The sequence below is a fragment of the Micromonospora sp. NPDC049374 genome (assembly GCF_040677165.1).
In the GTDB taxonomy this organism is placed as follows: Bacteria; Actinomycetota; Actinomycetes; order Mycobacteriales; family Micromonosporaceae; genus Micromonospora.
This window is the reverse complement of sequence record NZ_JBFAQH010000015.1, coordinates 1-57,671: the sequence shown is the minus strand read 5'-3', so window position 1 is coordinate 57,671 and position 57,671 is coordinate 1. Positions and strand designations below refer to the sequence as shown.

The window sequence follows — 57,671 nt, the reverse complement described above, 5'->3', positions numbered from 1 at the left end:
GCTGCTCGGGTGGGTGGCGATGCTGTCGTGCACCACGGTGCTGGCCACGGCCGTCCTCGCCACCGGTGGCCCGCCCGTGCAGGACCGCACGGTCGGCGAGGTGACCCGGGTGGGCGTGGTCGACGGCGACTCCATCCCCCGTTACGAGGCGACCGCCGCGGCCGACCTGGCCGCGTTGGCCGGCTCGCTCGGCGACGGCACGTACGCCCTGGTCTCGCTCACCGAGTACCTCACCCCGGCCCGGCTCGCCGCGGTGGTCGGTGACGTGGGGGTCGCGGTGGTGTTCGGACGGGTGCCGCTGCCGGAGCGGCAGACCGAGATCGTCCGTATTCCGACCCAGCGGGTGCCGGAGGACGTGACGGCCGGAATGATCAAGCTCGCCGAGCGCAAGGAGCGGGAGGCCGCCGACTACCGGGCCCGGGCCACCGCGCTGGGCGGTGGTGGACCGGAGGAACGCGAACTGCGCGGCCTGTACCTCAGCGGCGCCCAGGTCGCGGCGGCGGAGGCGGCCGCGTTCCGGGCCGAGTGCGCCTGCCTCTACGCCCTGGTGGTACGCGCCGAACCGGCGAAGCTACGCGGCGTCGCGGCCCGGTCCGGGGTGCGGGTGGTGGATCCCGCTCCGGAGGTCCGGCGGTTGGAGCGGACCGTCTTCACCCCGCCGCTGCCCGAGCAGCGGGATGTCGTCCGGCCGCCGGTCGACCGGACGGCCACACCGGAACCGACAGCGAGTGCCACCGCCACCGCCAGTGCCACCGCGCCCGTCACCGACAGCCCGCCCGCACCGGAGCCGACCGTGGCGGACCGTTCGCTGACACCGCCGGAGGTGACGGATCCGTCACCGTCTCCGTCGGTGCCTTCGCCCGCACCTTCGGCTTCGACCTGGACGCCGTCCACCTCGGCAGACACCGTCGACGAGGATGATCCAGAGCCCACATCTTGACGGTTGTCGACACACCCGGGTGTCGCCCGGTGTGGCCCTAGAAGGGTTTCGTTCGTAGCCTGTCAGACGGAGACCGAAGCGCTGGGGAGGCGATCCGTGGAGGGCAGCGAGACCGGTTGGGGACGGCCCGCCGAACCGGCACCGCGGTGGCGGGCGCTGCTCGACCGAGCCCGCCTCGGCGGACGCAGCGCAGAGCCGGCCGCCACCGAGCGGCGGGCCGAGGAGCCACCGCCGGCACCGTCGCCTGAGCCGTTGCCGCGGCGGGGGCCCGGCACCGGCTACGCGGGGCGGGTGCCGGCCGTCGGGCAGCCGGCGGACCGGTCGTACGGCGAGGAGCCGGCCTACCGCGCCGAACCTGCCTACCGCGCCGAACCCGCCTACCGGGTCGACCCGGCGCACCCGGCCCAGCCGTACCGGGGAGAGCCGGCGCAGCCGCCGTACCCGGCGGTGCCCGAGCCGCGCCGACCGGAGCCGGTGGAGTCCCGGTACACCCTGCTGGACAACGGCTACCGGCACGCCGCGCCGCCGGTGGAGTCCCGGTACGCCCTGCTGGACAACGGCGGATACCAGCCGCCCTCGGCGGCGGTGGCGCCGCCTGCCGTGGCGCCACCGGGTCCGGTACCGGCGGCGGCGCCGTTGCCGGCGGTGGCACCGCCCGCCCCGCCACCGGGTGTGCTGCCACCGGCCACGGTGACCGGCCGCCCCGGCCGCATCGAGTGGCGTGCGCAGAGCGCTGGCAGCGACCTCGAACGGGCCGCCGCCGTACTCCGGCGCGACCTGGGCACCCCCCGGGTGATCGCCTTCGCCAACCCGAAGGGCGGGGTGCACAAGACCACGGCCACCGTACTGGCCGCGGCGACCGTCGGCAGCGTACGCGGCCGTGGCGTGCTGGCCTGGGACGACAACGAGCTACGCGGCACCCTCGGGCTGCGCGCCGGCAGCGCCCGGCATGCCCGCACCATCCGGCACCTGGTCGCCGATCTCGTCCAGATCGAGATCCGGGAGGGCGCCGAGCTGTTGGAGATCCTGGACGACTACCTGCGGCACGCCTCCGACGGGTCGTACGACGTGCTCGCCGGCGAGGAGAGCCCCCGGTTCGCCCAACGACTGGACCAGTTCACCGTCAAGCGGGTGCTGGAGCTGCTGCGCCGCACCCACGACGTGATCTGTGTGGACACCGGCAACAACGTGGAGAGCCCGAACTGGCGCACCGTCATGCAGGCCGCCGACCAGTTGGTGGTCACCACGGTGCCCCGCGAGGACGCCGCGTTCAGCGCGGACTGGATGCTCGACCTGCTGCACGAGGAGGGGATGGGTGAGCTGGCCGACAACGCCGTCACGCTGATCTCCTGCCCCACCCCGGGCCGGTTGCCGTTGCAGGGCGACCTGGAGAAGCACTTCGCCACCCGGACCCGCGCGGTGACCGTGGTGCCGTACGACCCGGCGCTGGAGACCGGCTCGTCGATCGAGTACCACCAGCTCCAGGGCGAGACCCGGCAGGCCTGGCTGCGGGCGGCCGCAGCGATGCTGGAGCCGTTCGGCCGCTGACCGGCATCCGGGCTACCGGCCGGTGCGGAACGTCGGCCGGAGTCGTGCCACGAACCGACCGCCCACTGACTGTCGGCCGGGCGGCATTGCCCTCGGTGGGGTGACGCAGCGTGATCGGCGCATGTCGGACGGCTCGCGGCACCTGCTGACGCGACACGGTGTACGACCGACGAGGGTAGCTGCGAGGATCATCGGGTGAGCCCGACCACCCCCGCCGCCGAACCGCCCGCACGGCCGTCGGCTGCCCTCCCACCGTCGCCGACCGAGCCGACGACCAGATCGACCAGCCAGCCGGCGACGGACGCCGCCGTGTCGGATAGCCAGCAGGGTGCCAAGGTCACCGAGCCGACCGAGGCGGCCGCTGAGGCCACCGCGCCGGATACCAAGGTCGCCGAGCCGGCCGCTGGGGCCACCGAGCCGGGTACCGAGGCCACCGAGCCGGGTGGCAAGGGCGCCGAGCCGGCTGCTGAGGCCACTGAGTCGAGCCGCGACCCGGCCGCGGGGGCCGCCGTCGATCCGACCGCCGGGCGGCCGGGTGGGCGTGGCCGAGTGGCCGCGTTCGGGGTGGCGACGGTGCTGGTCCTGGGCCTGCTGGGGGCACCTCTGGGTTGGCTCTGGGCGGCGGTCGCGCCGGCCACGCCGGTCATCAAGAGCGGCGACGGCGCGGTGTACGGCCTGGCGCAGCCGGAACAGCCGATCGCCGCGGACGGGTGGTTCAGCCTGCTCGGGCTGGCGTTCGGGGTACTCACCGCGCTCGCCGTGTGGTTTCTGCTGCGTCGCCACCGGGGACCGGTGGGGCTGGTCGTCGCGGCGGCCGGCGGGCTCGCCGCCGGGTTGGTCGCCTGGCAGGTGGGGCGTCGGGTCGGCCTGGCCGGCTATCAGCGGCTGCTGGACACCGCTCCCGACGGCACGCGCTTCAGCAAGCCCGCCGATCTGCGGGCCGGCGGGATCGAGCTGTTCCTCGGGGTGTTGCCGGTGCCCTACGGCAACCTGCTGCTGCCGGCGTTCGCCGCCGCGGTGACGTACACCCTGCTCGCCGGCTGGTCGCGGTGGCCGTCGCTGCGGCCCGAGCCGGAGCCGGACGTGGCCTGGCTCGCCGCGCATCCGCCGCTGCCCGCAGGGGCGGCGGGCGAGGCAGGTCCCGGGCCGACGGGCGAGGTCAGGGCGGAGCCTGCGGGTGAGGTCAGTTCGGGGCCGGCGGGGGCGACGCCAGCTCCGCCAGCGGCACCGGAACCGCCCGCACCTGGCGCAGCAGCGCCGCCTCGCGGTTGAGCAGGTGCAGCTCGGCACGCAGTCGGGCCGCCGTGCCGTCGATGGCGAGTAGTCGCTGGCGGTCGGTCACCGTCAACGCCGCGGTCGCCGCGACCAGGTGGGACAGCACCGTCGGGTCCTCGGGCAGCTGCTCGGTGAGCTGACCGGCCTCGGCCTGGATCAGGCCCAGGTACTGCCGGAAGACGGCGATCACCCGGGCCGCCAGCAGGTCGGCGGTCTCGTCCGGGCCGTCCGGCTCGGGCAACCACTGCACCTCGGCGGTCAGGTACGGCGCGGAGTTCCGGTCGACGTCGCCCAACCGGAAGCGTCGTCGCCCCACGGTGACGATGTCGAAGCCGCCGTCCTCCAACTCGGTGACCTGCCGCAGCTCGGCGGTGCAGCCCACCTCGTGCAGGGTGACCTCGCCGGTGCCGGACATGTCCTGACCGACACCGGAGGCGACCTCCCAGCCACTGCGGATGGCGACCACCCCGAACTCGCGTGGTGCGCCATCGGGCAGCGCGACGAGGTGTCGGACCAGCGCGCGGTAACGCTCCTCGAAGATGTGCAGCGGCAGTACCAGCCCCGGGAAGAGCACCGTGGCGAGCGGGAACACCGGTAGCCGTGCGGTCACGTGATCAAGCGTAGCCCGATCGCCGGGCGGCGGCGTGTCCCGGCTCACCATCCCGGACCGCGGGCGGCGCCGGTCGGCCCGGCGGACGGCCGCCTAGACTCGCAGGCGTGTTGAACCGGATCGACCTCCGCGGTGGCGCGCGTGACCCGCGCCACCTGCTGCCTCGCGCCCAGCTCGACGTCTCGGTGGCGGTCGAGCGCATCCGCCCGATCGTCGCGGCGGTGCGCGAGCATGGGTATCCGGCGGTCCGCGAGGCCAGCGAGCGGTTCGACGGGATCGCTCCCGAGGTGCTGCGGGTGCCGACGGAGGCCATCGCGGCGGCGGAGGGCACGCTGGACGGCCAGGTCCGTGCGGCGCTGCTGGAGTCCATCGCCCGAGCTCGGCGGGTGCACGCCGATCAGCGACGGGTCGACCACACCACCCAGGTCGTGCCGGGCGGCACGGTCACGGAGCGGTGGATCCCGGTCGACCGGGTCGGCCTCTACGTTCCCGGTGGGCTGGCGATGTACCCGTCGACCGTGGTGATGAACGTGGTGCCCGCCCAGGCGGCCGGCGTCCGGTCGCTGGTGGTGGCCAGCCCGCCGCAGAAGGACAACGGCGGCCTGCCCGATCCGCGGGTGCTCGCCGCCTGCGCGCTGCTCGGCGTCGACGAGGTGTACGCCGTCGGCGGCGCCCAGGCCGTGGCGATGCTGGCGTACGGCTGTGCCGTAGACGCCACCGGCAGCGCGCACTGCGCACCGGTCGACATGATCACCGGCCCGGGGAACATCTGGGTCACCGCCGCGAAGCGGCTGCTGCGCGGGGTGGTCGGCATCGACGCGGAGGCCGGCCCGACCGAGATCGCGATCCTGGCCGACGACACCGCCGACCCGCTGCACGTCGCCGCCGACCTGATCAGCCAGGCCGAGCACGACCCCCTCGCGGCCAGTGTGCTGGTCACCCCGTCGGTCACGCTGGCCGATGCGGTGGACCGGGAGCTGGCCCGACTGGTACCGGCCACCAAGCACGCCGAGCGGGTCGGCACCGCGTTGGGCGGCGAGCAGAGCGGCGTGGTGCTTGTCGACGACCTGGCGGCGGGGCTGCGGGTGGTCGACGCGTACGGGGCGGAGCACCTGGAGATCCAGACCGCCGACGCCCGTCAGTGGGCGATGCGGGTACGCAACGCCGGGGCGGTCTTCGTGGGCGCGTACTCGCCGGTGTCGCTGGGCGACTACTGCGCCGGCTCCAACCACGTGCTGCCCACCGGAGGTTGCGCCCGGCACTCGTCCGGGCTGTCGGTGCAGTCGTTCCTGCGCGGCGTGCACGTGGTGGAGTACACCGAGGAGGCGCTGCGGGAGGTCGCCGGGCACGTGGTGACCCTGGCGAACGTGGAGGACCTGCCGGCGCACGGCCAGGCGGTCACCGCCCGGTTCCCCGCTGCCGCCGGGCACCCGGGCAGCGAGCCGGTCCCGCAGTCGCAGACCGGGGCCACCGCATGACCGGTCTGGACGACCTGCCGATCCGTGACGATCTGCGGGGGCTGTCGCCGTACGGTGCGCCGCAGCTGGACGTGCCGGTGCGGTTGAACACCAACGAGAACTCCCACCCGCTGCCGGAGGCGGTGGCCGAGGCGATCGGCAAGGCCCTCGCGGCGGAACTGCGCGACCTCAACCGCTACCCCGACCGGGACGCGCTGGCGTTGCGGGCCGACCTGGCCGGGTACCTCGGCCACGGGCTCACGGCCGACGGGGTGTGGGCGGCCAACGGTTCCAACGAGATCCAGCAGCAGCTGCTCCAGGCGTTCGGCGGGCCGGGACGCAGCGCGCTCGGGTTCACCCCGGCGTACTCGATGCATCCGCTGCTGGCGCTCGGCACGGGCACCCGGTGGGTGCCGGCCCGCCGGGGGGCCGACTTCGCGCTTACCGCCGACGAGGCGGTCGCGCAGGTCCGCGAGCACCAGCCGGACGTGGTCTTCCTCTGCTCGCCGAACAATCCCACCGGCACCGCGCTCGACCCGGCGGTGCTCGGCGCGGTGCTCGACGTCGCCCCGGGGATGGTGGTGGTCGACGAGGCCTACGCGGAGTTCGCCCGGCCGGGCACGGTCAGCGCCCTGACGGTGCTGCCTGGGCACCCACGGCTGGTGATCACCCGGACGATGAGCAAGGCGTTCGGGTTCGCCGGTGGCCGACTGGGCTACCTGGCCGCCGATCCGGCCGTGGTGGCGGCGGTGCAGCTGGTCCGGCTGCCGTACCACCTCTCCGCGCTCACCCAGGCCGCCGCGCGGGCCGCGTTGGCCCACTGCGACGCCCTGCTCGGTACGGTCGCCGAGATCGCCGAGCAGCGTGACCGCATCGTCGCCGAACTGCGCCGTCGTGGCCTGCGGGTGGCCGACAGCGACGCAAATTTCGTGTTGTACGAGGTGGGCGGCGACCAGTCGGTGGCCTGGCGGGCGCTGCTGGCGCACGGCGTGCTGGTGCGTGACGTCGGCCTGCCCGGCTGGCTGCGGGTCACCGCCGGCACCCGGGCCGAGACCGACGCCTTCCTCGCCGCCGTGGACAGTACTCAGCGCGAGGGTTCCATCGCCCCGCAGCCGCGACCGACGAAAGGCACATCATGAGCCGGACCGCCCGGGTGGAGCGGATCACCAAGGAGACCAAGGTCCTGGTCGAGGTCGACCTCGACGGCACCGGAGTGGCCGAGATCAGCACCGGGGTCGGTTTCTACGACCACATGCTGCACCAGATCGCCCGGCACGGTGGCTTCGACCTGACCGTACGCACCGTGGGCGACCTGGAGATCGACGCACACCACACGATGGAGGACACCGCGCTGGCCCTCGGTGCCGCGTTCGACCAGGCGCTCGGCGACAAGGCGGGCATCCGCCGGTACGGTTCGGCCACCGTGCCGATGGACGAGGTGCTGGTCCGGGCGGCCGTCGACCTCTCCGGCCGGCCGTACGTGGTGCACGACGAGCCGCCCCTGGCGCCGTACATCGGCCCGGTGTATCCGACAAGCATGACCCGGCACATCTGGGAGTCCTTCGGTCAGGCGGCCCGGATCACGCTGCACGTGGACGTGTTGCGGGCGGCCCGGCCCGGCGGGCATCCGGACGCCCACCACGTGGTCGAGGCACAGTTCAAGGCGGTGTCCCGGGCGCTGCGGGAGGCCACCGCGGTGGACCCGACGGCGGGCGGGGCGATTCCCAGCACCAAGGGGGCGTTGTGACGGGCTCGGGTACGGCGCGGCGGAGGTGTCGCCGGTGAGCGGCATCCTGCCCACGTTGCTGCTGATCCTGGCCGGCGTGCTGGTCGGCGGGGCGTTGTCCCTGCACCGGCAGGGGGCACCTCGCGGTGCGGTGGTCGTCACCGCGCTGCTGGCCGTGCTGGCCACCGTCGCCGGGGTGCTCTGGCTGCTGCCGGGGGACGGGTCATGACCGGCCGGCCCGACGGCGGGGCGGCCCCGCGTGGGCTGCGTCGGATCGTGGTGCTCGACTACGGCTCGGGTAACCTGCGCTCCGCCGAGCGTGCGCTGGCCGCAGCCGGAGCCGACGTGGTGGTCACCGGTGATCTGGCCGCCGCGGCCGACGCCGACGGGCTGGTGGTTCCCGGAGTGGGTGCCTTCGCCGCCTGCGTGGCCGGCATCGAGGCGATAGGTGCCGGGTCGGTGATCGCCGGGCGGGTCGCCGCCGGCCGCCCGGTGCTGGGCATCTGTGTCGGCATGCAGATCCTCTTCGAGTCCGGTGACGAGCACGGGGTGGTGACCAAGGGACTGGGTCTGCTGCCGGGCACGGTCAGCCGGCTCGCCGCCACCCGGCTGCCGCACATGGGTTGGAACACCGTGCAGGCACCGGTCGGCTCGGTGCTCTTCGCCGGCCTGCCCGCCGACAGCCGGTTCTACTTCGTCCACTCGTACGCCGTCGGCGACCCCGCCGCGTTGACGGCGTCCGGGGCCCGGGTCACCACGGCCCACCATGACTGTGACTTCGTCGCGGCGGTGGAACGGGGCGCGCTGTCGGCCGTCCAGTTCCACCCCGAGAAGTCCGCCGACACCGGTGCCGCGTTGCTGCGCAACTGGCTGGCCACCGTGCCCGCCGGTGGCTGAGCCGGTGGGTGACGCCCGCAGGGAGGCACGGTGAGCAAGGAACGGGCCCAGCGCCGGGCGGCCCGCGAGGCGGAGGCGGCCCGCCAGCGGGTGCTGCGCGAGCGGGCCACCGCCCGTCGGGCCCGCCGTCGGGCGTTGGTCCGCCGGGTCGTGCCGACGGTGCGTCGGGGTCGCACGGGCCGGTTGCCGCGATACTCCCGGGGCGAGCGGGCCGCCATCGTGGCGCTCACCCTGGCCGCGATCACCCTCATCTGGGTGCTCGTGCCCGACCTGGCACTGCGGGTCGGGCTGATCCTGCTGCTGCTGCTCGTCCTGCCGGTGATCGTGGTGATCGCCCTGGACCGCCGTTGACCATGCGAGAGGGACAAGACACATGAGCCTCACCCTGTTGCCCGCCGTGGACGTCGCCGACGGCCAGGCCGTCCGGCTCGTGCAGGGCGCCGCGGGCAGCGAGACCACCTACGGCGACCCACTGGAGGCTGCGCTGGCGTGGCAGCGCGACGGTGCCGAGTGGATCCACCTGGTAGATCTCGATGCCGCGTTCGGCCGGGGCACCAACGCCGAACTGCTCGCCGAGGTGGTGCGCCGCCTCGACGTACGAGTGGAGTTGTCCGGCGGCATCCGGGACGACGCCTCGCTGCGTGCCGCGTTGGCCACCGGTGCCGAGCGGGTGAACATCGGCACCGCCGCGCTGGAGGATCCGCAGTGGTGCGACCGGGTCTGCGCGGAGTACGGCGACCGGGTCGCGATCGGGCTGGACGTGCGCGGTCGGACCCTGGCGGCCCGGGGCTGGACCCGGGACGGCGGCGACCTGTACGAGGTGCTGGAGCGGCTCGACAAGGCCGGTGCCTCCCGTTACGTGGTCACCGACATCACCAAGGACGGCACCATGCGGGGGCCGAACCTGGACCTGCTGCGCGAGGTCTGCGCCCGCACCGACGCCCCGGTGATCGCCTCCGGCGGCGTTTCCACCCTGGACGACCTGCGGGCGCTGGCCACCCTGGAGTCGGTCGGCGTGGAGGGGGTCATCGCCGGCAAGGCGCTCTACGCGGAGGCGTTCACCGTGGCTCAGGCCCTGGCGGTCCTGGCCAACCCGTGATCCGGGCCGGGGTCGGACCCCGGCCCGGCCGTGCCATCGCCCCGACGGCAGAGGAAGGACACTCCCCGTGCCCACCAACCGTGAGATCCAGCTGGCCTCGCGCCCGCAGGGCTGGCCCACCGATGACAACTTCCGACTCGTCACCGCCGAGGTCCCCACGCCCGGCCCGGGGCAGTTGCTCGTGCGCAACCGGTACATGTCGGTGGACCCGTACATGCGCGGCCGGATGAACGACGTGCGGTCCTACGTGCCGCCGTTCGCCCTGGACGCACCGCTGGACGGCGGGGCGGTCGGCGAGGTGGTCGGCGGCGAGGCCGACGGGTTCGCCCCGGGCGACACCGTGCTGCACGGTCTCGGCTGGCGGGACTACGCGCTTGTCGAGGCGAAGACCGCCCGGAAGGTCGATCCGGATCTGGCGCCGGTGACCGCCTACCTCGGTGTGCTCGGGATGACCGGGCTGACCGCGTACGCCGGGCTGCTGGAGGTGGCCGCGATGCGTCCCGGCGAGACGGTCTTCGTCTCCGGGGCGGCCGGCGCGGTCGGCAGCATGGTCGGCCAGATCGCCCGGCTCCGCGGTGCCGGCCGAGTGATCGGCAGCGCCGGGTCGACGGCCAAGGTCGAGCGACTGCGGGCGCTCGGCTTCGACGCCGCGTTCGACTACCACGACGGCCCGGTACGCGACCTGCTGCGGGCCGCCGCCCCTGACGGCGTCGACGTCTACTTCGACAACGTCGGCGGCGAGCACCTGGAGGCGGCCATCTCGTCGATGAACCTGCACGGTCGGGCGGCGATCTGCGGCATGATCGCGCAGTACAACGACACCGAGGCGCCGGCTGCCCCGCGCAACCTGGCCCAGGTCATCGGCAAGCGGCTGACCCTGCGCGGCTTCCTGGTCAGCGACCACGGCCACCTGCGGGAGCAGTTCGTCCAGGAGGTCTCCGGGTGGCTGCGCGAGGGCACGCTGGCGTACGACGAGACGATCGTCGACGGCCTGGAGAACGCCCCGGCGGCCTTCCTTGGCCTGCTGCGCGGCGAGAACCTCGGCAAGATGCTGGTGCGGCTGTGACCGGCGGCGCACCCCGTCGACCCGGCCGGGCCGGCCGCCGTCGTACGGGCGGCGATAGGCTCGTCGCATGACGGTGGCGGTACGGGTGATCCCCTGTCTCGACGTGGACGCGGGACGGGTGGTCAAGGGCGTCAACTTCCTCGACCTGCGGGACGCGGGCGACCCCGTCGAGCTGGCTGCCGCGTACGACCGCGCGGGTGCCGACGAGTTGACCTTCCTCGACGTCACCGCCTCGTCGAGCGACCGGGGCACGATGCTCGACGTGGTCCGGCGTACGGCGGAGTCGGTCTTCATCCCGCTGACCGTCGGCGGCGGGGTGCGGACGGTGGCGGACGTGGACACGCTGCTGCGCGCGGGTGCCGACAAGATCGGGGTGAACACGGCGGCGATCGCCCGGCCGGAGCTACTCGCGGAGATCGCGGAGCGGTTCGGTCGGCAGGTGCTGGTGCTCTCGCTCGACGTACGGCGGGCGTCGGCGGGCACCACCCCCAGCGGCTTCGAGGTGACCACCCACGGCGGCCGGCGCGGCACCGGGCTGGACGCCGTGCAGTGGGCGCGGCGCGGCGCCGAGCTGGGCGCGGGCGAGATCCTGCTCAACTCGATGGACGCCGACGGTACGAAGGCCGGTTTCGATCTGGAGCTCATCGGCGCGGTGCGCCGGGTCGTCGACGTTCCGGTGGTGGCCAGCGGTGGTGCGGGTGAGGCGACCCACTTTCCTCCGGCGATCGGCGCCGGCGCCGACGCAGTGCTGGCGGCCAGTGTGTTCCATTTCGGGGAGCTGACCGTGGCGGAGGTCAAGGACGTGCTGCGCGGCGCCGGTCACCCGGTGCGCTGACGCCGGCGGGGCGCTGCGATCGCAGCCGGCGGATCGCGTCCTGGCCGCGGCCAGGGCGGTACGACGTCGCCAGCGCTCCGCCGCGGCCGACGACGGCGCGGCGCTCAGCCGCGGCCGGAGTGTCCTTCGGGGGAGCGCCGGGGCATCGGGATGGATCGCACCAGGTACTCCTGCACGGCGGCGGCGTGCTCCTGTTCGTCGAGGTGCCAGTCCGCGGTGCCGGGTGCGTGCCGGCGGCTGAGCACGCCCTGCACGGTGTCGACGGTGGTGGCCAGGCCGGCGCTGGGCCGCGAGCGCCACAGGTGCTCGCCGTCGGGAGTGAGCCGGAACCAGCCGTCGGCGACGTCGACCAGCCCGGCGCCGAGCAACCGGCGGATCGCCTCCTCGATGTCGTGCCGTTCGGGAATGCTGTGGTCGAGATGGTCGGCCGTGGAGAGCACGTCGGCGAGGCGTACTCCCTCGGGGCGGCGGGTGGTCGTGGACCGTCGGTGGCGTCCGGCGCCGCTGGCGATCACCAGCGAGACGAAGATCCATGCGTCGGTACGACGCCAGGCGTTGTCCCCCATGCGGAGATTCTGCCGGGCGACCCGGCTCCAGGAAAACACCGAGCGGCGCACTGCGACCGTGAGTGGCATCATGATTGCCGACAGTCGATGTGGGTGGACGGGGCCGACCCGATCCGGTATGTGTCGGTGGCGTTGGGTGATCGTCAGATGGCTGGTGCCGGCTCGATCCGTTCCGGTGCCGGTGGGTTCGGTTCGGCGACGTCGAACACGGGCAGGAACAGTTGGGCCAGTGGTCCGATGGTCAGCGCGTACGCGATGGTGCCGATGCCGACCGTGCCACCGAGCACCGCTCCCACGGCCAGCACGCCGATTTCGATGACGGTGCGGACCAGGCGTAGCGACCGGCCGGGGCGGCGGGCGACCAGGCCGGTCATCAGCCCGTCCCGAGGGCCGGGGCCGAGTCGGGCGCCGAGGTAGAGCGCGGTGGCCGCGCCGTTGCCGACGATCCCGGCGACCAGCAGGAATATCCGCAGCGCGAGCGACCCTCCGGGCGGCAGCAGGGCCAGGCTCGCGTCGACCGCCAGGCCGATCACCACCACGTTGGCGACGGTTCCGAGGCCGGGGCGTTGGCGCAGCGGGATCCAGGCCAGCAGCACCAGCGCGCCCACCGCGATGACCACGGTGCCCATGCTCAGCCCGGTCAGCCGGGACAGTCCCTGGTGGAAGACGTCCCAGGGGTTCAGCCCGAGCCCGGAGCGGATCATCAGCGCCATGCTGAAGCCGTAGACGATGAGCCCCGCGAACAGGTGGGTGAGTCGTCGGGTCGGCCGGTGCCGGAGGTTGCCAATCATTGCCACGCATGCCACTCTAGGTGCCAATTGGCCTCGCGATAGAGCCAATCTTGGGAGAGTGGCCATGGTAAGTCAGGTGCGCGGGGTCCAATTGGCTCGACTGCTCGGGCAGTGGCACGCCCTGCCCGGCCGACGGCGCAGCCCGGACTACGCCGCGCTGGCCGGGGCGGTACGCGGTCTGCTCGCCGACGGGCGGCTACCCCTCGGCGTGCGGCTGCCGGCCGAACGGGACCTGGCCGAGGCGCTGCGGATCAGCCGTACCACCGTCACGGCCGCGTACCGCGAGCTGCGCGACAGCGGGCACCTGGCCAGCCGGCGGGGCGCCGGAAGCTGGACGATGCTGCCGGGGACGCACCGGGTGGCGCCCAACGGACTCTGGATCCCGCTGGACGACCGGGACATGCTCGACCTCGGGGTGGCGGCGTTGGCCGCCCCGCCCGAGCTGCTGCCGGCGGCCCGCGCGGCGGCGGAGGACCTGCCCCGCTACCTCAACGGTGCCGGGTACCACCCGATCGGGATCATCGAGCTGCGGGAGGCGGTCGCCCAGCGGTACACCGAGCGGGGCCTGCCCACCTCGCCCGACCAGATCATGGTCACCAACGGCACGCAGCACGCCCTGGACCTGGTTCTGCGGCTGGCGGTCGCGCCAGGCGGCGGGGTGCTTGTCGAGTCGCCGAGCTACCCCAACGCGCTCGCGGCACTCGCCGCCCGGCGGGCCCGGATCACCACGTACGGCCTGGCCGCCGATGCCGACGGTTGGGACGCGGACCTGCTGCTGGGCACGCTGCGACAGGTGCGACCCCGGGTCGGGTACCTGATCCCCGACTTTCAGAACCCGACCGGGCACCTGATGCCGGCCGAGCTGCGGGAGCGGCTGGTGGCCACCGCGCACGCGGTCGGCACCGATCTCGTGATCGACGAGTCGTTCGTGGATCTGCCGCTGGACGGGACCGACCTGCCGCCGCCGACGGCGAGCTTCGACCGGCACTCCCGGGTGGTAAGCGTCGGTGGCATGAGCAAGCCGTTCTGGGGTGGGCTGCGGATCGGCTGGATCCGCAGCTCGGCGCCGCAGGTGCAGCGGCTGGCCGCGGCGCGGGTGGGTGTGGACATGTCCAGCCCGGTGCTGGACCAGTTGGTCGCGGTGCACCTGCTGGACGTCGCGCCGGCCATCGTGGCCGCCCGGCGGGCACAACTGGCCGTGCAGCGTGACGCGTTGCTCGGCGCGCTGGCCGCCCGGCTGCCCGAGTGGCGGGTCACCGTGCCGCGCGGCGGGGTGACCCTCTGGGCCGAGTTGGACGGGCCGATCTCCAGTGCCCTGGCGCGGGCCGCCGAGGAGGTCGGCGTACGCCTGGCGCCCGGACCGCGCTTCGGCCTCGACGGGACGCTGGAGCGCTTCCTGCGGCTGCCGTTCACCCTGCCCGCCGCCGACCTGGTCGAGGCGGTCGGGCGGATCGCAGCGGTCCGCTACGACCTGGATCGGGCGGGGCAACCCCGCTGGCGGGAGCCGAGCGTCATCGCCTGAGCCGGGGCCCGCACGGCGAACCGGAATCGACGGACCGATCCCGCCGATCCGGACGTCCCGTTCGGCGGTGCCCGCCTGCCCGGGTTCGACCTGCTGGTCCTGTACGGCGGGGTGGCGCTGTACCTGCTCACCCTGGTGGTGCTGGGCTGGCGGGTGCTGCGGCTGTCACGGTGGCCGACGCTCGCCTGTGTCGCCCTGCTGGGGGCGCTGTCACCGCTCGCCGCCCGGTTGCCGGAACTGGCCGCGCTGGGGTTGCTGACGGTGGTCGTGCTGGCCACGGTGGTGGTGCAGACGAAGGTGGACGCGGGGCTGCGTGGACGGGTGCGTGAGGTGGCGCTGGCGGAACAGCTCGCCACCGAGGCCGAGCAGACCACCTGGCGCGGGCGCCACCTGTGACTGGCGGCCGGACTCCACTTCCAGGGTTCGACCAAACATCCCCAGGTCCGTCGTCATCCTTGGCACACTGCCGGGGTGGGCACCGGCGGCAGATCCGATCTGGTCAGCTGGGGCCGGCCGGGCTCCCGGGTGACCCGGCTCGAACTCTTCTACGACGTGGTCTTCGTCTTCGCCTTCCTCAACGTCACCACCTTGACCTCCGAGCAACTGACCGCGGTGGCCCTGATCGAGACACTCCTCGTGCTGGCGTTGCTCTGGTCGTGCTGGACCGGCTTCGCCGCACTCGGCAATCTCGTCCGTGCCGACCAGGGGATCATGCCTGCGGTCGGCTTCGGCGTCATGGCGTCGATCTTCGTGCTGGCCCTCACCACCGATGTGGCGTTCGACGACGAGCCGGGCGGTCTGGTCGGTCCGCTGGTGTTCGCCACGGCCTACCTGCTCACCTGGCTCACCAAAATCGTGGCCTTCTGGGCGAGCGTGACCGTGTCGTCACGCCGCCGGGCGGTGCTGCTGACCCTGCCGGCGACGGGCGGCGCGGTGCTCATCCTGATCGCCGCCGTGCTGCCTGACATGCTCTTCGGTGAAAGGGTGGCGCTGGGTGTGCGGCTCGGGCTGTGGATGGTGGCATTGTCGTTCGAGTACACCGTCGCCCTCCTGCTGATCCGCACCACGTGGCAGGTGCGCTCGGCCGGGCATCTGGCCGAGCGGCACGGACTGATCGTGCTCGTCGCGCTGGGTGAGTTGGTGATCGCCCTTGGCCTGGGTGCGGCGGAGCGCACCGGCCGGCCGATCAGCTGGTGGGCCATCTACGCGGCGGGTGTCACCCTCAGCATCATCTTCGCGCTGTGGTGGCTCTACTTCGACACCCTCGCCCTCGCTATGGAGCAGCACCTGCACGGCGTGCGGGGGCCGGAGCGGATCCCCCTGGTCCGGGACGTGTACACCTACCTGCACCTGCCGTTGATCGTCGGAATCATCTTCTTCGCCCTCGGGATCAAGCGCATGATCGCCCGCCTCACCGACCCCGCCGTGCTGCCCAACCAGGACACCTTCGGCGGGTTGGAACTGCTCTCGCTCTACGGCGGGTTGGTGGTCTACCTGCTGGCGTTGGTCGCCATGCAGTGGCGCATGTTCCATCGCCTGGCCCGCCGGCCGCTGATAGGTGCCGGCGTGCTGGCGGTCTCGGCGCCGGCGCTGCTGTCGTTGCCGAGCCTGGCCAACCTGACCCTGGTCGGCACGGTCTTCGTCGTGCTGGTGCTGGTGCAGGTCGGGCGGGACGGCCCGGTGCGCCGACGGGTGCGGCGCCTGGCCCTGGAGGAGCAGCTCGCCCTGGAGGACGAGGCGAACGTGTTCCGCCGCCGGCTGTGACACCGACCCGCGGCGCGGGGAACCGGGCACCGGCACCGGCCCCGCACCTGGCGCAGGTACGGGGCCGGGGGATGACCGTCGATCAGATCTCGGCGACGGTGCCGGCGTACATCTTGTCGATCTCGTCGGCGAAGTTGCTCTCCACCCCACGACGCTTGATCTTCAGCGACGGGGTGATCTCACCGTCCTCGATGGTCAGGTCGCGCGGCAGGATGGTGACCTTCTTGATGGTCTCCCAGCGGTTCAGCTTCTGGTTGAGCTGGGCGACGTACTCCTCGACCATGGCCTGGGCCTCGGGGGAGGCGACGATCTCGGGGTACGAGCGGCCCTCCAGCGGGGTGCCGGCCGCCCAGCCGGCGATGGCGTCCGGGTCCAGCGTGACAAGCATCGTGCAGTAGTTGCGGGCCTGGCCGATCACCACCGCCTGCGAGGTGTACGGGCAGGTGGCCTTGAACATGCCCTCGATGTGTGACGGTGCGACGTACTTGCCGCCGGAGGTCTTGACCAGGTCCTTCTTGCGGTCGGTGATGCGCAGGTAGCCGTCGTCGTCGAGGCTGCCGATGTCGCCGGTACGGAAGAAGCCGTCCTCGGTGAACGCGGCGGCCGTCTCCTCGGACAGGTTGTGGTAGCCCCGCATCACCGGCCGGCCCTTGAGCAGGATCTCGCCGTCGGTGTCGATGCGGCACTCAAGGTCGCCCATGGCCTTGCCGACGGTGCCGATCCGCAGCCCCTCGGGCGGGTTGACGAAGTTACCGGCGCTGGTCTCGGTCAGCCCGTAACCCTCGGAGATCGGCAGGTTCGCCGCGGCGAAGAAGGTGGCGATCTCCGGGCTGAGCGGGGCGGCACCGGAGACCAGCACCCGGATGCGGCCACCGAGACGGGCCTGGAGCTTGCTGAAGACCAGCTTCTCCGCCAGCGTGTACTTGAGCTTCAGCCCGCCCGGCACCGCCTTGCCGGCCTGCTCCAGGGCGACCTTCTCCTTGCCGACCCCCACCGCCCAGGCGAAGATCTTGGCCTTTGCCCCACCGGCGCCCTGTGCGGTGGTGACCGACTTGTTGTAGACCTTCTCGAAGACCCGGGGTGCGCCGCACATCAACGTCGGGCGGACCACCGAGAGCAGCTCGACGAGCTTGTCGACCCGGCCGTCCACGTACGTGGGCAGGCCGACGTGCGTGGCACCGCAGAGCAGCGTCTTGCCGAACGAGTGGGACAGCGGCAGCCAGAGGTACTGCAGGTCGTCCTCGCGGAGCAGCCCGACCGCCTCCTGCGCCACGCCCTCCCAGCACCAGCCGCCGTGCAGCAGTTCGACGCCCTTGGGACGCCCGGTGGTGCCGGAGGTGTAGATCAGGGTGGCCAGATGGTCCGGGCCGATGCCGGTGACCAGGCGCTCGATCAGCTCCGGGTCCTCGGCGAGCCGCTGGGCGCCCTGCTCCTCCAACTGGGCGAGGGTCAGTTGGGGCACGGCCGCGGACGGATCGGCGGCACCGTCGAAGAGGACCACGTGGGTCAGTGCCGGCAGTTGCGCCCCGGCGATCTTGGCCGCCTGGTCCGGATTCTCCGCGAACAGCACCTTCGAGCCGGAGTCGGAGATGATGTAGGTGGCGTCCTCGGGCTCGGTGGTCGGGTAGACCGTGGTCGTGGCGCCGCTGGCGCACATGATGCCGAAGTCGGCGATCACCCATTCGAGCCGGGTGTTCGCCAGGATCGCGACCCGGTCCTCCTGACCGACGCCCAGGCCGTGCAGGCCGGCGGCGACCGCCTTGGCCCGCTGGGAGACCTGTGCCCAGGTCAGCCAGACCGGTCCGTCCGGGCCAGGGTGGGCGAAAGCGTGGCGGTCGGGGGACGCCGCCACGCGCTTGAGGAACATGTCAGGAATGGAGCTGTACGGTACATCGAGAGCCATCGCTGTAGCCGCCTTCGGGGGTGGAGGCGTGACGGTCGTCACGGTCGGTGTTCGTTACCGAAGGGTATTGCCTGTCCCCGGGCGTCGGCTAGCCCTGACGATCATCTACCAGCCCGTTCCCGCGAATGACACCCTCGTCTCATGCGTAGCGCGCCGCTGTCCGTGACCAGTCGTAGGTGGCCCGGATCCAGTTCCGCCGGGTGTCCAGCGCCGGCCGTACCGCGTCGCCGTGGCTGGCCAACAGGTTGGTCTCGGCCGCCAGGTATGCGCCGAGCCGATCGTTGAACCGGTCGGCGGCGGCCCGCAGCGCCACCGACTCGTCGCCGGTCTCCCTGGTCAGCACCGTGATCAGGTTGTGCGCGTCCGGCCCGCCCTGGTGTTCCTTGCGGTAGGAGAAGACGTCGTTGCACCAGCAGATGAGGTCGGCGGCCAGCATCTCCAGGGCGGCCCACCCGGGGTCGGCTCGGCGTACGGCCGGCGGAAAGCCGTCCAGCGCCAGGTCGGTCAGGGTGAGACTGGGGTACACCGCACCGGTGTGCCGGCGCATCTGGACGTACTCGTCGACCGGCGGGACCCGCTCGTGTTCCCGGTTCGCCGCCTCCCACAGCAGCGCCAGCAGGTAATCGCGCATCCCGGCGACGAACCGCAGCAGCACCGCCGGGCGTCGGTGGCCGCGTACCCGCTGGCACAGGTCGGCCAGGCCGAGCGCCAGCGTCCCGGCCGCGCCGGGCGGCACCGGACCCGGCGCGCCCTGGCGGTCCAGCACGTCAAGCAGCGCGGCCACGGTCGGTGCGAGCAGCGTGGGATCGGCACCCAGCCCGTCCTCGTCGCAGGCGTCGTCCATCACGAACAGCCAGGAGATCAGGTCGGTCAGCAGGCGCAGGCGTTCCGGCGGGGCCTGCGGGCAGGCCCGCCCGGCGAGCCCGGCCGCATCCGCTCGGTGCAGCCGCTGCCCGTTACTGATCAGGCCCAGCTCCTGCGCCCAGCCCGTGCTCTCCCGGGCCACGCGCTCGGTGTCCTCGTGGCGGACGCCGGCGAACGGAGGCTCTCGCAGGGCCGAGACCACAAAGCTTCGCATCGCGCTCCCTGTCGCCACCCCCCCACGAGGCGGCGCGGGTCAGCGTACGGGAGCACCAATGGTGGTCGGTCGATGAGTAGAGTAACGTTTCGGATTTTGCCGTGACCGGTTCCGCACAGAGGGTTAGAAGCCCAGGCTGGCCGTGCGGAGCCGATCGGCCAGGGCCGGCGTGCCGTCGAGTTGCACCCGCGCAGCGCGTTGCCGGCCGGACAGGAACAGGGCCAGCTCACCGGGCGTGCCGACCAGCCGCAGCGGCTCGCCGCCACGGCCGGTGGCCACCTCGCCGTGACCGGGCGCCTGGACCAGCACCTGGGCCGGGAAGCGACGCAGGGCCAGCCGGCCCAGCGCCGACACCCGTCGCCACAGCGCCCGCTCCAACCCCGCCGGCAACTCGCGGGGCTGCCAGCCGGCCCGGGCGCGGCGTACGTCCTCGTGATGGATGAAGAACTCCAGCGTGTTGGTCAGCTCGTCGGTCAGCGGATTGCTCACCGGGCTCCACAGCGGAGGACGCCGCACCTGGCCGAGCAGCTCGGTCCAGTCGAGGGCGGCGACCTGACGCCGCACCCGCTCGGCGTACCCGCTCAGTGGCGGGAGAAAGATGCCCGTCGCGGCGTCCGGACGACGCTCCCGGACCACCAGATGTGCGGCGAGGTCCCGCGTCGTCCAGCCCTCGTTGAGGGTCGGGGCGTCCGGGCCCAGGGTGGACATCAGCTCGGTGAGCGCCTCGCGCTCCGATCGGGCGTACCGCGACATGACAGTGATCGTAAGCCGGTGCGGACGAGGTCGCGTGCCGAGCCGGCACGCGGTCGATCCGGTCCGTGGGGTGACGTCGGACATATCGCCGGGGGTCGGCGTACCGGGCGCGTAGCGGTAAGGATGAGAGAGGATTATGGCGGCTTACGGCGGGGGAGAATGTGGCGAGCGGGACTAGTCGGGACGTGCTCGGTCGCGGGCTGGCCGTTCTCGGGCAGGCCATCCGGGAACAACCGAGGATCTTCGCGGTCGCGGTGTCCGGCAGCGTGCTGTTCGGCCTGATGGTGGTCGCCAGCGCGTTCGTGGTCGGCGCGGTGGTCGGTGATGTGGTGGTGCCGGCCGTCGAGAGCGGTTCGGTGGCGGTGAGCGCGCTGGCGCTGGCCGCCGCGGCACTGCTCGGGCTGAGCGTGCTGCGGGTGGTCGGCATCTTCGGTCGACGGCTCGGCGCCGGCTACATGCAGTTCCGCCTCCAGGCCGCCTACCGCCGCCGGGTCACCCGCCGTTACCTGGAACTGCCGCTGTCCTGGCACCACCGCAACGCGACCGGCACGCTGCTGTCCAACGCCAACTCCGACGTCGAGGCCGCCTGGCAACCGATCGCGCCGTTACCGTTCGCGGTGGGCACGCTGGTGATGCTGATCGGCGCGGTGACGTCACTGTTCGCCGTCGACTGGGCGCTGGCGCTGGTCGGGCTGGCCGTCTTCCCGGCCCTGTTCGCGCTCAACGTGGCGTACTCCCGCCGGATGGCCCCGCGTCAGGCGCGGGCCCAGCGCCTGCGGGCCGAGGTCAGCGGCATCGCGCACGAGAGCTTCGACGGTGCGCTGGTGGTCAAGACGATGGGTCGGGAGGCCCAGGAGACCGCCCGGTTCGCGGATCGGGCCGGCGAGTTGCGCGACGCGCTGATCTCGGTCGGTCGGCTCCGGGGCATCTTCGATCCGATGCTGGAGACCCTGCCCAGCCTGGGCACGCTCGCCGTGCTTGTGGTCGGCGCGTACCGGCTGCGCCAGGGTGCCATCGAGGTGTCCGAGCTGGTCAGCGTGGCCTTCCTCTTCACCGTGCTGGCCTTCCCCGTGCGGGCCATCGGCTGGGTGCTGGCCGAACTGCCGCGCAGCGTCGCCGGCTGGGACCGGATCCGCCGGGTGCTGGACGCCACCGGCGAGATGCCGTACGGCGACACCCGGCCGGACCCGGCCGTGGCGACGCCGGCCACGCTCACCTTCGCCGACGTCGGATTTGCCTACGAACCCGCCGAGGCGCACCTGCCCGGAGCCGAGGTGTTGGGCGAGGTCTCCTTCACCGTGCCGGCCGGCAAGACCGTCGCCCTGGTCGGGCCGACCGGCGCCGGCAAGTCCACCATCACCGCGCTGGCGGTCCGGCTGGTCGATCCGCAGTCGGGCACGGTCAGCATCGACGGCGTGGATGTCCGTGACCTTGCCGCGGACGTACTCGCCGGTACCGCCGCGCTGGTCGCCCAGGTGCCCTTCGTCTTCGACGACACCGTCCGGGCCAACGTCTCGCTGGACCGCCCCGGCGTCGACGACGAGGCCGTCTGGGCCGCGCTGCGCCTGGCCGAGGCCGACGGGTTCGTCGCCGCCCTGCCCGACGGGCTGGACACCATGGTCGGTGAGCGGGGCACGTCCCTCTCCGGCGGCCAGCGGCAGCGACTAACCCTCGCCCGGGCGTTGGCGGGTCGGCCCCGACTGCTGGTGCTCGACGACGCGACAAGCGCGGTCGACCCCCGGGTGGAGGCCGCCATCCTGGCCGGGCTGCGCTCGTCGGCCGGCGGCGGCCCGGGCGCGTCGATCCTGGTGGTGGCCTACCGGCGGGCCACCATCGCCCTCGCCGACGAGGTCATCTACCTGGAGCAGGGGCGGGTGGTGGCGCGGGGCACCCACAGCACGCTGCTGGCCACCGTGCCGGGCTACGCCGATCTCGTCACCGCCTACGAGCAGGCCGAGGTCGACCCTGACCGGCAGCGCACGTACGACGAGGTCACCCCGATGACCTCCGGACTGGAGGTGGACCGGTGAGCGCGAGGAGTGAGCTTGCGAGCCCCGCAGTCGCGAACGAAAGGCGGACCCGGTGAGCGCGAGGAGTGAGCTTGCGAGCCCCGCAGTCGCGAACGAAAGGCGGACCCGGTGAGCGTGGGCTCGGTGACGGTCGGCGAAGCGCCGGAGCAGGCCGAGTCGACGTGGCGGACGCTGCGTCGAGGGCTGGCGCTCTCCCCGGAACTGCGGGTCGGGTTGGCCGGCACCCTCGCTCTGGCACTGGTGTACATGATCGGCCGGGTGGCCGTGCCGGTGGCCGTGCAGCAGGGCATCGACCGGGGCATCGCCGGCGGGTTGGACCTGGACGCGCTGTTCGTGGTGGTGTCGGTCACCGCGGCGGTGCTGGTGGTGACCACGACCTGTGGCTACCTGATGATGCGCCGACTGTTCACGGTCAGCGAGACGGCGCTGGCGGGGGTGCGGGTACGCGCCTTCCGGCACGTGCACGACCTGTCGATGCTGCACCAGCAGTCGGAGCGGCGGGGTTCCCTGGTTTCCCGGGTCACCAGCGACGTCGACCAGATCACCCAGTTCCTTCAGTGGGGTGGGGTGATCCTGCTGGTCAACCTGGGGCAGCTGGTGGTCACCACGGCCGTGATGCTGGCGTACTCGTGGCAGTTGACGCTTGTGGTCTTCGTCGCCTTCGGGCCGGCGGTACTGGTGATCCGGCTGCTCCAGCGCCGGCTCGCCGCTGCGTACGGGGTGGTCCGGCAGCGCACCGGCGCCCTGCTGGGGGCGGTCGGGGAGAGCGTGGTCGGCGCGCCGGTGATCCGGGCGTACGGCATCGCGGGCCGTACCGCCCGGCGGCTGGACGAGGCGATCGACGGTCAGCGGCGGGCGCAGCAGAAGGCGATCCGGATCAGCATCCTCGGCAGCTCGGTCGGTGAGCTGGCCGCCGGGCTGGCGCTGGCCGGCGTGGTGGTGCTCGGGGTGTTCCTCGGCGCCGACCGGACGCTGAGCATCGGTGAGATCACCGCGTTCCTGTTCCTGGTGACGCTCTTCATCCAGCCGGTGCAGATCGCCACCGAGGTGCTGAACGAGGCGCAGAACGCGATCGCCGGCTGGCGTCGGGTGCTCGACGTGCTGGATGTCGAACCGGATGTGGCGGATCCGGGGGCGCAGGGGCGTGAGCTGCCCACCGGGCCGCTGGACATCCGCTTCGGCGGCGTGCGCTTCGCCTATCCGGGCGGTCCGACGGTGCTGCACGACATCAGCCTGGAGATCCCGGCGAAGAGTCGGGTGGCGGTGGTCGGTGAGACCGGTAGCGGCAAGACCACCTTCGCCAAGCTGGTGACCCGGCTGATGGATCCGACGGCCGGGGCGGTGCTGCTGTCCGGGGTGCCGCTGACCGACGTGCGTTTCGACTCGCTGCGTTCCCGGGTGGTGATGGTTCCGCAGGACGGGTTCCTGTTCGACGCCACGGTGGCCGACAACGTCCGCTTCGCCCGTCCGGAGCTGACCGATGAGCAGCTCACCGCCGCTTTCACCGAGTTGGGTCTGGCCGACTGGCTGGACGGGCTGCCCGCCGGGCTGGCCACCGGGGTGGGCGAGCGTGGCGAGGCGTTGAGCGTGGGGGAGCGCCAGTTGGTGGCGTTGGCCCGGGCGTATGTGGCCGATCCGGACCTGCTGGTGCTGGACGAGGCGACAAGTGCGGTGGACCCGGCCACCGAGGTGCGGTTGCAGCGGACGTTGGACGCGGTGACCCGGGGTCGGACCACCCTGGCGATCGCGCACCGGCTGTCGACGGCGCAGAACGCCGACGAGGTGATCGTGGTGGACCGGGGGCGGGTCGTGCAGCGTGGCTCGCACGACGAGCTGGTCCGCGAGCCGGATTCGGTGTACGGGCTGCTCTACGCCTCGTGGCTTGAGCAGACCCGGTAGACGACGCGGAGCCGATGCCATACCCTCCGAGTTAGGTAAGCCTAACCTCAAAGGAGGTCGTGTCATGCGGCCCAGCCCCGCTGAGATCGTCCGGACCCTGGTCGCGGGTCGGTTGCCCGGCCTCGTCCACCTGGCCTGCCGGCCCGGTCTGCACCACGCGCGCCACGCCACCGACCCCGAGGGGCGGGTGTTGCTGCTGGTGCCGGTGGTCAGCGATCTCGCGGCGGCGCTGGGTCCCGGTGCCGGGGACCGCGCCGTCGCGGTGGTGCTCGACGTGCTCGACCTGCCGCCGGCCGCCGGGGCACCGTCACTCGGCCGGGCTCTGGTCTCCGGTTGGGCGCGTTTGTTGGCCGGCGACGAGGCACGGGCCGCCGCGGTGGACTTCGCCGCCGTGGAGCCCACCGGCGACCTGCTCGACGTCGGCACCCGATTCCGGCTCTTCCGCTTCGAGGTGGCCGAGGCGCGTTGGCACCGGGCCGGCGAGTTGCGCCGGATCGACCCTGGGGCGTACGCCGAGGCCGAGCCGGACCCGCTGCACCCGCTCGAGGCGGGTCTGCTCGCCCACCTGGGCGAGGACCACGCCCAGCGGATGACGGACTACCTGCGCCGGCAGCTCGGCCTGGCCGCCGGCCCGGTCGAGCACGCGCCACGGGTCGAGCGGATCGACAGGTACGGGATGCTGGTGAGCTTCGGCCGGCCGGGCGCCCGGCGACGGGCCCGGCTCGCCTTCGGCCGCCGGTTGACCGACCAGGCCGACCTGACCCGGCTGCTGCACCCGGTGTTCTGCGCGAGCTGACCGACCGTCGCGCAGGTCGCTGCCGGTCTCTGCGGTCCCGCCGGGTCGACAGGTCTCCGCCGGATCAACCGGCGAGGTCGCCGGTGAGATAGCGGTGCACGGTCGGGCCGACCGTGGCGATCAGGGTCTCCGGCGCGGCGGAGGCCACCGGCTCCAACCGGATCACGTAGCGCATCAGCGCCAGCCCGACGAGTTGGCTGGCCACCAGCGATCCGCGCAGCGGCACCTCGGCCGGATCGACGTCGAGCTGGTCGAGGACCCGGCGCAGCACCTGGGTGGTGAGGAACTCGCGCAGCAGCCGGGCGGTCCATTCGCTGCTGACCGCGGAGCGCAGCAGGGCCACCCCGGCGGCACCGGCCGGCGAGTCCCAGACCGTGACGAACATGCGTACCAGCCGCTCGCCGAGGGCGGCACGGTCACCGGCGAGCACCTTCGGCAGCAGTTCCCGAGGGTCCACCGGGAACCGCATGGCGGCCAGGAAGAGCTGTTCCTTGGTGCCGAAGTAGTGGTGCACCAGGGCCGGGTCGACCCCGGCCGAGGCGGCGATGGCCCGGATGGTGCTGGCGTCGAAGCCGCGTTCGGCGAAGACGGCCCGGGCCGCGTCGAGAATCGCGTCCCGGGTGCCGGGTTTGCCGGGTCGCCGTCCGCTGCGCCGTACCATCGCCCTCCCTCGCTCCTGTCGGCGGCCGTGCCTGCCCGGCGGGCGCGGCCCACCCGCGCCGGGCAGGCACGGTGCCGTCAGCCGCTGCGCCGGCGCAGGGTGGCCGCGGCGAGGACCAGCGCCAGCACCGCCGCGGCGGCGACGATCGCCACGTCACGCCACATCGTCCCGGTCGGTTCGGCGTGCGCGCCGACCTCCTGCAGGGCCTCGACGGCGTACGACAGGGGCAGCACGTCACTGATCGCCTGCAACCAGCCGGCCATCTCGTCGCGGGGCACGAACAGCCCGCAGAGCAGCAGTTGTGGCGCGACGACGACCGGCATGAACTGTACGGCCTGGAACTCGGTGCGGGCGAAGGCGCTGCAGAGCAGCCCGAGCGCGACGGCGAGCACCGCGTTCAGTGCGGCGATCATGATGACCAGGGCGCTGCTGCCGGCCGTCTGGAGGCCGAAGACCCAGTACGCGACGGCGGAGGCGATGCCGGCCTGCACCGCGCCGGCCAGCCCGAAGGCGATCCCGTACCCGAAGAGCAGGTCGGTCTTGCCCAGTGGGGTGGTGAGCAGCCGTTCCAGCGTGCCGGTGGTGCGCTCGCGCAGCATCGCGATACTTGTCACCAGGAACATGATGATGAACGGGAAGAAGCCGAGCATCACCAGCGCGATCCGGTCGAACGTCGACGGCTGCCCGGGCGGCGCGGGCTGGTCGGCGTACATGTAGTAGACCAGGGTGAGCAGGACGGTGGGCACGGCCACCAGCAGCGCGACGGTCCGTCGGTCGTGGCGCAGCTGCCGCAGGATGCGCGTGACGGTGGCGGAGAGGATGCGCGGGTTCATCACGCCTCCCCGGACTGGTCGGGCTGAGCGGCTCTGATCAGCCGCAGGAACGCCTCGTCGAGGTCGTCCACCCCGGCGGCGGCCCGGATGGCCGCTGGCGTGTCGTCGGCGATGAGCCGTCCCTCGCGGATGAGCAGCAACCGGTCGCACCGGGCGGCCTCGTCCATCACGTGACTCGACACCAGCAGGGTCGTCCCGGTCGCGGCCAGCGCGTGGAAGCGGGCCCAGAGGTCGGCCCGCAGCACCGGATCCTGACCGACGGTGGGCTCGTCGAGCACGATCAGCTCGGGCTCGCCGACCAGTGCGCAGGCCAGCGACGCCCGGCTGCGCTGCCCGCCGGAGAGGGTGCCCACCAGTTGGCTCGCCGCCGAGGCCAGCCCGACGTCGGCCACCGCCCGGTCGGCCTCGGCCCGGTCGCGGCCGTGCAGCGCGGCGAAGTAGCGGGCGTTCTCCCGCACCGTCAGGTCGGCGTAGACGCTCGGCGCCTGGGTCAGGTAACCGACCCGGTGGCGCAGTGGCGGCGAGCCGGCCGGGGCTCCGAGCACCGTCACCGTGCCGGCGGCGATCACCTGCACTCCGACGACCGCGCGCATCAACGTGGTCTTGCCGCTGCCGCTCGGCCCGAGCAGACCGGTGACCGAGCCGCGCGGCACCGTGGCGTCGATCGCGTGCAGCACCCGCCGTCCGCCCCGGTCCACGACCAGGCCCCGGACGGCGATCGCGTCGCCCATCGCCCACCTCCCCAATTCATCGTCTGTTGAAATCAACGGTAGGTGAAATACCGCCGTTTCGGCAAGCACGCGGCGCGGGGTCGCGCCGGGCCCGCCGGTGCTGGGACCCTCGAACGATGGACATCGGTACGCGGGAGCCGACCTTCACCGTCAGCGAGGCGGCCCAGCGGGTCGGCCTGACCACCCACACGTTGCGTTGGTACGAGCAGGAGGGGCTGGTGGCCCCGGTGGGCCGGGATTCCGCCGGTCGGCGTCGCTACACCACGGAGGACGTCAACTGGCTGTTGCTGCTGACCCGGCTGCGCCGCACCGGCATGCCGGTGCGCGACATGCGTCGCTACGTCGAGCTGGCCCGACAGGGTGATGGCACGCTCGGTGCCCGCCGGGCGCTGTTCGAGGAGCATCGCGTACGGGTGCTGCACCGGATGGACGAGCTGGAGGAGGACCTCAAGGTGCTCGACTTCAAGATCGACCACTACCGGCGGGCGGAGCTGGGCGAGTTCGACTGAGTGCGTAATCGGGCTAAACGCCCTCCACGGTGGCAAAGCCAATAGCACGGTCAGTCAGTACCGGATCGGACGCCAGGTCCGTCACCGGTCATTGCACCCTGATCGGACGTGCGGCACGATGGCGCAGTGGATCACGCTCCGTCACCGGACAGTGGGTTCTTCGACGACTGGGCCGCACGGCTGCGGGCGAGCGCCGACCGGCCCGTGGTGGGCATCCTGCTGCGCGGCAGCCACGCGCGCCGAGCCGCCACCGCGCACAGCGACGTCGACGTCGACGTGCTGCTCGGTGGCGCTCCGTACGCGGCACGTCGGGCGTACCTCGCGGAGCACTCCGGCCGGCTGACCCACGTGTCGGTAGCGGCCCGGGACATCCGCTCCTGGGTGACCCGGCTCGGTGAGCCGGCCGACTGGGCGTTCGGTCTGCCGGTGACAGCCCCCACCCGGCTGCTCTGGGCCGACCCGTACTGGCGGCACCGCATCGACCTGCCGGTGCTCTGCCAGCCGGCCGACGAGCCACGGCTGGAGGAACTGATCGCCACGCTCGGCAAGGTGGCGGCGGCCCGGGACGACGAGGACGCGCTCGGTGCCCGGTTGGCCGCTGCCGACCTGGCTCGGCTCTGTCCCTCGGTGCTGCGGCTGGCGAACCCGTCGGTACGGGTGGTCTCCCGCCGGTCGGCCTTCGCCGCCGCGCTCGACCTGCCGGTGGCGCCCGCCGGCTACCGCGAGGACATGCTGCGCTGCCTCGGCCTGCGTCCCGTCTCGACCGGCCAGGTGTGGGCGGCGGCGGCCCGCCTGGTGACCGGCACCCTGCCGCTGATCCGTCCGTACGCCGCCGAGGTCGCCCGGGCGGCCGGGCCGGATCTCGCCGACGCCCTGCTGGACGGGCGCCTGGACCGCTACGTGGCCCAGTTGGGTCGGCCCGGCGGCGGTACGCCTTCCGCCAGCCGGGAGCCCGCTGGGGTACCCGCGCCGCGTGCGGGACAATGGCTCACTGTGCCCGTACCTGACGCGCCGGTGACCGGCGCCCACCCTGAGCAGCCGGAGCGGCCGGGCGGTTCGCAGCGACCGTCACGCCTCGACCCGGCGATCGCCGGCCGCCTGCGACGCACCCCCGACGGCCTGGTGGCCGCGGTGGTCCGCCAACACGGCAGCGGCGAGGTGCTGATGATGGCCTGGATGGACGACGAGGCCCTGCACCGCACGCTGACCACCGGCCGGGCCACCTACTGGTCGCGCAGCCGGCGCGAGTACTGGGTCAAGGGCGCCACCTCCGGCCACCATCAGTACGTCCGTTCCGTCGCGCTCGACTGCGACGGTGACGCGGTACTGGTCAGCGTCGACCAGGTCGGTGCCGCCTGCCACACCGGGCAGCGCACCTGCTTCTCCACCGAGCTCCCGGTCACCGGCGAGGTGGCCTCATGAGCGAGCGAAGCGGAGTGCCGGCATGAGCGACGGTCGGGTGAGCCCGGACGCGAGCACCTTCACCGAACTTGCCGCCCGGTGGCGGGTGGTGCCGGTCACCCGCCGGCTGCTCGCCGACGCGGAGACACCGGTCGGCGTCTACCGCAAGCTCGCCGGTGGCCCGGGGACGTTCCTGCTGGAGTCCGCCGAGCAGGGCGTCGGCTCGTCCGGGCTGGCCTGGGCCCGGTACTCCTTCGTCGGGGTGCGCAGCAGCGCCACCCTTGTCGAGCGCGACGGCACCGCGGCCTGGCTCGGCGTGCCGCCGGCCGGTCTGCCGACCTCCGGGGACCCGGTCGAGGTGCTGCGGGCGACGGTGACGGCGCTGGCCGGCCCGCCCGGCGCCCCGGGTGACGGGATGCCACCGCTGACCGGCGGCATGGTCGGCTATCTCGGCTACGACCTGATCCGCCGCTTCGAGCGGCTTCCCGCGTTCACCGAGGACGACCTGCGCCTGCCCGAGCTGGGCATGATGCTCGCCACCGATCTGGTGGTGCTCGACCACTTCGACGGTTCGGCGATCCTGGTCGCCAACGCGATCCTGCCGCCGCTGGACGAGCCGGGTCGCGACGAGCTGGTCACCGCCGCCTACCACCACGCGGTGGGCCGCCTGGACGCGATGACCACTGCGCTGTCGCGGCCCATCCCGCCGATGGTCGCCACGGTCGCCCGCCCGCCGGCCGGCGAGGTGCGCAGCCGCACCCCGGACGGTGGGTACCCGAAGGCGGTGGAGGCGGCGAAGGAGGCGATCCGGGCCGGCGAGTGCTTCCAGATCGTGCTCGCCCAGCGGTTCGAGCGGGAGACCGACGCCGACCCGTTGGACGTCTACCGGGTGCTGCGCACCACCAACCCGAGCCCCTACATGTACCTGCTGCGCTTCGACGACTTCGACATCGTCGGCTCGTCACCCGAGGCGCACCTGAAGGTGACCGGTGAGGTGGACGGCGAGCGGCGGGCCCTGCTGCACCCGATCGCCGGCACCCGACCGCGCGGCGCGACCCCGGAGGCCGACGCCCGGCTCGCCGCCGAACTGCTCGCCGACCCGAAGGAACGTGCCGAGCACGTGATGTTGGTCGACCTGGGCCGCAACGACCTCGGCCGGGTCTGCCGTCCCGGCACCGTCGAGGTGCCGGAGTTCGCCACAATCGAGCGGTACAGCCACGTGATGCACATCGTCTCCACGGTGGTCGGCACGCTGCGGGCGGACCGCACCGCCTTCGACGCGCTCGCCGCGACCTTCCCGGCGGGCACGCTCTCCGGCGCGCCGAAGGTACGTGCCATGGAGATCATCGAGGAGTTGGAGCCGGTCCGCCGGGGTCTCTACGGCGGGACGGTGGGGTACTTCGGTTTCGCCGGCGATCTCGACATGGCCATCGCGATCCGGACCGCGCTGATCCGGGGCGGCCGCGCGTACGTGCAGGCCGGCGCCGGTGTGGTGGCCGACTCCGATCCGGCTGCGGAGGACCAGGAGACCAGGAACAAGGCCGCCGCGGTGCTGGCGGCCATCGCCGCCGCGGAAACCCTCCGGCCGGCCCGGTGAGCGCGAGGAATGTAGCGCAGCGGAGTCCCGCAGTCGCGAACGGAAAGTAGGTCCGGTGAGCGCGAGGAATGTAGCGGTGGAACCCGGGGGTGCCCGGTCCGTGCCGGGCCGGCGGGAGCTGGCGTACGCCGTGCTGCTCTGCCTGGCCGGCGCGGGGCTGGCGCTGTGGGCGGCGACCCGCACCTGGGTGGTCGGCGCGGTCAGCCGGGCGGACCCGACGCTGCTGCTGGTGGAGGAGGGACGCACGGGCGGGCAACTGCTGCCGTGGCTGCCGGCGTTGGCCCTCGTCGGGCTGGCCGGCGGGGGCGCGGTGCTGGCCACCCGGGGCCGGCTGCGTCGGGTGCTCGGCGGGCTGCTGACCGTGCTCGGCCTGGCCCTCGCGGCCGGCGGAGGCTACGGGCTCGTCGGTGACCTCGGGGACCCGGTCACCTGGCAGTGGCCCGCGCTCACCCTGCTCGGCGGGATCCTCTCCGCCGCCGGTGGTTCGTTGACCATGCTGCGTGGTCACCGCTGGCCGGCGATGGGTGCCCGCTACGAACGTCGGACCACCCGGCCGACCGGCACCAGCGGCCCGATCGAGGGGGCCGGCACCGTCGAGGCGTGGGAGGCGATGGACCGTGGCGAGGACCCCACGATCCGCTGAGCGCCCGGACGTTGCCGTGCGGTCGACGTTGCCGTGCGGCCGGGCGGTGCCGTGCGGTCGGGGCCAATGAGATTCCTCACCGTCATGTCACTGCGACATGAAGATTTGAGGGTGACATGACGGTGAGGAGTCAATCCCCATCGGGCCGCACTCGTTCACGGCCACGGGTAGGCGCTGCTCAGGGCTGCCGCACCACGACCGCGCGGGTGTCGGTGGCACGGTGGGCCGGGAGAACTGGCGGCTCGCGGACGCCCCGGCCAGCAGATGGGCCGGGCGGAGCGGTGCGGTCAGCCGACCGGTTGGCGGGCCCGCGCCCGGGCCGCGGTGAGTTCCGCGACGAGGCGGTCCAACTCGGCCCGCTGGTCGGCTCGGGCCCGGTCGGCGCAGATGGCCTCCCAGGCGTTACCGGAAGCGGTCCGCATCCGGTCGGGCCCGACCACTGCCCGCTCCAACGTGTGGACGACACCGACGGCGAGCGACGCGACGGTGCGCGAGATGGTGGTGAGGCCGATGGTCTGGTGCGGCGCGGAGGTACTCATGATCACCCCGGGGAGAGATCGTCGTGGCGGTGGGGCAGGCGCGTCATTGAGTGTGCCCGAGCCTGATGCTGCTCGGCCCGGGTTTCGTGGTGATGACTGCACCGTCAACTCTGCGGTAGCGGGCTGACCGGCACAGGGACCTTGGTCCTTGAGCTTGGTCACAACATCGATGTGGCCGGATCGCCGACCCCTGCGGGGGGCCTCCGGACCCCCTGGCATGGGTGAACGTCGATGGTCTCGTGACGCAGAGTCACAATCCGTGCGCACAAGTGGGCCATTATGCCGCAGCCCATTTCGTGAGGAGCGCCATACCCCCGGCGGTCGGGTCCAGGTGGGGCCACCTAGCATCGGCCCATGACACCCGGAGAGGGGAGTCCGTTGGTGACTGCTGAACATGCCCACGCGGAGGGGGACGAGGCCGGCCCGGCGGCGCCCGTCAGCGTGCTCGACGAGATCCTGGCCGGCGTCCGGGAAGACGTGGCCCGGCGGCAGGAACAGGTTCCGCTGGAGCGGATCCGTGAACTGGCCGCCGCCGCGCCGCCGCCGCTGGACGCGTACGCGGCCCTGCGCCGGCCCGGCGTCGCGGTCATTGCCGAGGTGAAGCGCGCCTCGCCGTCCAAGGGCAAGCTGGCCGAGATCGCCGACCCGGCGGACCTGGCCGGCGAGTACGCGGCCGGCGGTGCCCGCGCGATAAGCGTGCTCACCGAGGGCCGCTGGTTCGGCGGGTCGCTGGACGACCTCGCCGCCGTGCGGGCCGCGGTGAACATCCCGGTGTTGCGCAAGGACTTCGTGGTCTCCAGCTACCAGGTGCACGAGGCTCGTGCCCACGGCGCGGACCTGGTGCTGCTGATCGTCGCCGCGCTTGAGCAGAACGTGCTTGTCGGCCTGCTGGAGCGGATCGAGTCGCTGGGCATGACCGCGCTGGTCGAGGTGCACGACGAGGAGGAGGCCGACCGGGCCATGGAGGCCGGCGCCCAGGTCATCGGGGTCAACGCCCGTGACCTGCGTACCCTTCAGGTCGACCGGTCGGTGTTCGAGCGGATCGCGCCCGGCCTGCCGAGCAACGTCGTCAAGATCGCCGAGTCGGGTGTCCGCGGCCCACACGACCTGATCCGGTACGCCTCGGCCGGCGCCGACGCCGTCCTCGTGGGTGAGGGGCTGGTCACCCAGAAGAGTCCCCGGGAGGCGGTGGCCGAACTTGTCAACGCCGGCAACCACCCGGCGACGCCCCGCCCGGTGCGCTGAACCGAGCCGGGTGACCGTTTGTGAGCGAGAGGACCCGCGATGAGTGCTGACGCCACGAACACCGAGGTGCCGGCGCAGTTCCCCGACGCCGCCGGCCACTTCGGTACGTTCGGCGGCCGGTTCGTGCCGGAGGCACTTGTCGCCGCGCTCGACGAGCTGGCGTCGGCGCACCAGGCGGCGATGGCCGACGCGGCGTTCCGGGCCGAGTTCGCCGGGTTGTTGCGCGACTACGCGGGAACGCCGTCGCTGCTCTATGAGGCCCGCCGGTTCTCCGCCCGGGCCGGCGCCCGGGTGCTGCTCAAACGGGAGGACCTCAACCACACCGGCGCGCACAAGGTGCGCAACGTGCTCGGTCAGGCGCTGCTGACCCGACGGATGGGCAAGCGGCGGGTGATCGCCGAGACCGGTGCCGGTCAGCACGGTGTCGCCACCGCCACCGCCGCGGCCCTGTTCGACCTGGAGTGCGTGGTCTACATGGGTCAGGTCGACACCGAGCGGCAGGCGCTGAACGTGGCCCGGATGCGGATGCTCGGCGCGACGGTCGTACCGGTGACGACCGGCTCGCGCACCCTCAAGGATGCGATGAACGAGGCGATGCGGGACTGGGTCGCAAACGTCGACGAGACCCACTACCTGATCGGCACCGCCGCCGGTCCACACCCCTTCCCGGCGCTGGTCCGCGACTTCGTCCGGGGCATCGGCGAGGAGGCCCGAGCACAGTGCCTGGACCTGACCGGTGCACTGCCGGACGCGGTGACCGCCTGCGTCGGCGGTGGCTCCAACGCGCTGGGCATCTTCCACGCCTTCACCGACGACCCACAGGTGCGGCTGTACGGCTTCGAGGCCGGCGGGGACGGGGTCAACACCGGCCGACACGCGGCGAGCATCACCGGGGGCTCCACCGGCGTGCTGCACGGCACCCGGACCTTCGTGCTCCAGGACGCCGACGGCCAGACGCAGGAGTCACACTCGATCTCCGCCGGTCTGGACTACCCGGGCGTGGGCCCGGAACATGCCTGGCTGCACGACACCGGCCGGGCCACGTACCAACCGGTCACCGACGACGAGGCGATGGCCGCGTTCGAGCTGCTCTGCCGGACCGAGGGGATCATCCCCGCGATCGAGAGCGCTCACGCCCTCGCGGGCACCCTGGCCATCGCGCCGAAGCTCGCCGCCGAGTTGGGCCGGCAGCCCACCATCGTGGTCAACCTCTCCGGCCGGGGCGACAAGGACGTGCACACCGCCGGTGAGTACTTCGGCATCCTCGACAAGGAGTGAGGCCATGAGCGAGCGGACCAGCCGGATCGGGGTGGCGTTCGACAAGGCCCGGGCGGACGGCCGGGCGTTACTGGTCGGCTGCATGCCGGCCGGCTTCCCCACCGTGGAGGGCAGCATCGCCGCGATGAAGGCGATGGTGTCCGCGGGCGTCGACGTGATCGAGGTGGAGATCCCGTACTCCGACCCGGTGATGGACGGCCCGGTGATCCAGCGCGCCAGCGACATCGCCCTGGCCGGCGGCGTACGCACCCGGGACACGTTGCGCATCGTCGAGGCGGTGGCCGCCACCGGCGCCCCGGTGGTGACGATGACCTACTGGAACCCGATCGAGCGGTACGGGGTCGACGCGTTCGCCCGGGATCTCGCCGCGGCCGGCGGGACCGGGCTGATCACTCCCGACCTGATCCCCGAGGAGGCCGGCGAGTGGCTGGCCGCCTCGGACGCGCACGGGCTGGACCGCACCTTCCTGGTCGCGCCGTCGTCCACCGACGAGCGGCTGGCGATGACGGCCGCGCACTGCCGGGGCTTCGTCTACGCCACCGCGATCATGGGTGTCACGGGTGCCCGGTCACAGACCTCCCAGGCGGCGCCGGTGCTGGTGTCCCGGGTGCGGGAGGTCACCGACCTGCCGGTCGGCGTCGGGTTGGGCGTGGGCACGGGGGCGCAGGCCGCCACCGTCGCCGGGTACGCCGACGCGGTGATCGTCGGCAGCGCGTTGATCCGTTGTCTGCTCGATACACCCGACGAGGCGGCGGCCCTGACCGCCCTGCGCACCCTCAGCGCCGAACTAGCCGAAGGCGTCCACCACCCCACCCCCTAACACCCCCACCCCACCCCCACCCTCCCCACGCCACCCCTGCTCGTCGATCTTGCAGTTTTTGTCGCCGTTCTGCCCTGAATGACGGTTTTGCGGCGACAGGAAGTGCAAGATCGCGGGGGTTGGTTCGGGTGGTGGCTCGGTGGACCGGGGTGACGCCGCAGGGGTCCGCAGCGGTAGCGTGTGCACCCGTGAGTCTCGCCTCGCCGACGTCCCTGGCCGCCATCCCCAGCCCGAGCAACGCCGTGTGGCAGCTCGGCCCGATCCCCATCCGGGCGTACGCGCTGTGCATCCTCGCCGGCATCGCGGTGGCCTGCTGGGTCACCGAGCGGCGGCTGCGCCAGCGCGGCGCGGCTCCCGGCGCGGTGCTCGACATCGCCATGTGGGCGGTACCGGCGGGCATCATCGGCGCCCGGATCTACCACGTGATCACCTCACCGGCCCCGTACTTCGGCACCGGCGGGGACTGGTTCAAGATTTTCTTCATCCACGAGGGTGGGCTGGGCATCTGGGGAGCGGTCGCCGGTGGCGCGGTCGGCGCCTGGATCGCGGCCCGGCAACTGGGCATCCCGCTGACCGTGGTCGCCGACGCGCTGGCGCCGGGTCTACCGCTGGCCCAGGCGATCGGCCGGCTGGGTAACTGGTTCAACAACGAGCTCTACGGCGGGCGGACCGACCTGCCCTGGGGGTTGGAGATCCACCGGATGGACGGCGGGCAGGCGCTGCGCGACGAGGCCGGCCAGCCGATCCTGGAGGAGGGGCTCTACCACCCGACCTTCGCGTACGAGTTGCTGTGGAACGTCGGCGTCGCCGCGATGGTGTACTTCCTCGACCGTAAGCTGCGGCTCGGCCGTGGCCGCGCCTTCGCCCTCTACGTGATGGGCTACACCGCCGGCCGGTTCTGGATCGAGATGATGCGTACCGACGAGGCCAACACGATCCTCGGCGTACGGGTAAACGTGTGGACCGCGGCGCTGGTGTTCCTCGGCGCCCTCATCTACTTCCTGCGGGTGCGCGGGCCACGGGAGTACCTGATCCCGGTCGGCCTGCCGGCCGTCGCCACCACCCCGCCAGCCACCTCCGACGTCTCTCAGGTGGACCTGTCGGCCAAGGGCGCCACCACCGAGCCGGCGGCACCCGAGGGCTACCGGGTGGTCGGCGAGGAGCAGTTCGAGCACTGGCGTCGGACCGGCGAGGCACCACCCGAAGCGGCGGCCCCGGTCGACGCGGGCTCCGAGTCCGCCCCGGACCGGCCGGCTGACGAGGCGTCCGTCCCGGACCAGTCGGACATGGACGACGTGGTGACCCCGTCGAAGCGGGTCGACGAGGCGTCCGTCCTGGACCGGCCGGACGGCGAGGCGACGACCGCCGCCCGGCCGCAGGGTGAGCCGTCCGGAGGGTCGGCTGGCGGGCCCGCCGGGTTGGCTGGTGAGCGCCCCGGGTCGGTTGGTGGGCCCACCGACGGCGAGGAGACCGGGTCGGCGTCGGATTCACCGGCCGAGAGCACGGCGGCCGAGTCCGCCGCTGCGCGGCCCGCCGACCGCGACAGCTGAGGCCGGGTACGGTCATGCGGACCGCGGTGGTGGTCGGCGGCGGGCTCGGGGGCCTGGCGGTCTCCGGTGCGTTGGCCCGCTCGGGTTGGCAGGTCACTCTCCTGGAGCGGGCCGACCGGATCCGCCCCGAGCCGGCAGCCGTGGTGCTCTGGCCCAACGGGGTACGGGCGCTGCGCGCCCTGGGGCTCGGTGCCGGCCTGGACGCCATCGCCACCGCGCTCCCCGACGGCGGGGTACGCCGTCCTGACGGGCACTGGCTGGTGCAACCCCGACCGACGCCGGCCGAGCGTCTCCCGGTGGTGGTGCACCGCGAGGACCTGCACGACGCACTGATCGCGGGCCTGGGCGAGCGGGTCGAGCTGCGTACCGGGGTCACGGTGCGGACGGTGCGCGCCGCCGTCGGCGAACGGCCCGCCGTCGGCGACGGCCGGCACACGTACGAGGCGGATCTGGTCGTCGCCGCCGACGGCACGGACAGCGTGATCCGTCGCCAGCTCGTCCCCGCCTCGGGGGTGGTCAGCTCCGGCTGCGCCGCCTGGCGGGCGGTGATCCCCTGGTACCGCGCGCCGAGCCTGCCCGATTCGGTCGGCGGTGAGATCCTCGGTGCCGGTTACCGTTTCGTGTCCGCCTCGCTGGGCGAGCGAGGCTCCTCCGGTGCCTCCAGCCGTGGCGGCATCTACTGGATGGCCACCGCCGCGGGCGCCGCCCGACCCGAGCCGCCGGAGACCCAGCTGGCGCTGCTCCGCCGCTGGTACGCCGGCTGGCCCGCGCCGGTCGACGAACTGCTGGCCGCGACCGACCCGGCCGACCTGGTGCAGCGGGAGATCCGGGAGCTGCGTCCGCTGCCCCGGGCGTTCGGCTTCCCGGCCGGGCCAGGCGGGGTGGTGCTGCTCGGCGATGCCGCGCACGCCATGCCGCCGCACCTCGGGCAGGGCGCCTGCCTGGCCTTCGAGGACGCCGCGACACTCGCCGTGCTGCTGCGCGAGTCGACCCTGCCGGACGCGGTGATGGCGTACGACCGGGCGCGGCGACCCCGCGCGGCGGCCGTGGTCCGGCAGACCCGCCGGATGTCCGCCGTGCTGCGCACCCGGGGCCGCCTGGCCCTGCGCGCCCGCGACGCCGCCCTGGGCACCATCACCCCCCGCCTGCTCGGCACCGCCGCCACCGTCGCCGCCCAATGGCGCCCCCCTGCCTGACCCCTGACCTCCCCCGCCCCGCTTTCCGCGTTGATCAAGAAGTTCTGGTCAGCAGAAGCGCGGATCTCGACCAAAACCTCTTGATCAACCCGGCGGGGTGCGGGGTGGGGGTGGGGGGTTAGGGGTGTAGGGGGGTGGGGGAGGCGATGCAGGCGGTGCCGATGCGGCGGAAGCCGACGCGCAGGTAGACGCGGGCGATCTCCTCGCTGCCGGCGGAGAGGAACACCAGGTCGGTGCCGGTGTCCAGCAGGGCGCGGGCCAGGGTGGCGGTGACCGCCGCGCCGAACCCTCGACGGCGGGCGATGGGCAGGGTGGCCACCCCGGCGATCTCGGCGACCTCGCCGACCCGCATGGCCATCCCGCTGGCCAGTGGGCCCTCCGTCGCGGTGCCGGCCAGCGCGGAGAGCCGGCTGCCGTCGGCGATGCGGGATCGTTCCTCGTCGACCGCCGCCGCGTCCAACCCGATCGTGGCGGCGTCGCGGTCGGCCGGTCCGGCCTCGCCCCGTCCGGTGCCCGGGGTGGCGAATCCGACCGCCGCCACGGCCCGCCGGGCGGCCACCGCCGCGTCGAAGTCCTCGTCCGCCGGGTCGAGCAACCGCACCGGCACGCCCAGCTCCGCCGGGTCCGGCAGGGCGGCCGGGTCGAGCACCATCAGCGGCGCTTCGAGCACGCACAGGCCGGCCGAGCGGGCCACCGCCAGCAGGGCGGGGGTGGTGTCGTGCACCCATTCGAGGGATTCGGGCAGACCGAGTTCGCGCTGGCGGGTTCGCACCGCCGCCACGTCGGCGAGGGCCGGTGACCCGGTGCCGTCCCGCCGGGGCCGGGCGTAGAACGGCCATCCCGGGCCTTCCCGGACGAACAGCACCAGACCGCCGTGATCTTCCACACGGGCCGCGTCCCGGGGCACCGCGTCGTAGAACCGTTCCAACCGGTCGAGGAGGTCGGTACGCTCGGCATCCACGGCGCGAGACTACATGTCCCAGACTCTGGACGGTGTGATCAATCTGCACTGGCCTTGCGCGCCGGGCCCTAACGTAGACTCAATAGTCCGATACAGGGCCGACGTCGTCCCGACCATGATCCAGCCTGAGCGACGACAGGAGGCCCGGTGGCCCTTGCGTACCCACACCGCCCCCAGCCGGCGCCGCGAGAAGGCCAGGTAGCGTCCCCTGCCGGCCTCCATGACCCCGCGTACGAGCATGACGCGTGCGGCGTGGCCTTCGTGGCGGACCTGCACGGCCGACGCTCGCACACCGTGGTCGCCAACGGCCTCGGCGCGCTGTGCCGGCTGGACCACCGTGGTGCCCGGGGCGCCGAACCGAACACCGGTGACGGCGCGGGCATCATGATCCAGGTGCCGGACGCGTTCCTGCGCGCGGTGGTCGAGTTTCCGCTGCCCCCGGCCGGCGAGTACGCCACCGGTCTGGTCTTCCTGCCCGACGACGACACCGCCGAGGCCCGTGCCCGGCAGGTGGTCGAGAAGTACGCCCTGGTCGAGGGCGCCGAGGTGCTCGGCTGGCGGGACGTCCCGGTCGACCCGAGCGACCTCGGTGAGACGGCGCTGGCAGCGATGCCCCGCGTCCGACAGGTCTTCCTCGCCGCGAAGCGGCTCACCGACACTCCCGCCGGTCCGGCCGGCGCCCCGCTGCACGGCATCGAGCTGGAGCGGGTCGCCTTCTGCGTACGCAAGCAGGCCGAACGCGAGTCCGCCGAGCGGGGGGTGCCGGCGTACTTCCCGTCGCTGTCCGGCCGGACCATGGTCTACAAGGGGATGCTCACGCCCGACCAGCTGCCCGCGTTCTACCCGGACCTCACCGACGAGCGGGTGGCCAGCGCCATCGCCCTGGTGCACTCCCGGTTCTCCACCAACACGTTCCCGTCCTGGCCGCTGGCGCATCCGTACCGCTTCATCGCGCACAACGGCGAGATCAACACGATCCGGGGCAACCGGAACTGGATGCAGGCGCGCGAGGCGCTGCTGCGTACGCCCGACCTGCCCGGCAACATCCGGCGGGTCTTCCCGATCTGCACTCCGGGCGCCTCCGACTCGGCCAACTTCGACGAGGTCCTCGAACTGCTGCACCTGGCCGGGCGCAGCCTGCCGCACGCGGTGCTGATGATGATCCCGGAGGCGTGGGAGAACGACCCCGACATGCGTGCCGACAAGCGCGCCTTCTACCGGTTCCACGCCAGCCTGATGGAGCCGTGGGACGGTCCGGCCTCGGTCGCCTTCACCGACGGCGAGATCGTCGGCGCGGTGCTCGACCGCAACGGTCTGCGTCCGGGTCGCTGGTGGCAGACCGCGGACGGCCTGGTGGTGCTGGGCAGCGAGGCGGGCGTGCTCGACCTCGACCCGGCCACCGTGGTGGCCAAGGGTCGGCTCCAGCCGGGCAGGATGTTCCTGGTCGACACCGTCGCCGGCCGGATCGTGCACGACGACGAGATCAAGACCGAGTTGGCCGCCGCCCAGCCGTACGTCGACTGGCTGCACGCCGGGCTGATCGAGATGGACGACCTGCCGGCCCGCGAGCACGTCGTCTACACCCACGACTCGGTACGTCGCCGGCAGCAGACCTTCGGCTACACCGAGGAGGAGCTGAAGATCCTGCTCGCGCCGATGGCGCGTACCGGTGTGGAGCCGATCGGCTCGATGGGCACCGACACTCCGATCGCTCCGCTGTCCACCCGGCCACGGCTGCTCTACGACTACTTCCATCAGCTGTTCGCCCAGGTCACCAACCCTCCGCTGGACGCCATCCGGGAGGAGTTGGTGACCAGTCTGGCCACCACCATCGGCCCGGAGGGCAACCTGCTCGATCCCGGCCCGGCGAGCTGCCGGCAGATCGTGCTGCCCTACCCGGTGATCGACAACGACGAGCTCGCGAAGGTCCTCTGCATCGACGAGGACGGTGACCTGCCCGGGTTCAAGGCGGTGCGGGTCTCCGGGCTCTACCGCATCCGCGACGGTGGTGCCGGGATCAGGGCCCGGCTGACCGAGATCTGCCGGCACGTCTCCGAGGCGATCGAGGACGGCGTACGGATCCTGGTGCTCTCCGACCGTGACTCCAACGCCGACCTGGCTCCGATCCCGTCGCTGCTGCTCACCGCGGCGGTGCACCAGCACCTGGTGCGGGAGCAGACCCGGACGCAGGTCGCGTTGATCGTCGAGTCGGGCGACTGCCGCGAGGTGCACCACGCGGCCGTGCTGATCGGCTACGGGGCGGCGGCGGTCAACCCGTACCTGGCCTTCGAGTCGGTGGAGGACATGATCTCCACGGGCGTGCTGGCCGGGGTCGAGGCGCGGGCCGCGATCCGCAACTACGTCAAGGCGCTCGGCAAGGGCGTCCTGAAGATCATGTCCAAGATGGGCATCTCGACGGTGTCGTCGTACTGTGGCGCGCAGGTCTTCGAGGCGGTCGGGCTGGACACCCGACTGGTCGAGCGGTATTTCCGGGGTACGCCGAGCACGATCAGCGGCGTCGGCCTCGACGGCATCCACACCGAGGTGGCCGCCCGGCACGCGTTGGCCTGGCCGGCGCCCGGCGCCGAGTCGGTGGACCTGCTGCCGGTGGGCGGCGAGTACCAGTGGCGCCGCGAGGGTGAACTGCACCTGTTCAACCCGGAGACGGTATTCCTGCTCCAGCACGCCACCCGCAGCCGGCAGTACGACGTGTTCCGTGAGTACACCGCCAAGGTCGACGAGTTGGCCGCCCGTGCAGGGTCGTTGCGTGGGCTGTTCCGGTTCCGCAGCGGCGTGCTGCCGCCGGTGCCGATCGAGGAGGTGGAGCCGGCCAGCGAGATCGTCAAGCGGTTCGCCACCGGCGCCATGTCGTACGGGTCGATCTCGGCCGAGTCGCACGAGACCCTCGCCATCGCGATGAACCGGCTCGGCGGCAAGTCCAACACCGGCGAGGGCGGGGAGGACGTCGAGCGGCTGCACGACCCCGCCCGGCGTTCCGCCGTCAAGCAGATCGCCAGCGGCCGGTTCGGTGTCACAAGCGAGTATCTCGTCAACGCCGACGACCTCCAGATCAAGATGGCGCAGGGGGCCAAGCCCGGCGAGGGTGGTCAGCTGCCCGGCAACAAGGTCTGGCCGTGGATCGCCCGTACCCGGCACGCCACCCCCGGCGTCGGCCTGATCTCGCCGCCGCCGCACCACGACATCTACTCCATCGAGGACCTCGCGCAGCTGGTGCACGACCTCAAGTGCGTCAACCCGGCCGCCCGGGTGCACGTGAAGCTGGTCAGCGAGGTAGGTGTCGGCACCGTGGCCGCCGGGGTGGCCAAGCTCAAGGCCGACGTCATCCTGATCTCCGGCCACGACGGCGGCACCGGGGCGTCCCCGCTGAACTCGCTCAAGCACGCCGGCACGCCGTGGGAACTGGGCCTGGCCGAGGCCCAGCAGACGCTGCTGCTCAACAAGCTGCGTGACCGGGTCACCGTGCAGGTCGACGGGCAGCTCAAGACCGGCCGGGACGTGATCGTCGCGGCGCTGCTCGGCGCCGAGGAGTTCGGCTTCGCCACCGCCCCGCTGATCGTCTCCGGCTGCATCATGATGCGCGTCTGTCACCTGGACACCTGCCCGGTCGGCATCGCCACCCAGAACCCGGTGCTGCGCGAGCGCTACACCGGCAAGCCCGAGTTCGTGGAGAACTTCTTCCTGTTCCTCGCCGAGGAGATCCGCAGCTACCTGGCCGAGCTGGGGTTGCGCAGCATCGACGAGGCGATCGGGCGTACCGAGCTGCTCGACGTCGCACCGGCGGTCGAGCACTGGAAGGCCGGTGGGCTCGACCTCGGTCGGGTGCTGCATCTGCCGGAGCTGCCCGAGGGTGCGGCCCGTCGCGGCGTACGCGCCCAGGACCACGGCCTTGAGCTGGCTCTGGACAACGAGCTGATCGCCCTCGCCGAGCCGGCGCTGGGTGCCACCACCGGTGCCGACGAGTCGGTCCCGTTGGTGCGGGCCGAGGTGGCGATCCGCAACGAGCATCGCAGCGTCGGCGCGATGCTCGGCGGTGAGGTCACCCGCCGCCACGGTGGTGCCGGCCTGCCCGCCGACACCATCGAGTTCACCCTGCGCGGCACCGCCGGGCAGTCCTTCGGCGCGTTCCTGCCGCGCGGGGTGACCCTACGCCTGCACGGCGACGCCAACGACTACGTCGGCAAGGGACTCTCCGGTGGCCGGTTGGTCGTCCGGCCGGACGCGGCGGCACCGTTCGTGTCCGCCGACGCCGAGGCGGGCGGCCGCGCCGAGGATCAGATCATCGCCGGTAACACCATCCTGTACGGCGCCACCGCCGGTGAGGTCTTCCTGCGCGGCCGGGTCGGGGAGCGGTTCGCGGTCCGTAACTCGGGCGCGGTGACTGTCGTAGAGGGTGTCGGCGACCACGGTTGCGAGTACATGACCGGCGGCACCGTGGTGGTGCTCGGTCCGACCGGCCGTAACTTCGCCGCCGGCATGTCCGGCGGGACGGCGTTCGTCTGGAACCTCGACCGACGCCGGGTCAACACCGAACTGGTCGACCTGTCCGCGCCGAGCGAGACGGAACGGACCCGCCTGCACGAGCTGGTGCAGCGGCATTTCGCCGAGACCGACTCGGCGATCGCCGAACAGCTGCTCAAGCGTTGGCCGGAGGCGGTGGAGGAGTTCACCGCCGTGGTGCCCCGGGACTACCGCCGGGTGATGGAGATCATGCGGGCCGCCGAAGCCGCCGGCCAGGACGTCGACGACGCGGTGATGAGCGCACTGGCGGCACCGGCGCAGCCGGCCGCCGGCTCGTCCACGCCGGTAGCCCCCGCCCCGCGGGCGGTCGCCCAGGAGGTGGCTCGTGCCTGACCCGAACGGTTTCCTGCGCTACGGCCGGCGGTTGCCGGCCCGCCGGCCCGTGCCGGTGCGCATCAGCGACTGGCGGGAGGTCTACCCGCCGGCCGGTGAGGGACTGATCCGTGAGCAGGCCACCCGCTGCATGGACTGCGGCATTCCGTTCTGCCACGAGGGCTGCCCGTTGGGCAACCGCATCCCGGACTGGAACGATCTGGTCCGTACCGGCAACTGGGACGCGGCGGTGGAGTCGCTGCACGCCACAAACAACTTCCCCGAGTTCACCGGCCGGCTCTGCCCGGCGCCCTGCGAGGCCGCCTGCGTGCTCGGCCTCGGCGGCCAGCAGCCGGTCACCATCAAGCAGGTCGAGGTGGAGATCGCCGACGCGGCGGCGGCCCGGGGGCTGCCCCCGCGCCCGGCGTCCGTGCCCTCCGGCCGGTCGGTCGCCGTGGTCGGCTCCGGGCCGGCCGGGCTGGCCGCCGCGCAGCAACTGGCCCGCGCGGGTCACGCCGTGACCGTGTACGAGCGCGACGACGCGATCGGTGGCCTGCTGCGGTACGGCATCCCCGACTTCAAGCTGGAGAAGCGGCACATCGACCTCCGGCTGGCGCAGCTACGCGCCGAGGGGGTCGACTTCCGGACCGGGGTGAACGTCGGGGTCGATGTCACCGCCGAGCAGTTGCGCGCTCAGCACGATGCGGTGCTGCTGGCCTGCGGCGCGTTGCAGGGCCGGGACACCGACACACCGGGTCGGCAGTTGCGCGGCGTACACCAGGCGATGGCGCATCTGGTGGCGTCCAACCGGGTGGTCGCGGCGGCCGGCGAGGGCCGCCCGGCGCTGGCCACCCTGGCGGACGGTACGCCGATCGACGCGGCCGGCAAGCACGTGGTCATCATCGGCGGTGGCGACACCGCGGCGGACTGCCTGGGGGTGGCGCACCGGCAGGGCGCGGCCGGTGTGCATCAGCTCGACCTGTACCCGCAGCCGCCGCGGGCCCGGGACGAGGGCCGCGACCCGTGGCCGACGTGGCCGTGGATCCTGCGGGAGTACCCGGCCCACGAGGAGGGCGGCGAGCGGGTCTTCGCGGTGGCGGTGCAGGAGTTCGTCGACGACGGCACCGGTGCGGTGCGGGCGGTGCGGATCGCCGAGGTGACCGTCGAGAAGCGCGACGGCCGGCGGATCGTGACGATGGTGCCGGGCACCGAGCGGGAACTGCCCGCCGATCTGGTGCTGCTGGCGATCGGCTTCGAGGGCACCGAGGAACAGCCGTTGCTGGCGCAGTTCGGGGTGACCCGTAACGCGCGGGGTGCGGTCGACTCCCGGGCGGACTGGCAGACCGAGGCCGACGGGGTGTTCGTCGCCGGTGACATGCACCGGGGCGCGTCGCTGATCGTCTGGGCGATCGCCGAGGGGCGGGCCGCCGCCGCGGCGATCCACACGTACCTCGACGGCGTCGGCGTCCTGCCGGCCCCGGTCCACCCGGCCAGCCGCCCCCTGGCGGCGCGCTGACGGCCACCAGACGCCGAGGTCTCCACGAGGCCGCGTCCACGCGGGACGACCGCGCGGACGCGGCCTCGCCTTAACGGCTATTCACTTTATCCAGATGTTTCGATAGCATTACCGACCAGTAACAAACCCTTGGCCACGCGCGCGGCTCTCGGGCTCCACCACCACCCCCGTGAGGTCCGTCATGCCACACCGTCCGTTGGCCCGCGCCCTGACCGCGCTGGTCGCCCTCCTCACCGCCGCCGTCGGCGCGCTGGCCGTCCCCGGCGTCGCCCAGGCCGCCGCCCCGATCCACTACGTCGCCCTGGGCGACTCGTACTCCTCCGGCGTCGGTGCCGGACCGTACGACCTGTCCACCTGCCTGCGCAGCCAGAAGTCGTACGCCCCGCTGTGGGCCGCCGCCAACAACGTGGCCAGTTTCCGGTTCCCCGCCTGCGGCGGCGCGGTCACCGCCGACGTGCTCGACAACCAGTTGGGCTCGCTGTCCGCCACCACCACCATGGTCACCATCACCATCGGCGGCAACGACGCCGGTTTCGCCGACGTGATGACCGACTGCCGGTTCGGCAGCACCTCCACCTGCACCAACGCGGTCAACGCCGCGAAGGCGTTCGCCACCGGCACGCTGCCGGCCCGGCTGGACCGCACCTACGCCGCCATCCGCGAGCGGGCCCCCAACGCCCGACTGATCGTGCTCGGCTATCCGCGGCTGTTCGAGACCCGCTACTGCGGACTGCTGGCCATGAGCACCTACAAGCGCACCATCCTCAACGAGGCCGCCGACGTCCTGGCCACCGTGACCGCCGACCGGGCCGCGGCGGCCGGTGCCACCTTCGCCGACACCCGACCCACCTTCGCCGGCCACGGCGTCTGCGGCGCCCAGCCGTGGATCCGGGACGTCACCGGGATCATCGAGGCGTACCACCCGAACGCCGACGGCTACCGCCACGGCTACCTGCCGGCGCTCAACGCGGTCACCGGCTGACCGTACGCTGCGGCCGACGGTCCGGTACGGACCGTCGGCCGCCGTGCGTCCGCGTCCGCCCGAGGAAGCGGTCCGACACGTCCGGTTCGGACACGTGCCGGTGTCGCCGCCGTCCGTTAGGGTTTCTGCGACCGGACGGCGCTCGGCGGTGAAGGGCAGGGGTGTGGGCAGGCTCGCGTCGGCGTACGAGCAGGCGGTCGCCGCTCACCGGGCCGCACGCGCCCACCTCGAATCCGCCCGCACCGCGCTGAGCGCCACCACACCAGCCGCACCGGTGGTCGACACCGACCTGTTGGCCCGGCTGGCCCGGGTCGGTAGCGCGCTGGCCACCCCGACGCCGGGCACGCCACTGGCCCGCCGACCCGTTCCGGTGCGCGTCGGCGACGCCGTCACCGCCGGCGGCGGCTTCCCCGTTCTGCTGCCCCTGGGTGCGGGACACCACCTGGCGATCGACGGTGACGCCCGCCAACCGGCGGTCGCCGGCCTGCTACGCGCCCTGGTGCTGCGGCTGCTGGCCACCGCAGCGTCCGGCGGTGTCCGGATCGCCGCGCTGGACACGGCCGCCCTCGGCGCCACCTTCGGTCCACTGCGACCGCTGCTCGACGCCGGAGTCGTCGACCCGCCGGCCACCACCGAGGCGGAGGTCGACACGCTGCTCGACGCCGCCGAACGGCACGCCCGCGCCGCGCGGCAGGCCGACCGACCGGACCAGGACCTGCTGGTGCTGGTCGCCGCGTCCGTCCCCTCGCCCCGCGAGGCCGCCCGGCTGGCCGCGCTCACCCACGCCGGCCCGGCCGCCGCCGTCTGTGTGCTGCTCGCCGGCTGGCCGCCGACCGGGCCGGGCGACTCCGCCCCACCGCTCGGCGCCACCACCATGCTGCGACTGACCGACGGGTACGCCCGGGTCGGCGACCCGCCCGACACGCCGTTCAGCGCCGACGGCAGCGGGCTGGCCGCGCCGGTGATCCTCGACGGCGACCCGCCGCCGGCCTCCGTCGCGGCACTCGCTACCCACCTGGGCGAGGCCGCCCGGCGCGGCGAGACGGTCGGCTTCGCCGACCTGCTGCCCGGGCAGCGGTGGGCCGCCGCCGCCCGGGCGGGCCTGCGCACCGTGGTGGGCCGCGCCGGTCGCGACCCGTTCGCGATGGCCTTCGACGACGCCACCCCGCACTGGCTGGTCGGCGGGCGTACGGGTGCCGGCAAGACGGTCTTCCTGCTCGACGTCCTGTACGGCCTGGCCGCCCGCTACTCGCCGGCCGAGTTGCAGCTCTACCTCCTCGACTTCAAGGAGGGGGTCAGCTTCACCGAGTTCGTGCCCACCGAACGCGACCCGTCGTGGCTGCCGCACGCCCGCGCCGTCGGCATCGAGAGCGACCGGGAGTACGGCGTGGCGGTGCTGCGCGAACTGCGCCGCGAACTGCACCGGCGGGCCACCGCACTCAAGCGGCACGGCGTCACCAAACTCGCCGACCTGCCCGCCGACACCCCGGTACCCCGGATCGTCGCGGTGATCGACGAGTTCCACGTGCTGCTCGCCGGCAACGATCCGCTGGCCCGCGAGTCGGTGGACCTGCTGGAGGAGTTGGCCCGCAAGGGCCGCTCGTACGGCGTACACCTGGTGCTGGCCAGCCAGAGCACCACCGGGATCGAGGCGCTCTACGGCCGCGCCGAGGCGGTCTTCGGGCAGTTCGCGCTGCGGGTGGCGCTGCCCGGCGGCGGGGGAGTGCTGGACCACCTCAACGACGCCGCGGCGACGCTGCCGGTCGGGTCGGCCGTGGTGAACACCGCCGCCGGTGCACCCGGCGCGAACACGGTGATCCGCTTCCCCGACGCGCACGCCGCGACCGACGAGTTGACCCGGCTGCGTCACCAGCTGTGGCAGGCGCGCCCGGTGGGGGCCCGCCCGCCGTCGGTGTTCCGCGGCTACGACACCGCCCGCGTCGAGGACGACGCCACCTTCACCGGGTTGCGCCCCGGCGGTCGGCGTCCCCTGGCGCTGGTCGGCCGGACGGTCGACGTGGACGGCACCACCGCGCTGTTCATCATGGACACTGCCCCCGGACGGCACCTGGCCGTGGTCGGCACCTCGCCCGCCGGGACCGAGGTGCTGCGGGCAGCCACCCTGAGCCTGGCCCGTCAGCACCACCCGGGCGAAGCCACCTTCCTGCTCGCCGCGCTGGTGGCCGCCGCCGACTCGGCGGCCGACGATACGGCCGCGACGCTTGCCGCCGCCGGACACCGGGTGGCACGCCTCGACGCCGCCGCGTTGCGCGACCGGATCGGCACCCTCGCCACCGGCCTGGCCGGCGGGCACCGGCCCGGTGACATCCCGTCGTCACCTGTCGGTGACACCACGCCGACCACGCCGGGAGCCGCGCCTGCGGGCCAGGACGGTGGGTCGACCGGCCTGGACGGCGGGCCCACGGCTCCGCGTGGTGGATCGGTGGGGCCGGATGGTGCGCCGACGGGCCCGGGTGACGGTCCGCCGAGCTCCGGCGTCGGGTCGGCCGGGCGCAGCTACCTTGTGGTGTTCGGGATGGACGCCGCCGCGGGCCTGCTCGGCGAGAACGACCCCACCACGTTCCGCTCCGGCCACGACGACCTGCGGGTGCTGCTCCGACAGGGGCCCGGCCACGGGGTGCACCTGCTCGGCTGGTGGCGCGGCCTGCGCCGGCTCGCCGACGACCTCGGCGGTACGCAGAACCGCGACGACGTCGCCTGCCTGGTCGCGCTGAACGTGCCCGGCTCGGATCTCGGCCTGCACCTCGGCGTGCACGACCTCGCGTACACCCCCCGCGCCGATCGGGCGCTGCTGGTGGACCGGCACGACCAGCGGGTCCGGTTGATCGTGCCGTTCGCCCGCGACGGTCACCCCTCCGACGGGCAGGAGTGAGGCGTGTCCACCTTCGACGAGTACGCGGCGCTGGCCCGTCACCTCGCGGTGCAGCACCGTGCCGGGGAGCAGGGCGCTGCCGCCGAGGCCGAACGGCAGCGGGATCTCGGCGCCGCCGTGGAGTACCTCGACCGGCGGCTGATCGCCCAGGGGCAGCGCCTCGACCACCTCGGCCGCACCATCGGCATCGCATCGGGCGGCTCGGCACCGACCGCCGCTGGGCCAGGCGGGTTCATCCCCGGCGGGCCGCCTCCCGGTCCGCCACCGGCCCCACCACCGGTGTCCGGCCCACCGGCCCCGCCCGGCCCACCGCCGACCGGAGCGCCGGTGTCGGGCGCACCGGCCCCGCCCGGCCCACCGCCCAGTGGGGCGCCGGCGTCCGGCCCGCCTGGGCCGCCGCCGAGTGGGGCACCGGCGTCCGGCCCACCGATCTCGGCCGGTGTGCCGTCGAGTCGACCTGGTCGGCCGTCGAGCCCGCCCGCGGCCGCCGCGCCGGTGTCCGGCCCGCCCGGTCGGCCGTTGAGTCCGCCCGGGTACCCGGGCGGTGGGTGGGGACCGGGGACGGGGTCGGACGGCGGCGCAGCCGCCGCCCCGGGGCGGCCGGATGTCGGGGCGTACTCCCCGGTTGGTGTGGGACGGACGGGCCCGGCGCTGCCGGTGGCGGCGAGCGCGACGGCGGCGGGGGTGCCGGCCCCGCGTGCAGTTGAGGTCGACCCGGCGACGGAGTTGGAGCTGGCCCGGCGCTGGGCCGACGAAGCCGACCGGCACGGGCAGCAGGCGGAACTGCTCGCCCAGCAACCGGCGCTGCTGCCGACGTGGTCGGCGCGGGCCCGAGCGGTCGCGGTCTACGCCGGTGCCGCCGGCGTCGCGGTGCTGCTGTTGCTGGTCCTGACGTTCGGCTGGAGCCTCGGCGTGGTCGGGTTGGCTACCTTACTCGCCTGGATGCTCGCCGGCCTGCCCGCCATGGCGCTGATCGGCGGCTGGCTGGTGCTCGGCCGCTGGGGGCGGCCCGCCGTCGGCGCCGCCACCCCGCCGCGCTATCCGGTCCTGGGGTTCCTGCTCTGCTTCCTCGCGGTTCCCCTCGCCTACTGCGGCTACCTGCTGCTTTTCCGCGTGCTGCGCTGACCGCGTAGCCGGTCCACCGAGTCGTCGGCAGGGCGGCTGGCGGGTCGAGACGACGGAGGGTGGGTACATCTGTTGCCGCCATGGCGACAACAACTGCACCCACCCCCGGCGGTGCGGCGCGCTCGGGTGGTCGCGGCGCGTGTGTGGATCTCGTACGCTCCTGTGTGGTCGCTGCTCGTGCGAAGCGGTGACGCCGGTGTGGGGCGATCGTGGGGAGGGCGTGTGAGCGCAGCGGAGATGATCGCCAGGCTGGCGGCGGCGGCGCAGAAGCTGGACGAGGCGAAGGCGAAGACGGCGGCGGCGGCGCAGGACGCGGCCGAGGCCCGTCAACTCGTCGCCGGTGCCCTGCAGGGTGTCGCCGCCGGGCCGTTGATCAACATGATCGACTCGTACCGGCAGGCGCTCGCGCAGGCGTCCCAGGGGCACGAGCCCGCCCGGCAGCACGTCCAGGAGACGATCGCCAAGGTACGCGCGCTTGGCAATTGAGTCGGAACCCGATCGAGGCGGTGGGATGAGCAGCGGCGAGATGCGGGACGGCGGAACGCTTGACGGTTTCCACATCGGGCAGGTGCCGGCCGATGTCGGCGACGAGGTGTCGGACTTCGCCACCGAGTGGGACGACGTACGCTTCGCCAGCCGGGTCTGGGAGCGGCAGGTGCCCGACGGCCATCGCGTGGATCTGCGGGTCCATGTGCTGCGCGGGGACCGGCTGGTCGACCTGACCGCCCTGCGGGACTTCCTCGGCGAGTATCACGAGCGCGACCCCGCCGGGTGGCACCTGAGCGAGTTCGAGCACGGGGACAGCCTCGGTCTGACCGACGGCGTCCAGGCGTTCTGGCTCGTCGAGCCCGGCGTCGCCGTAAACGTGTTGACGACCCCGGAATTCAGTGAGTCGCTCCTGCCGGCCGCCCGGTCCATTCAGGCCGAGCACAGCGACACGGGAGAGTGACGAGGCCGGCCCGGGTGCTTACCGCAGCCACCGTACGCGTTGCTCGACGTGGCGGATCACCTTGCGCCACGCGGTGCTCGCCGATCCCGACTCCAGGGCCTCGAGCCGACGGCGGGCACCCCATCCGGCGACTGGCCGGTCGACGACCCGCATCAGATCGTCGAGTGTGTCGATTGCCGAGCCGGCGCTCAACAGGCCGAGCACCTCGGTAAGTTCGAACGCCTCCGCGATCTCCATGATGAGATCGCGGTTGGTGATGAAGAGTCGAGGAACCCAGTCGGTGACCGGGCGTCTGATGTTGTAGAGAATCAGCCCGAAATCGAACGACCGATCGTCGTCGGCGCTGATTCCGCCTCTGAGAACCGAGTTCATGAAGTCGTCCCAACCGGGAATGCCGGCCAGTTCGTGTGAGCCGGTCTCGGTCAGGTACCGGTGCAGGGCCTCCGTGGACCGGAAAAGGAGCAGCTCGCCGTCGGCGCCGGGGAAGAAGACTACCGAGCCCTGGCCTTCGAATTGGGCCAGCAGCGTGTAACCCTCCGCGCCATCCGACAACGAAATGGAGATCGGGTGGATGGTCAGCGGCCCGGACAGCTTCGCCGGCTCGTACCAGGGATGAGTCCAGCGGGCCCGGGGATGCTGATGCTCACGCGCTTCCCGCTCGCGAATTCGGGCCAGCCGTTCGGCTTCCGCCCGCTCGCGTACCTCGCGTTCGCGCGCTTCCTGCTCGCGGGCCTCGCGTGCCGCCCGATCCCGGGCCCGTCGTTCGTCTGCCGCCCGCTCCCGGGCCTCCTGCTCGCGTGCCTCGCGTTGCTGGGCTGCCCAGTCGTGGGTCCGCTGCCCACCGCCCGCCCGCTGGCCGCTCGCGTGATCCTGTTTCCGGGCCTGGCGGGCTCGGCGCTCGCGCGTCTCCCGTTCCCGAACGTCGGTGAGCTGTTTGTACGCGTTGTTGATCTGCTGCATCTGCCGGGTCGCTTCGGCGCGAACATTCTCCGGACTCGATTGATGTTTGTCCGGGTGCCAGACCTGCACCAGGATCAGGTAGCGCTCACGAATCTGCGCCAGCGACGCACCCCGGTTGACGCCGAGAAGCACGTACGGATCCTGCTCGTTCGGGGACATCTGTTCGCCGGATCCTCATGGGTGCTGGACGCGTCCGCCGGTGATGCTAACAGCACCCGTCGATGCGAAGGATCAGGCCGCATCCACTTCAACGCTGTAGTGCGGCGACAAGCTCACCAACTGAAGTGGAGGGATTTCCAGCGGGTGGTGGATCGAGTCGCGCTGCCCGCCGGCATGCGTCGTTGACGCCGCTGCGGAAGCTGTCGAAGTCGAGCAGCGTCTTGTCCCAGTGGGGGAGGTGCTTGCGGAGCAGATCCCGGGCCTTCTTGGCGTTCTCGACATAGCCGGCGTGGTGACCCAGATGGAGCAGCAGCCACACCTCGAAGCAAGGATTTGACCAGGCGAGCCGTACCCCCGACTGCTGTGCCTCGGCTGAGGCTTCCTCGGGTAGGTAGTGGTCGACGTCGCAGACGGCCCATGCCTCGTCGTAGTCGTTGTCCCGCTGCCGGCGGTCTGCGCCACGTACCAGGTCGGTGGGGGAGCCGCGCTCGACGGCGACTGCCACTTTGGCGCTGATCCACGGTTCCCGCTTCAGCGCGTCGAAGTAGGTCCGCTCGGTCGATTCACCGTTCGTGGTGATCAGCACGGTCCGCCGTTGTTCCCGGGTAGCCGGCCGCCTGCGTAGATCGGTTTCCCGCCGGCCGGTGCCGACCGTACGGCCTGTCCGGTCTTCAACGCGTCGAGGTGTCATCCACGTCTCCACGGGTGGCGAGTGCCTGCTCGAACAGGTGGCTGGACAGGTCGGGGACCGCGCCGTAGTTGCCGTTGAGGTAGCGGCGTTGGCGGTTCTCACCCTCCTTGCGGGGTTTGAAGTCGGTAAGCGGGTAGAGCGAGGATGTTCCCTGGTCATCCTTCTCCACGAACCAGATCTCATCGCGGCGCAGGATCTCCTCGGCGTCGATGGTGCCGAGCAGCGCCGCGTCGTGGCTGGTGAAGATGAGCTGGCTGCCCAGGGGGTTGGCTTGCGGGCTGCGGAACAGGCTGATGAGCTTGGCGGTCAGGATCGGATGCAGGCTGGCATCGATCTCATCGATCAACATGGTGGCGCCGGTGCGGAGCATCGCGGCGGCGTGCAGCCCCAGGGTGAGCAACTGTCGGGTACCGCTGGACTGGTCGTGAAAATCGAGCAGCGCGGTGCCGTTGGGGCCTTGGTGCGCGAACTGGATCCGGGGATAGCGCGTCAAGGCAGCCGCAGCCGCGGACTTCAGCCGTTGCATGAAGGTGCCCGGCGAGGCTTGTGCTTCAACGCTTGAGTCGGGTCGGACCACGATGTCAACGATGCCCACGTCAGCGGCCTGCAACAGATCGACGACGAGTTGGCGTACCTTCTCGGCGTCCGAACTACCGGCACGCACCAGGGCGGAGAGCCCGGAGGCAGGATCGGTCCGCTGGCTCATCAGGTAAAACCATCGGTAGGTGTCATGCAGCGGCTGCGGGTTTGCCGGATCCGGCTCCGGGCGGCTGTGGCCGAAACGGGCGACGGTGCTGAGGAAGAGCGCGGTCGGGGCGGTGATCTCGGCGATCTGCTCCAAGGGACGCCGACCCGACTCCTCCCCCCACGAGAATTCGCTTCCATCTCGTTCGAAGATGCGCCGCCTGCGACTCAGCGGATAGTGGTAGAGCCATTCGTCGAGCACCCGATCGTCATCGATCGTGAAGCCGTAGGTGTGCCGGACCCCGCCGAGCATGAGGTCCACGACGTAACGCGACGGCTGCGTGGCGGTGTCGGGATCCAGCCGGAACGGCTCCCGGGACAGTCCCACCCCGGGCTCGACCGCCCGATCTGACTCCACGACCATCTGTCGCATGAACCCCAGGGCACCCAGGCAGTTGGACTTGCCGGATGCATTGGCTCCGAAGATGCCAACGACCTGGACCGCCTGCGGAGCTAGCTCGTCCGCCTCGACACCGTCGCCGTAGACGGGCATGAGATTGAGCTGATGCTCGTCGCGAAACGAACGATGATTGGCGAAGCGGAAACTCAGCAACATCAGCGGTGCGCCCCTACATACTAGGCCGTTACAAGCCCATCCTTGCGAGTAAACCACGAGAACGGCACCCAAGCCCTCGAACGAGCTGCTCTGTTTCCCGGTCGAAACTGACTGGATCACCCGCAGGACCGCCTCGGGGCGCGCCGTGGGGGTTAGCGTGCCGGGGGCAGGCGGCCCTCAATGGGAGCGGTCGGGAACCTGCGCCGCGTTGTCCTGACCGAGTCGTTCCAGGGCGTGCAGGCCACCGAGGCGTACCGCCGCGCTGTCGTTGCCGAGCAGTTCGACGGCCCGGGTGTACAGCTCGGTCAGCCGGCGCTCGGCGGCGTCGTGCGCGGCGGCCTCGGCCTGATGTTCCTGGTGTCGCTGCCCGGCCTCGGCGACCGCCTCGACGTGCGCCTGCACCCGGTCGCGGTGCGCCTGGTCGGCGGCGGCGACAACCTCCTGGTGCCGCTGCGCCCGTTCGCTGATCCACTGTCGTCGGGCGGCGAGCAGCAGCGCCAGCCCGCCACCGGTGCCGGCGACCACGGTCAACCCGGTGCGGATGGCGTCGATGCGCAGCGTCGCCCGAGTGTCCGGCGCGGTGGCGCGGTCGGCCTCGCCGAGCAGCCAGGACAGTACCCACCAGCCGAGCAGGGCGGCCAGCAGCAGCCCGACGAGCACCAGCCACCACGGCATGACCCGCAGTCGTTCGTCGGAGGGTGAGGTGCCGCGCACGGCCCACAGCATGCCATCGATCCCTACGTCGCGTAGGGGCCCGGGTGGCCGCCCGGAGGGCTCTCGGAGCCGCCGTCGTGGCGCGCGGGCCGAGATCGGCCGGTGCGCTGTTGTGGCGCGGGTTCGAGATCGGCCGGGGCGGTCTCGTGGCGCGCGGCCGGAGGGCTGCCGGGGAACGGGCGGCCGGAGGCTGCCGGGGAAGCTGTCGCGGGATGCGGCATGCTGCGGCTTCCCGGCTCCCGTGAAGGGCCGTGATGCCGCAAACCGGGCCGGTCGTCCGTGCTGGACTCGGGCGTTGAGCGGTGGCCGGGTGGCGGCATCGCGGCCGGCACCTGCCGGGACGCTGTCGCGGGCTGCGGCCGACACCTGCCGGGATTCTGTCGCGGGTTGCGGCCGGCACCTGCCGGGATGCTGTCGCGGGTTGCGGGATGTGGGGGCTTCCCGTCTCCGGGAAGGGCCGTGATGCCGCAACTCGTGCCGCCGGTCGAGTGCTGGCCGGGGCGCTGTGGGGCCGGTGGGGTTGCGGAGCAGCGGGTGGCCCGGTAGTTCATCATGATGCGGATCAGCCGATGGTCCGGGTGCCGACCCGGCGGCCGGTCGTGAGAGTCGAGGATGGCATGGAGTTCCTGACCAGTCCCGAGCTGTGGATCGCGTTCGCGACCCTGCTCCTGCTGGAGATCGTGCTGGGCATCGACAACGTCGTGTTCATCTCGATCCTGTCCGGTCGGTTGCCCGAGCACCAGCAGGCCCGGGCCCGGACGATCGGCATCTCGCTCGCCCTGATCACTCGCCTGCTGTTGCTGGCGTCGTTGTCCTGGATCATCGGCCTGACCGCGCCGCTGTTCACCGTGCTCGGGCAGGAGATATCCGGGCGCGATCTGATTTTGCTGCTCGGCGGGATATTCCTGGTGGGCAAGGCGACGTATGAGATCCACGAGCATCTGGAAGGTTCCGACCATGCCCGCGAGGGCGGCAAGGTGGTCTCGTTCGGTGCGGTCATCGCGCAGATCCTGGTGCTGGACGTGGTCTTCTCGCTCGACTCGGTGATCACCGCGGTCGGCATGGTCGACGAACTCGCCATCATGGTCGCCGCCGTGGTCATCGCAATGATCATCATGCTGGTCTCGGCCGGCGCGGTCAGCAGATTCGTCAACCAGCACCCGACGGTCAAGATGCTGGCCCTGTCGTTCCTGCTGATCATCGGTGCGAGCCTGATCGCGGAGAGCTTCGACCAGCACATCCCGAAGGGCTACGTGTACGGCCCGATCGCCTTCTCGATCTTCGTGGAGTTCCTCAACCTGCGGGTCCGGGCGCGGCAGCGTCGCCAGCAGGAGCGGCAGCCGGTGCAGCTGCACCCGACGTACGTGAAGCAGGGGCCGACCCGTACCGAGCCGGAGTCGGAGCCGGAGACGACGCCGGCCGGCTGACCAACGCCGACCTGAGCGCCGCACGCACCCACCCGGTGCGTGCGGCGTTCGTCGTACCTGGACGGCCCGCCGGCTGCCGTCGCGGGATGTCGGTTACCGCAATCGCTACCCGCGCGTAACTTTTCATTGACGTTTCTGGATTGTGACCCGCATCATCAGTGCACGGTCGATCGGACATCCCACCGCCTCCACCCGGTAACCCCGGGATCCCCTTGGGAGGTGCAGCGATGCTGCTCCGAAAGGCTGTCCCCGTCCTGGCACTCACCGTCGCCGCCGTCCTCACGGCTCCCGCCGCCGCCAATGCTGCGCCCGACACGGCAGCACCCACCCGCGTCGCCACCACCGCTACCACCGGCACCGCTACCACCGGCACCACCGGCCCTGCTGGCACCGCCATCACCGCCACGTTCGGCGCAACTGGGCCTGCTGGCACCGCCATTGCCAGCATCCCTACCACCAGTGGTGCGACCGCAGTGGCAGGCGTGCCCCCTGCGCCCGGCACCGCCGCCGCGTCTGCCCGCGAGGCTGGGTCCACCCGCGGGGCCCCGTCTGCCCGGGGGGTCGGGTCTGCTCGCGAGGCCGCGTCTGCCCACGGCACGCCCACTGGCGACGCCGCAGCCGACGGCCTGCGGGCGCTGGCCGGTGCCAATCCGGTGATCGTGGTCGGTGGGCTCAGCGGCATCGCCGCCGTCTATGAGCCGCTCGCCGCCCGGCTACGCGCCGACGGCTACCGGGTGTGGATCTACCAGCTGCCCAACCTCGGGCTCGGCGACATCACCGCGTCCGCCGCCGGGCTGCGCGGGTACGTGGGGCAGGTCCGCGCCGCCGCCGGAGGTGCCAAGGTCGACCTGGTCGCACACTCCGAAGGTGGCCTGGTCAGCCGCTACTACATCAAGAGTCTCGGTGGCGGCGATTCCGTCGAACGCTACGTCAGCCTGGGCACCCCGCAGTACGGCACGTACGTGGCCAACATCGTGTCGTTCCTCGGTCTGGGCAGCTGTGCCGGCGTGATCGCCTGCCAGCAGATGACCATCGGGTCGTCGTTCCTCACCGCCCTCAACGCGGGCGACGACACCCCGGCCCCGGTGCGCTGGACCACCGTGCGCACCTGGCAGGACGAACTGGTCCGACCGGTCGACAACGCGATGCTGGCCGACGGGGCGACAAACGTACTGATCCAGTCCCGGTGCCCGTTGCGCGTGGTCGGCCACCTCGGCCTGGTGCTCGACGGCACCACCTACACCGTCGTCCGGCAGGTCCTCCGCGACGCGGCGATCAAACCCAACTGCCTGGCCCTGTGACCCACCGCGGCCCGGCGACCCCACCTCTTCGCCGGGCCGCGTCCCACTGACCCACATCGCCGTGCGGCGGGCCAGCAGGCAGCAACATCACCGAAGTTGTCGGGTCCCGGCCGGGCGCAGGCAGCCCTGTCCCCGAGGTCGCCGCCGCGCGATGTGAGGCGGCGCGGCGCGTGGGTCGGGCCGCAGGCAGCAACATCCCTGAAACTGCCGGGTCCAGATGGGCCGCAGGCAGCACTTTCCCCGAAGTTGCCGGCTCGCGGGGGGGGTATTCTGCCCCGCTTTCG

At 72.6% G+C, this 57,671-nt stretch carries 50 protein-coding genes and 2 pseudogenes (1 of these 52 running past the window's edge); 37 read left to right on the top strand and 15 right to left on the bottom strand.

The annotated features are described in order from the left end of the window. The 3 genes from AB0J93_RS23255 to AB0J93_RS23245 form a co-directional block, all read left to right on the top strand. Positions 1-940, top strand: partial view of a hypothetical protein gene (locus AB0J93_RS23255; RefSeq protein ID WP_363924431.1) — the 3' portion only. 98 nt of this gene lie to the left of the window's left edge; only the last 940 of its 1,038 coding nucleotides appear in the window; its start codon lies beyond the left edge, outside the window; it ends in the stop codon at positions 938-940. 96 nt (positions 941-1,036) lie between these two features. After that, entirely contained in the window at positions 1,037-2,488 is a 1,452-nt protein-coding gene (locus AB0J93_RS23250; RefSeq protein ID WP_363924430.1) for an AAA family ATPase, read from the top strand. Between the two features lie 195 nt (positions 2,489-2,683). Then, positions 2,684-3,760, top strand: coding sequence for a DUF2567 domain-containing protein (locus AB0J93_RS23245; protein WP_363924429.1), 1,077 nt, complete (start codon positions 2,684-2,686; stop codon positions 3,758-3,760). Here the strand turns inward: AB0J93_RS23245 and AB0J93_RS23240 are convergent. Next, complete coding sequence (locus AB0J93_RS23240; RefSeq protein WP_363924428.1) at positions 3,672-4,373, bottom strand: LON peptidase substrate-binding domain-containing protein; 702 nt, start codon at positions 4,371-4,373, stop codon at positions 3,672-3,674. The genes AB0J93_RS23245 and AB0J93_RS23240 overlap by 89 nt on opposite strands. A gap of 107 nt (positions 4,374-4,480) precedes the next feature. On the opposite strand from AB0J93_RS23240, the gene hisD reads away from it, so the two are divergent. From hisD to hisF, 9 genes are all read left to right on the top strand, one after another. Beyond that, the gene (gene hisD, locus AB0J93_RS23235; RefSeq protein ID WP_363924427.1) at positions 4,481-5,851 is read left to right on the top strand and encodes a histidinol dehydrogenase; all 1,371 of its coding nucleotides are present in this window, start codon (positions 4,481-4,483) and stop codon (positions 5,849-5,851) included. Next, a complete protein-coding gene (locus tag AB0J93_RS23230; RefSeq protein WP_363924426.1) occupies positions 5,848-6,969 on the top strand; it encodes a histidinol-phosphate transaminase in 1,122 nt (373 codons plus the stop codon). Before hisD ends, AB0J93_RS23230 begins: the two co-directional genes overlap by 4 nt. Further along, positions 6,966-7,577 (top strand): imidazoleglycerol-phosphate dehydratase HisB, encoded by a 612-nt coding sequence (gene hisB, locus AB0J93_RS23225; RefSeq protein ID WP_099844733.1) that lies wholly within the window; start codon positions 6,966-6,968, stop codon positions 7,575-7,577. Before AB0J93_RS23230 ends, hisB begins: the two co-directional genes overlap by 4 nt. A 25-nt stretch (positions 7,578-7,602) precedes the next feature. Then, the gene (locus AB0J93_RS23220) at positions 7,603-7,785 is read left to right on the top strand and encodes a hypothetical protein (RefSeq protein WP_363924424.1); all 183 of its coding nucleotides are present in this window, start codon (positions 7,603-7,605) and stop codon (positions 7,783-7,785) included. A 35-nt stretch (positions 7,786-7,820) separates the two neighbouring features. Then, complete coding sequence (gene hisH / locus AB0J93_RS23215) at positions 7,821-8,453, top strand: imidazole glycerol phosphate synthase subunit HisH (RefSeq protein ID WP_363924552.1); 633 nt, start codon at positions 7,821-7,823, stop codon at positions 8,451-8,453. 30 nt (positions 8,454-8,483) lie between these two features. After that, positions 8,484-8,804, top strand: coding sequence for a hypothetical protein (locus AB0J93_RS23210; protein WP_363924423.1), 321 nt, complete (start codon positions 8,484-8,486; stop codon positions 8,802-8,804). Between the two features lie 22 nt (positions 8,805-8,826). Beyond that, the gene (gene priA / locus AB0J93_RS23205) at positions 8,827-9,552 is read left to right on the top strand and encodes a bifunctional 1-(5-phosphoribosyl)-5-((5-phosphoribosylamino)methylideneamino)imidazole-4-carboxamide isomerase/phosphoribosylanthranilate isomerase PriA (RefSeq protein ID WP_363924422.1); all 726 of its coding nucleotides are present in this window, start codon (positions 8,827-8,829) and stop codon (positions 9,550-9,552) included. A gap of 67 nt (positions 9,553-9,619) precedes the next feature. After that, on the top strand, positions 9,620-10,618 hold the full coding sequence (locus tag AB0J93_RS23200; RefSeq protein WP_363924421.1) for an NADP-dependent oxidoreductase: 999 nt from the start codon (positions 9,620-9,622) through the stop codon (positions 10,616-10,618). Positions 10,619-10,685: 67 nt separating this feature from the next. Next, positions 10,686-11,453: an imidazole glycerol phosphate synthase subunit HisF gene (gene hisF, locus AB0J93_RS23195; protein WP_363924420.1), complete on the top strand. Its 768-nt coding sequence runs from the start codon at positions 10,686-10,688 to the stop codon at positions 11,451-11,453. 104 nt (positions 11,454-11,557) lie between these two features. Here the strand turns inward: hisF and AB0J93_RS23190 are convergent, their stop codons facing one another. Both AB0J93_RS23190 and AB0J93_RS23185 read right to left on the bottom strand, forming a co-directional pair. Then, positions 11,558-12,019 carry a hypothetical protein gene (locus AB0J93_RS23190; protein ID WP_363924419.1) on the bottom strand — a complete coding sequence of 154 codons (462 nt, stop codon included), beginning with the start codon at positions 12,017-12,019 and terminating at the stop codon, positions 11,558-11,560. Between the two features lie 143 nt (positions 12,020-12,162). Next, on the bottom strand, positions 12,163-12,816 hold the full coding sequence (locus AB0J93_RS23185) for a hypothetical protein (RefSeq protein WP_363924418.1): 654 nt from the start codon (positions 12,814-12,816) through the stop codon (positions 12,163-12,165). A gap of 58 nt (positions 12,817-12,874) precedes the next feature. Here AB0J93_RS23185 and AB0J93_RS23180 point away from each other — a divergent pair, with 58 nt between their 5' ends. From AB0J93_RS23180 to AB0J93_RS23170, 3 genes are all read left to right on the top strand, one after another. Beyond that, positions 12,875-14,332 (top strand): PLP-dependent aminotransferase family protein, encoded by a 1,458-nt coding sequence (locus AB0J93_RS23180; RefSeq protein WP_363924417.1) that lies wholly within the window; start codon positions 12,875-12,877, stop codon positions 14,330-14,332. Between the two features lie 75 nt (positions 14,333-14,407). Further along, positions 14,408-14,728: a hypothetical protein gene (locus AB0J93_RS23175; RefSeq protein ID WP_363924551.1), complete on the top strand. Its 321-nt coding sequence runs from the start codon at positions 14,408-14,410 to the stop codon at positions 14,726-14,728. Between the two features lie 75 nt (positions 14,729-14,803). Then, complete coding sequence (locus AB0J93_RS23170) at positions 14,804-16,096, top strand: low temperature requirement protein A (RefSeq protein WP_363924416.1); 1,293 nt, start codon at positions 14,804-14,806, stop codon at positions 16,094-16,096. Positions 16,097-16,178: 82 nt separating this feature from the next. Here the strand turns inward: AB0J93_RS23170 and AB0J93_RS23165 are convergent, their stop codons facing one another. From AB0J93_RS23165 to AB0J93_RS23155, 3 genes are all read right to left on the bottom strand, one after another. Continuing rightward, positions 16,179-17,999, bottom strand: coding sequence for a long-chain fatty acid--CoA ligase (locus tag AB0J93_RS23165; RefSeq protein ID WP_363924415.1), 1,821 nt, complete (start codon positions 17,997-17,999; stop codon positions 16,179-16,181). Positions 18,000-18,138: 139 nt separating this feature from the next. Continuing rightward, positions 18,139-19,077 (bottom strand): terpene synthase, encoded by a 939-nt coding sequence (locus tag AB0J93_RS23160; RefSeq protein WP_363924414.1) that lies wholly within the window; start codon positions 19,075-19,077, stop codon positions 18,139-18,141. Between the two features lie 123 nt (positions 19,078-19,200). Beyond that, positions 19,201-19,830, bottom strand: coding sequence for a TIGR03085 family metal-binding protein (locus AB0J93_RS23155; RefSeq protein ID WP_363924413.1), 630 nt, complete (start codon positions 19,828-19,830; stop codon positions 19,201-19,203). Between the two features lie 161 nt (positions 19,831-19,991). Between AB0J93_RS23155 and AB0J93_RS23150 the strand changes: the two genes are divergently transcribed. The 3 genes from AB0J93_RS23150 (at position 19,992) to AB0J93_RS23140 (ending at position 24,555) form a co-directional block, all read left to right on the top strand. Then, positions 19,992-21,860 carry an ABC transporter ATP-binding protein gene (locus tag AB0J93_RS23150; RefSeq protein ID WP_363924411.1) on the top strand — a complete coding sequence of 623 codons (1,869 nt, stop codon included), beginning with the start codon at positions 19,992-19,994 and terminating at the stop codon, positions 21,858-21,860. A 123-nt stretch (positions 21,861-21,983) separates the two neighbouring features. Continuing rightward, positions 21,984-23,759, top strand: a complete 1,776-nt coding sequence (locus AB0J93_RS23145) for an ABC transporter ATP-binding protein (protein ID WP_363924550.1) — start codon at positions 21,984-21,986, stop codon at positions 23,757-23,759. A gap of 64 nt (positions 23,760-23,823) precedes the next feature. After that, positions 23,824-24,555: a DUF2470 domain-containing protein gene (locus AB0J93_RS23140; protein WP_363924410.1), complete on the top strand. Its 732-nt coding sequence runs from the start codon at positions 23,824-23,826 to the stop codon at positions 24,553-24,555. A 64-nt stretch (positions 24,556-24,619) separates the two neighbouring features. Here AB0J93_RS23140 and AB0J93_RS23135 read toward each other — a convergent pair whose 3' ends face one another. The 3 genes from AB0J93_RS23135 to AB0J93_RS23125 form a co-directional block, all read right to left on the bottom strand. Continuing rightward, positions 24,620-25,216, bottom strand: a complete 597-nt coding sequence (locus AB0J93_RS23135) for a TetR family transcriptional regulator (protein WP_363924409.1) — start codon at positions 25,214-25,216, stop codon at positions 24,620-24,622. A gap of 77 nt (positions 25,217-25,293) precedes the next feature. Further along, positions 25,294-26,049 carry an ABC transporter permease gene (locus AB0J93_RS23130; RefSeq protein ID WP_363924408.1) on the bottom strand — a complete coding sequence of 252 codons (756 nt, stop codon included), beginning with the start codon at positions 26,047-26,049 and terminating at the stop codon, positions 25,294-25,296. After that, a complete protein-coding gene (locus AB0J93_RS23125) occupies positions 26,049-26,780 on the bottom strand; it encodes an ABC transporter ATP-binding protein (RefSeq protein ID WP_363924407.1) in 732 nt (243 codons plus the stop codon). The genes AB0J93_RS23130 and AB0J93_RS23125 overlap by 1 nt, the downstream gene beginning before the upstream one ends. Before the next feature lie 116 nt (positions 26,781-26,896). Between AB0J93_RS23125 and AB0J93_RS23120 the strand changes: the two genes are divergently transcribed. The 5 genes and pseudogenes from AB0J93_RS23120 (at position 26,897) to AB0J93_RS23100 (ending at position 30,930) form a co-directional block, all read left to right on the top strand. Continuing rightward, entirely contained in the window at positions 26,897-27,289 is a 393-nt protein-coding gene (locus tag AB0J93_RS23120; RefSeq protein WP_363924406.1) for a MerR family transcriptional regulator, read from the top strand. Positions 27,290-27,397: 108 nt separating this feature from the next. Further along, positions 27,398-28,102 (top strand): annotated as a pseudogene (locus AB0J93_RS23115) (phosphoribosyl-AMP cyclohydrolase); the annotation flags it as partial. Positions 28,103-28,282: 180 nt separating this feature from the next. Continuing rightward, a complete protein-coding gene (gene hisI / locus AB0J93_RS23110; RefSeq protein ID WP_363924549.1) occupies positions 28,283-28,711 on the top strand; it encodes a phosphoribosyl-AMP cyclohydrolase in 429 nt (142 codons plus the stop codon). 22 nt (positions 28,712-28,733) lie between these two features. After that, positions 28,734-30,287, top strand: a complete 1,554-nt coding sequence (locus AB0J93_RS23105) for an anthranilate synthase component I (RefSeq protein WP_363924405.1) — start codon at positions 28,734-28,736, stop codon at positions 30,285-30,287. 76 nt (positions 30,288-30,363) lie between these two features. Then, positions 30,364-30,930: a Trp biosynthesis-associated membrane protein gene (locus AB0J93_RS23100; RefSeq protein ID WP_363924404.1), complete on the top strand. Its 567-nt coding sequence runs from the start codon at positions 30,364-30,366 to the stop codon at positions 30,928-30,930. Positions 30,931-31,217: 287 nt separating this feature from the next. Here the strand turns inward: AB0J93_RS23100 and AB0J93_RS23095 are convergent, their stop codons facing one another. Then, the gene (locus AB0J93_RS23095) at positions 31,218-31,469 is read right to left on the bottom strand and encodes a hypothetical protein (RefSeq protein ID WP_363924403.1); all 252 of its coding nucleotides are present in this window, start codon (positions 31,467-31,469) and stop codon (positions 31,218-31,220) included. A gap of 441 nt (positions 31,470-31,910) precedes the next feature. Between AB0J93_RS23095 and trpC the strand changes: the two genes are divergently transcribed. The 5 genes and pseudogenes from trpC (at position 31,911) to AB0J93_RS23070 (ending at position 37,558) form a co-directional block, all read left to right on the top strand. Continuing rightward, on the top strand, positions 31,911-32,714 hold the full coding sequence (trpC, locus tag AB0J93_RS23090) for an indole-3-glycerol phosphate synthase TrpC (protein ID WP_170863280.1): 804 nt from the start codon (positions 31,911-31,913) through the stop codon (positions 32,712-32,714). A gap of 39 nt (positions 32,715-32,753) precedes the next feature. Beyond that, positions 32,754-33,992, top strand: a complete 1,239-nt coding sequence (gene trpB / locus AB0J93_RS23085; protein ID WP_363924402.1) for a tryptophan synthase subunit beta — start codon at positions 32,754-32,756, stop codon at positions 33,990-33,992. A gap of 4 nt (positions 33,993-33,996) precedes the next feature. Beyond that, entirely contained in the window at positions 33,997-34,812 is an 816-nt protein-coding gene (gene trpA, locus AB0J93_RS23080; protein WP_363924400.1) for a tryptophan synthase subunit alpha, read from the top strand. Positions 34,813-35,000: 188 nt separating this feature from the next. Beyond that, positions 35,001-36,017 (top strand): annotated as a pseudogene (gene lgt / locus AB0J93_RS23075) (prolipoprotein diacylglyceryl transferase); the annotation flags it as partial. A gap of 359 nt (positions 36,018-36,376) precedes the next feature. Then, the gene (locus AB0J93_RS23070) at positions 36,377-37,558 is read left to right on the top strand and encodes an NAD(P)/FAD-dependent oxidoreductase (RefSeq protein WP_363924399.1); all 1,182 of its coding nucleotides are present in this window, start codon (positions 36,377-36,379) and stop codon (positions 37,556-37,558) included. Positions 37,559-37,676: 118 nt separating this feature from the next. Here AB0J93_RS23070 and AB0J93_RS23065 read toward each other — a convergent pair whose 3' ends face one another. After that, on the bottom strand, positions 37,677-38,519 hold the full coding sequence (locus tag AB0J93_RS23065; RefSeq protein ID WP_363924398.1) for a GNAT family N-acetyltransferase: 843 nt from the start codon (positions 38,517-38,519) through the stop codon (positions 37,677-37,679). Positions 38,520-38,666: 147 nt separating this feature from the next. Here AB0J93_RS23065 and gltB point away from each other — a divergent pair, with 147 nt between their 5' ends. The 7 genes from gltB to AB0J93_RS23030 all read left to right on the top strand — a co-directional run bounded on the left by gltB (position 38,667) and on the right by AB0J93_RS23030 (position 50,835). Continuing rightward, positions 38,667-43,391: a glutamate synthase large subunit gene (gene gltB, locus AB0J93_RS23060; protein WP_363924397.1), complete on the top strand. Its 4,725-nt coding sequence runs from the start codon at positions 38,667-38,669 to the stop codon at positions 43,389-43,391. Then, on the top strand, positions 43,384-44,886 hold the full coding sequence (locus tag AB0J93_RS23055; protein WP_363924396.1) for a glutamate synthase subunit beta: 1,503 nt from the start codon (positions 43,384-43,386) through the stop codon (positions 44,884-44,886). Before gltB ends, AB0J93_RS23055 begins: the two co-directional genes overlap by 8 nt. Before the next feature lie 181 nt (positions 44,887-45,067). Continuing rightward, positions 45,068-45,868: an SGNH/GDSL hydrolase family protein gene (locus AB0J93_RS23050; protein WP_363924395.1), complete on the top strand. Its 801-nt coding sequence runs from the start codon at positions 45,068-45,070 to the stop codon at positions 45,866-45,868. Positions 45,869-46,031: 163 nt separating this feature from the next. After that, entirely contained in the window at positions 46,032-48,761 is a 2,730-nt protein-coding gene (locus tag AB0J93_RS23045; protein ID WP_363924394.1) for an FtsK/SpoIIIE domain-containing protein, read from the top strand. A 3-nt stretch (positions 48,762-48,764) separates the two neighbouring features. Continuing rightward, positions 48,765-49,886 (top strand): hypothetical protein, encoded by a 1,122-nt coding sequence (locus AB0J93_RS23040; RefSeq protein ID WP_363924393.1) that lies wholly within the window; start codon positions 48,765-48,767, stop codon positions 49,884-49,886. Positions 49,887-50,108: 222 nt separating this feature from the next. Then, on the top strand, positions 50,109-50,372 hold the full coding sequence (locus tag AB0J93_RS23035) for a DUF6244 family protein (RefSeq protein WP_363924392.1): 264 nt from the start codon (positions 50,109-50,111) through the stop codon (positions 50,370-50,372). A 25-nt stretch (positions 50,373-50,397) separates the two neighbouring features. Then, positions 50,398-50,835: a hypothetical protein gene (locus AB0J93_RS23030; protein WP_363924391.1), complete on the top strand. Its 438-nt coding sequence runs from the start codon at positions 50,398-50,400 to the stop codon at positions 50,833-50,835. 18 nt (positions 50,836-50,853) lie between these two features. Here AB0J93_RS23030 and AB0J93_RS23025 read toward each other — a convergent pair whose 3' ends face one another. The 4 genes from AB0J93_RS23025 to AB0J93_RS23010 form a co-directional block, all read right to left on the bottom strand. Next, positions 50,854-51,954 carry a J domain-containing protein gene (locus tag AB0J93_RS23025; RefSeq protein ID WP_363924390.1) on the bottom strand — a complete coding sequence of 367 codons (1,101 nt, stop codon included), beginning with the start codon at positions 51,952-51,954 and terminating at the stop codon, positions 50,854-50,856. Between the two features lie 88 nt (positions 51,955-52,042). After that, positions 52,043-52,540 (bottom strand): RloB family protein, encoded by a 498-nt coding sequence (locus AB0J93_RS23020; protein WP_363924389.1) that lies wholly within the window; start codon positions 52,538-52,540, stop codon positions 52,043-52,045. Positions 52,541-52,625: 85 nt separating this feature from the next. Next, the gene (locus AB0J93_RS23015) at positions 52,626-54,065 is read right to left on the bottom strand and encodes an AAA family ATPase (protein ID WP_363924388.1); all 1,440 of its coding nucleotides are present in this window, start codon (positions 54,063-54,065) and stop codon (positions 52,626-52,628) included. Between the two features lie 57 nt (positions 54,066-54,122). Continuing rightward, positions 54,123-54,671 carry a hypothetical protein gene (locus AB0J93_RS23010; protein WP_363924387.1) on the bottom strand — a complete coding sequence of 183 codons (549 nt, stop codon included), beginning with the start codon at positions 54,669-54,671 and terminating at the stop codon, positions 54,123-54,125. A gap of 605 nt (positions 54,672-55,276) precedes the next feature. Here AB0J93_RS23010 and AB0J93_RS23005 point away from each other — a divergent pair. Together AB0J93_RS23005 and AB0J93_RS23000 are read left to right on the top strand one after the other, a co-directional pair. Further along, positions 55,277-56,086 carry a TerC family protein gene (locus tag AB0J93_RS23005; protein WP_363924386.1) on the top strand — a complete coding sequence of 270 codons (810 nt, stop codon included), beginning with the start codon at positions 55,277-55,279 and terminating at the stop codon, positions 56,084-56,086. Positions 56,087-56,532: 446 nt separating this feature from the next. After that, on the top strand, positions 56,533-57,387 hold the full coding sequence (locus AB0J93_RS23000) for an alpha/beta fold hydrolase (RefSeq protein ID WP_363924548.1): 855 nt from the start codon (positions 56,533-56,535) through the stop codon (positions 57,385-57,387). The last annotated feature ends 284 nt before the right edge of the window (positions 57,388-57,671 follow it).

Bases quoted from the DNA above. Each gene is read 5' to 3' on its own strand.
- AB0J93_RS23155 (WP_363924413.1), bottom strand. From the start codon at position 19,830: ATGTCGCGGTACGCCCGATCGGAGCGCGAGGCGCTCACCGAGCTGATG.
- hisB (WP_099844733.1), top strand. From the start codon at position 6,966: ATGAGCCGGACCGCCCGGGTGGAGCGGATCACCAAGGAGACCAAGGTC.
- trpA (WP_363924400.1), top strand. From the start codon at position 33,997: ATGAGCGAGCGGACCAGCCGGATCGGGGTGGCGTTCGACAAGGCCCGG.
- AB0J93_RS23190 (WP_363924419.1), bottom strand. From the start codon at position 12,019: ATGGGGGACAACGCCTGGCGTCGTACCGACGCATGGATCTTCGTCTCG.
- AB0J93_RS23010 (WP_363924387.1), bottom strand. From the start codon at position 54,671: ATGCTGTGGGCCGTGCGCGGCACCTCACCCTCCGACGAACGACTGCGG.
- AB0J93_RS23025 (WP_363924390.1), bottom strand. From the start codon at position 51,954: ATGTCCCCGAACGAGCAGGATCCGTACGTGCTTCTCGGCGTCAACCGG.
- AB0J93_RS23125 (WP_363924407.1), bottom strand. From the start codon at position 26,780: ATGGGCGACGCGATCGCCGTCCGGGGCCTGGTCGTGGACCGGGGCGGA.
- AB0J93_RS23165 (WP_363924415.1), bottom strand. From the start codon at position 17,999: ATGGCTCTCGATGTACCGTACAGCTCCATTCCTGACATGTTCCTCAAG.
- AB0J93_RS23180 (WP_363924417.1), top strand. From the start codon at position 12,875: ATGGTAAGTCAGGTGCGCGGGGTCCAATTGGCTCGACTGCTCGGGCAG.
- AB0J93_RS23105 (WP_363924405.1), top strand. From the start codon at position 28,734: ATGAGCGACGGTCGGGTGAGCCCGGACGCGAGCACCTTCACCGAACTT.
- AB0J93_RS23005 (WP_363924386.1), top strand. From the start codon at position 55,277: ATGGAGTTCCTGACCAGTCCCGAGCTGTGGATCGCGTTCGCGACCCTG.
- priA (WP_363924422.1), top strand. From the start codon at position 8,827: ATGAGCCTCACCCTGTTGCCCGCCGTGGACGTCGCCGACGGCCAGGCC.
- AB0J93_RS23140 (WP_363924410.1), top strand. From the start codon at position 23,824: ATGCGGCCCAGCCCCGCTGAGATCGTCCGGACCCTGGTCGCGGGTCGG.
- AB0J93_RS23030 (WP_363924391.1), top strand. From the start codon at position 50,398: ATGAGCAGCGGCGAGATGCGGGACGGCGGAACGCTTGACGGTTTCCAC.
- AB0J93_RS23230 (WP_363924426.1), top strand. From the start codon at position 5,848: ATGACCGGTCTGGACGACCTGCCGATCCGTGACGATCTGCGGGGGCTG.
- AB0J93_RS23135 (WP_363924409.1), bottom strand. From the start codon at position 25,216: ATGGTACGGCGCAGCGGACGGCGACCCGGCAAACCCGGCACCCGGGAC.
- hisF (WP_363924420.1), top strand. From the start codon at position 10,686: ATGACGGTGGCGGTACGGGTGATCCCCTGTCTCGACGTGGACGCGGGA.
- trpB (WP_363924402.1), top strand. From the start codon at position 32,754: ATGAGTGCTGACGCCACGAACACCGAGGTGCCGGCGCAGTTCCCCGAC.
- AB0J93_RS23095 (WP_363924403.1), bottom strand. From the start codon at position 31,469: ATGAGTACCTCCGCGCCGCACCAGACCATCGGCCTCACCACCATCTCG.
- AB0J93_RS23050 (WP_363924395.1), top strand. From the start codon at position 45,068: ATGCCACACCGTCCGTTGGCCCGCGCCCTGACCGCGCTGGTCGCCCTC.
- AB0J93_RS23070 (WP_363924399.1), top strand. From the start codon at position 36,377: ATGCGGACCGCGGTGGTGGTCGGCGGCGGGCTCGGGGGCCTGGCGGTC.
- AB0J93_RS23130 (WP_363924408.1), bottom strand. From the start codon at position 26,049: ATGAACCCGCGCATCCTCTCCGCCACCGTCACGCGCATCCTGCGGCAG.
- AB0J93_RS23160 (WP_363924414.1), bottom strand. From the start codon at position 19,077: ATGCGAAGCTTTGTGGTCTCGGCCCTGCGAGAGCCTCCGTTCGCCGGC.
- AB0J93_RS23120 (WP_363924406.1), top strand. From the start codon at position 26,897: ATGGACATCGGTACGCGGGAGCCGACCTTCACCGTCAGCGAGGCGGCC.